Source organism: Psychromonas algicola (assembly GCF_004378355.1).
Lineage (GTDB): Bacteria > Pseudomonadota > Gammaproteobacteria > Enterobacterales > Psychromonadaceae > Psychromonas.
In genome coordinates, this window is the sequence record NZ_SNUB01000005.1 from 1 (window position 1) to 57,671 (window position 57,671).

Annotated in this window: 52 protein-coding genes and 1 pseudogene (1 of these 53 running past the window's edge); 27 read left to right on the forward strand and 26 right to left on the reverse strand. The window is 37.1% G+C overall.

All coding sequences use genetic code 11. The annotated features are described in order from the left end of the window. Positions 1–700: 700 nt before the first annotated feature. From E2R67_RS03570 to E2R67_RS03580, 3 genes are all read right to left on the reverse strand, one after another. Positions 701–859: a DUF4223 family protein gene (locus E2R67_RS03570; RefSeq protein WP_134289572.1), complete on the reverse strand. Its 159-nt coding sequence runs from the start codon at positions 857–859 to the stop codon at positions 701–703. A 159-nt stretch (positions 860–1,018) separates the two neighbouring features. Then, positions 1,019–1,711, reverse strand: coding sequence for a DUF2161 domain-containing phosphodiesterase (locus E2R67_RS03575; RefSeq protein WP_134289573.1), 693 nt, complete (start codon positions 1,709–1,711; stop codon positions 1,019–1,021). A 328-nt stretch (positions 1,712–2,039) separates the two neighbouring features. Beyond that, complete coding sequence (locus E2R67_RS03580) at positions 2,040–2,597, reverse strand: TetR/AcrR family transcriptional regulator (RefSeq protein ID WP_134289574.1); 558 nt, start codon at positions 2,595–2,597, stop codon at positions 2,040–2,042. Positions 2,598–2,975: 378 nt separating this feature from the next. Between E2R67_RS03580 and glyQ the strand changes: the two genes are divergently transcribed. The 3 genes from glyQ (at position 2,976) to E2R67_RS03595 (ending at position 7,484) form a co-directional block, all read left to right on the forward strand. After that, on the forward strand, positions 2,976–3,884 hold the full coding sequence (gene glyQ, locus E2R67_RS03585; protein WP_134289689.1) for a glycine--tRNA ligase subunit alpha: 909 nt from the start codon (positions 2,976–2,978) through the stop codon (positions 3,882–3,884). A gap of 11 nt (positions 3,885–3,895) precedes the next feature. Then, a complete protein-coding gene (gene glyS / locus E2R67_RS03590) occupies positions 3,896–5,971 on the forward strand; it encodes a glycine--tRNA ligase subunit beta (RefSeq protein WP_134289575.1) in 2,076 nt (691 codons plus the stop codon). Positions 5,972–6,233: 262 nt separating this feature from the next. Next, entirely contained in the window at positions 6,234–7,484 is a 1,251-nt protein-coding gene (locus E2R67_RS03595; protein WP_134289576.1) for a valine--pyruvate transaminase, read from the forward strand. Positions 7,485–8,424: 940 nt separating this feature from the next. Here the strand turns inward: E2R67_RS03595 and E2R67_RS03600 are convergent. The 5 genes from E2R67_RS03600 to dnaA form a co-directional block, all read right to left on the reverse strand. Beyond that, positions 8,425–10,365, reverse strand: a complete 1,941-nt coding sequence (locus E2R67_RS03600; RefSeq protein ID WP_134289577.1) for a methyl-accepting chemotaxis protein — start codon at positions 10,363–10,365, stop codon at positions 8,425–8,427. Positions 10,366–10,664: 299 nt separating this feature from the next. After that, positions 10,665–13,094 (reverse strand): DNA topoisomerase (ATP-hydrolyzing) subunit B, encoded by a 2,430-nt coding sequence (gyrB, locus tag E2R67_RS03605; protein ID WP_134289578.1) that lies wholly within the window; start codon positions 13,092–13,094, stop codon positions 10,665–10,667. A gap of 7 nt (positions 13,095–13,101) precedes the next feature. Beyond that, positions 13,102–14,184 carry a DNA replication/repair protein RecF gene (gene recF, locus E2R67_RS03610; protein ID WP_134289579.1) on the reverse strand — a complete coding sequence of 361 codons (1,083 nt, stop codon included), beginning with the start codon at positions 14,182–14,184 and terminating at the stop codon, positions 13,102–13,104. 120 nt (positions 14,185–14,304) lie between these two features. Further along, the gene (dnaN, locus tag E2R67_RS03615) at positions 14,305–15,408 is read right to left on the reverse strand and encodes a DNA polymerase III subunit beta (RefSeq protein ID WP_134289580.1); all 1,104 of its coding nucleotides are present in this window, start codon (positions 15,406–15,408) and stop codon (positions 14,305–14,307) included. Positions 15,409–15,422: 14 nt separating this feature from the next. Then, on the reverse strand, positions 15,423–16,793 hold the full coding sequence (dnaA, locus tag E2R67_RS03620) for a chromosomal replication initiator protein DnaA (RefSeq protein WP_134289581.1): 1,371 nt from the start codon (positions 16,791–16,793) through the stop codon (positions 15,423–15,425). Positions 16,794–17,308: 515 nt separating this feature from the next. On the opposite strand from dnaA, the gene rpmH reads away from it, so the two are divergent. The 6 genes from rpmH (at position 17,309) to E2R67_RS03650 (ending at position 22,453) form a co-directional block, all read left to right on the forward strand. Beyond that, on the forward strand, positions 17,309–17,443 hold the full coding sequence (gene rpmH, locus E2R67_RS03625; RefSeq protein WP_084605455.1) for a 50S ribosomal protein L34: 135 nt from the start codon (positions 17,309–17,311) through the stop codon (positions 17,441–17,443). A 10-nt stretch (positions 17,444–17,453) separates the two neighbouring features. Then, a complete protein-coding gene (gene rnpA / locus E2R67_RS03630; RefSeq protein WP_134289582.1) occupies positions 17,454–17,810 on the forward strand; it encodes a ribonuclease P protein component in 357 nt (118 codons plus the stop codon). Beyond that, positions 17,777–18,040, forward strand: a complete 264-nt coding sequence (gene yidD, locus E2R67_RS03635) for a membrane protein insertion efficiency factor YidD (RefSeq protein ID WP_134289583.1) — start codon at positions 17,777–17,779, stop codon at positions 18,038–18,040. Before rnpA ends, yidD begins: the two co-directional genes overlap by 34 nt. Positions 18,041–18,054: 14 nt before the next feature. Further along, entirely contained in the window at positions 18,055–19,713 is a 1,659-nt protein-coding gene (gene yidC, locus E2R67_RS03640) for a membrane protein insertase YidC (protein WP_134289584.1), read from the forward strand. Between the two features lie 115 nt (positions 19,714–19,828). Continuing rightward, positions 19,829–21,232: a tRNA uridine-5-carboxymethylaminomethyl(34) synthesis GTPase MnmE gene (gene mnmE / locus E2R67_RS03645; protein WP_134289585.1), complete on the forward strand. Its 1,404-nt coding sequence runs from the start codon at positions 19,829–19,831 to the stop codon at positions 21,230–21,232. Positions 21,233–21,529: 297 nt separating this feature from the next. Continuing rightward, positions 21,530–22,453: a porin gene (locus E2R67_RS03650; RefSeq protein ID WP_134289586.1), complete on the forward strand. Its 924-nt coding sequence runs from the start codon at positions 21,530–21,532 to the stop codon at positions 22,451–22,453. A 170-nt stretch (positions 22,454–22,623) separates the two neighbouring features. Here the strand turns inward: E2R67_RS03650 and E2R67_RS03655 are convergent, their stop codons facing one another. Continuing rightward, positions 22,624–23,535 (reverse strand): TIGR01777 family oxidoreductase, encoded by a 912-nt coding sequence (locus E2R67_RS03655; RefSeq protein ID WP_134289587.1) that lies wholly within the window; start codon positions 23,533–23,535, stop codon positions 22,624–22,626. 122 nt (positions 23,536–23,657) lie between these two features. Here E2R67_RS03655 and E2R67_RS03660 point away from each other — a divergent pair, with 122 nt between their 5' ends. From E2R67_RS03660 to glpX, 3 genes are all read left to right on the forward strand, one after another. Further along, on the forward strand, positions 23,658–24,242 hold the full coding sequence (locus E2R67_RS03660) for an anthranilate synthase component II (protein WP_134289588.1): 585 nt from the start codon (positions 23,658–23,660) through the stop codon (positions 24,240–24,242). 125 nt (positions 24,243–24,367) lie between these two features. Beyond that, complete coding sequence (locus tag E2R67_RS03665) at positions 24,368–25,585, forward strand: aspartate aminotransferase family protein (protein WP_134289589.1); 1,218 nt, start codon at positions 24,368–24,370, stop codon at positions 25,583–25,585. Between the two features lie 126 nt (positions 25,586–25,711). Continuing rightward, the gene (glpX, locus tag E2R67_RS03670; protein WP_134289590.1) at positions 25,712–26,722 is read left to right on the forward strand and encodes a class II fructose-bisphosphatase; all 1,011 of its coding nucleotides are present in this window, start codon (positions 25,712–25,714) and stop codon (positions 26,720–26,722) included. 240 nt (positions 26,723–26,962) lie between these two features. Here glpX and coaA read toward each other — a convergent pair whose 3' ends face one another. The 10 genes and pseudogenes from coaA to E2R67_RS03720 form a co-directional block, all read right to left on the reverse strand. Further along, positions 26,963–27,925: a type I pantothenate kinase gene (coaA, locus tag E2R67_RS03675; RefSeq protein ID WP_134289591.1), complete on the reverse strand. Its 963-nt coding sequence runs from the start codon at positions 27,923–27,925 to the stop codon at positions 26,963–26,965. Beyond that, a complete protein-coding gene (locus E2R67_RS03680) occupies positions 27,918–28,574 on the reverse strand; it encodes a uridine kinase (protein ID WP_445177028.1) in 657 nt (218 codons plus the stop codon). Before E2R67_RS03680 ends, coaA begins: the two co-directional genes overlap by 8 nt. An 89-nt stretch (positions 28,575–28,663) precedes the next feature. Further along, positions 28,664–29,272 (reverse strand): thiol:disulfide interchange protein DsbA/DsbL, encoded by a 609-nt coding sequence (locus E2R67_RS03685; protein ID WP_134289593.1) that lies wholly within the window; start codon positions 29,270–29,272, stop codon positions 28,664–28,666. Between the two features lie 36 nt (positions 29,273–29,308). Continuing rightward, complete coding sequence (locus tag E2R67_RS03690; protein ID WP_134289594.1) at positions 29,309–30,298, reverse strand: serine/threonine protein kinase; 990 nt, start codon at positions 30,296–30,298, stop codon at positions 29,309–29,311. Between the two features lie 70 nt (positions 30,299–30,368). Continuing rightward, positions 30,369–31,769 (reverse strand): cytochrome c oxidase accessory protein CcoG, encoded by a 1,401-nt coding sequence (gene ccoG / locus E2R67_RS03695; protein ID WP_134289595.1) that lies wholly within the window; start codon positions 31,767–31,769, stop codon positions 30,369–30,371. Between the two features lie 324 nt (positions 31,770–32,093). After that, positions 32,094–32,288, reverse strand: a complete 195-nt coding sequence (locus E2R67_RS03700; protein WP_134289596.1) for a DUF4250 domain-containing protein — start codon at positions 32,286–32,288, stop codon at positions 32,094–32,096. 27 nt (positions 32,289–32,315) lie between these two features. After that, on the reverse strand, positions 32,316–32,579 hold the full coding sequence (locus E2R67_RS03705) for a YihD family protein (protein WP_134289597.1): 264 nt from the start codon (positions 32,577–32,579) through the stop codon (positions 32,316–32,318). Between the two features lie 42 nt (positions 32,580–32,621). After that, positions 32,622–32,747: pseudogene (locus E2R67_RS03710) on the reverse strand (DUF1488 family protein); the annotation flags it as partial. A 108-nt stretch (positions 32,748–32,855) separates the two neighbouring features. Continuing rightward, the gene (gene aroE, locus E2R67_RS03715; protein WP_134289599.1) at positions 32,856–33,674 is read right to left on the reverse strand and encodes a shikimate dehydrogenase; all 819 of its coding nucleotides are present in this window, start codon (positions 33,672–33,674) and stop codon (positions 32,856–32,858) included. Positions 33,675–33,768: 94 nt separating this feature from the next. Beyond that, on the reverse strand, positions 33,769–34,650 hold the full coding sequence (locus E2R67_RS03720; RefSeq protein ID WP_134289600.1) for a LysR family transcriptional regulator: 882 nt from the start codon (positions 34,648–34,650) through the stop codon (positions 33,769–33,771). A gap of 171 nt (positions 34,651–34,821) precedes the next feature. Between E2R67_RS03720 and E2R67_RS03725 the strand changes: the two genes are divergently transcribed. Together E2R67_RS03725 and E2R67_RS03730 are read left to right on the forward strand one after the other, a co-directional pair. After that, positions 34,822–35,982 carry an MFS transporter gene (locus tag E2R67_RS03725; RefSeq protein WP_134289601.1) on the forward strand — a complete coding sequence of 387 codons (1,161 nt, stop codon included), beginning with the start codon at positions 34,822–34,824 and terminating at the stop codon, positions 35,980–35,982. 205 nt (positions 35,983–36,187) lie between these two features. After that, on the forward strand, positions 36,188–37,210 hold the full coding sequence (locus E2R67_RS03730) for a class I SAM-dependent rRNA methyltransferase (RefSeq protein ID WP_134289602.1): 1,023 nt from the start codon (positions 36,188–36,190) through the stop codon (positions 37,208–37,210). Between the two features lie 48 nt (positions 37,211–37,258). On the opposite strand, the gene tsaC is transcribed toward E2R67_RS03730, so the two are convergent. The 5 genes from tsaC to E2R67_RS03755 all read right to left on the reverse strand — a co-directional run bounded on the left by tsaC (position 37,259) and on the right by E2R67_RS03755 (position 41,153). Then, the gene (gene tsaC / locus E2R67_RS03735; RefSeq protein ID WP_134289603.1) at positions 37,259–37,822 is read right to left on the reverse strand and encodes an L-threonylcarbamoyladenylate synthase type 1 TsaC; all 564 of its coding nucleotides are present in this window, start codon (positions 37,820–37,822) and stop codon (positions 37,259–37,261) included. 88 nt (positions 37,823–37,910) lie between these two features. Then, positions 37,911–38,471: a DNA topoisomerase family protein gene (locus tag E2R67_RS03740; RefSeq protein WP_134289604.1), complete on the reverse strand. Its 561-nt coding sequence runs from the start codon at positions 38,469–38,471 to the stop codon at positions 37,911–37,913. Between the two features lies 1 nt (position 38,472). After that, on the reverse strand, positions 38,473–38,946 hold the full coding sequence (locus tag E2R67_RS03745; protein WP_134289605.1) for a Smg family protein: 474 nt from the start codon (positions 38,944–38,946) through the stop codon (positions 38,473–38,475). 2 nt (positions 38,947–38,948) lie between these two features. Continuing rightward, positions 38,949–39,998: a DNA-processing protein DprA gene (gene dprA, locus E2R67_RS03750; RefSeq protein WP_243836945.1), complete on the reverse strand. Its 1,050-nt coding sequence runs from the start codon at positions 39,996–39,998 to the stop codon at positions 38,949–38,951. A gap of 126 nt (positions 39,999–40,124) precedes the next feature. After that, entirely contained in the window at positions 40,125–41,153 is a 1,029-nt protein-coding gene (locus E2R67_RS03755; RefSeq protein ID WP_166739306.1) for a LysM peptidoglycan-binding domain-containing protein, read from the reverse strand. Positions 41,154–41,276: 123 nt separating this feature from the next. Between E2R67_RS03755 and def the strand changes: the two genes are divergently transcribed. The 6 genes from def to E2R67_RS03785 all read left to right on the forward strand — a co-directional run bounded on the left by def (position 41,277) and on the right by E2R67_RS03785 (position 47,622). Next, on the forward strand, positions 41,277–41,789 hold the full coding sequence (gene def, locus E2R67_RS03760) for a peptide deformylase (RefSeq protein ID WP_134289608.1): 513 nt from the start codon (positions 41,277–41,279) through the stop codon (positions 41,787–41,789). 62 nt (positions 41,790–41,851) lie between these two features. Then, positions 41,852–42,805: a methionyl-tRNA formyltransferase gene (fmt, locus tag E2R67_RS03765; RefSeq protein ID WP_134289609.1), complete on the forward strand. Its 954-nt coding sequence runs from the start codon at positions 41,852–41,854 to the stop codon at positions 42,803–42,805. Positions 42,806–42,810: 5 nt separating this feature from the next. After that, positions 42,811–44,109 carry a 16S rRNA (cytosine(967)-C(5))-methyltransferase RsmB gene (rsmB, locus tag E2R67_RS03770; protein WP_134289610.1) on the forward strand — a complete coding sequence of 433 codons (1,299 nt, stop codon included), beginning with the start codon at positions 42,811–42,813 and terminating at the stop codon, positions 44,107–44,109. A 51-nt stretch (positions 44,110–44,160) separates the two neighbouring features. Beyond that, positions 44,161–45,537: a Trk system potassium transporter TrkA gene (trkA, locus tag E2R67_RS03775; RefSeq protein WP_134289611.1), complete on the forward strand. Its 1,377-nt coding sequence runs from the start codon at positions 44,161–44,163 to the stop codon at positions 45,535–45,537. Positions 45,538–45,547: 10 nt separating this feature from the next. Continuing rightward, a complete protein-coding gene (locus E2R67_RS03780; protein WP_134289612.1) occupies positions 45,548–46,993 on the forward strand; it encodes a TrkH family potassium uptake protein in 1,446 nt (481 codons plus the stop codon). Between the two features lie 152 nt (positions 46,994–47,145). Then, the gene (locus E2R67_RS03785; RefSeq protein ID WP_134289613.1) at positions 47,146–47,622 is read left to right on the forward strand and encodes a hypothetical protein; all 477 of its coding nucleotides are present in this window, start codon (positions 47,146–47,148) and stop codon (positions 47,620–47,622) included. A gap of 101 nt (positions 47,623–47,723) precedes the next feature. Here the strand turns inward: E2R67_RS03785 and E2R67_RS03790 are convergent, their stop codons facing one another. Next, positions 47,724–48,233 carry a lactoylglutathione lyase family protein gene (locus tag E2R67_RS03790; protein ID WP_134289614.1) on the reverse strand — a complete coding sequence of 170 codons (510 nt, stop codon included), beginning with the start codon at positions 48,231–48,233 and terminating at the stop codon, positions 47,724–47,726. Positions 48,234–48,377: 144 nt separating this feature from the next. Between E2R67_RS03790 and E2R67_RS03795 the strand changes: the two genes are divergently transcribed. Further along, positions 48,378–49,262 (forward strand): LysR family transcriptional regulator, encoded by an 885-nt coding sequence (locus E2R67_RS03795; protein ID WP_134289615.1) that lies wholly within the window; start codon positions 48,378–48,380, stop codon positions 49,260–49,262. Here the strand turns inward: E2R67_RS03795 and rmuC are convergent. Next, positions 49,254–50,633 (reverse strand): DNA recombination protein RmuC, encoded by a 1,380-nt coding sequence (gene rmuC / locus E2R67_RS03800; protein WP_243836946.1) that lies wholly within the window; start codon positions 50,631–50,633, stop codon positions 49,254–49,256. The genes E2R67_RS03795 and rmuC overlap by 9 nt on opposite strands. A gap of 570 nt (positions 50,634–51,203) precedes the next feature. On the opposite strand from rmuC, the gene glmS reads away from it, so the two are divergent. From glmS to E2R67_RS16820, 6 genes are all read left to right on the forward strand, one after another. Beyond that, a complete protein-coding gene (glmS, locus tag E2R67_RS03810; protein ID WP_134289617.1) occupies positions 51,204–53,036 on the forward strand; it encodes a glutamine--fructose-6-phosphate transaminase (isomerizing) in 1,833 nt (610 codons plus the stop codon). A gap of 400 nt (positions 53,037–53,436) precedes the next feature. Continuing rightward, a complete protein-coding gene (locus tag E2R67_RS03815) occupies positions 53,437–54,909 on the forward strand; it encodes a class I SAM-dependent DNA methyltransferase (RefSeq protein WP_134289618.1) in 1,473 nt (490 codons plus the stop codon). After that, positions 54,902–56,116: a restriction endonuclease subunit S gene (locus tag E2R67_RS03820; protein ID WP_134289619.1), complete on the forward strand. Its 1,215-nt coding sequence runs from the start codon at positions 54,902–54,904 to the stop codon at positions 56,114–56,116. The genes E2R67_RS03815 and E2R67_RS03820 overlap by 8 nt, the downstream gene beginning before the upstream one ends. Before the next feature lie 46 nt (positions 56,117–56,162). Next, a complete protein-coding gene (locus tag E2R67_RS03825) occupies positions 56,163–57,524 on the forward strand; it encodes an RNA/DNA-binding domain-containing protein (RefSeq protein ID WP_134289620.1) in 1,362 nt (453 codons plus the stop codon). Further along, positions 57,517–57,657 (forward strand): hypothetical protein, encoded by a 141-nt coding sequence (locus E2R67_RS03830; RefSeq protein ID WP_208379456.1) that lies wholly within the window; start codon positions 57,517–57,519, stop codon positions 57,655–57,657. Before E2R67_RS03825 ends, E2R67_RS03830 begins: the two co-directional genes overlap by 8 nt. Continuing rightward, a protein-coding gene (locus E2R67_RS16820; protein WP_243836947.1) for an RNA/DNA-binding domain-containing protein crosses the window boundary here: on the forward strand, positions 57,633–57,671 show its start. It continues 1,191 nt past the right edge of the window; the window shows 39 of its 1,230 coding nt (coding positions 1–39); it begins with the start codon at positions 57,633–57,635; its stop codon lies off the right edge, out of view. Before E2R67_RS03830 ends, E2R67_RS16820 begins: the two co-directional genes overlap by 25 nt.

A 57,671-nucleotide genomic window follows, 5' to 3' on the forward strand; every position in this document is an offset into this window, starting at 1 on the left:
AGGCTTCGAGTGAGTGGAAATCGTAATCTAAAGGCATAAAAAAATCCGATGTTGAGTGAACATCGGATTCTGATCCCATTCGGGTAAAAATCAACTAATTTTTCTTAACTGATCGGCATTAGACCTTCGGGTCGCCTTTTTTGTTTTTATTTAATAATGCCGATAAAAGTAATCTCTATGAAGTGCTTAAATTAGGCCTTAATTAAATCTTATAGCAATAGGTAAATTAAACTAATCATGATAAATAGCTTATCTATTTTACCGGCTAAAACAGCCCACTTCTTCGTCATATTTTTATTTTGTAGATGTTGTAAAGGGAACAACCATTAAAGTTTTAAAGTGTTTTACTTAATACAACCGATAGAAGGTTAACGAAGTTAACCTCTCGAAAGGTGTCAATTTACGCCTTGAACTGTTTTTCTTCGAAAATTTAGATAACCTATTTAACGCAATCGGTATTATATTTATTGTTTTGATGTAATGATTAAGTGAAGATTTAAACTAATCATTCTATGAATGAACATCAGTTTTGAAAGTATTCAATAGGAAATTGATGATGGGTTGTGAGTCATTACTCATTAAATTTATTTTTAATCGATGTGATAATTATGAAGGATAGTTTTGGTGTGTTCTAGTTATTAAAAAGCGCTTCCAAGTTGGAAACGCTTTGTTTCATAATATTTAGAGGTAAACTCTAATATTATTCACCACAAGCGCCAATAGCACCTGAGATAGAAATAGCAGGAACTAAGATGAAGTCTGTTTTACAGTCTCCAGCTTTGTTGAATTGGCTACCAGTACAACCAGCAAGAAGAATTACAGCAACTGCAGCAACAGCAAATTTAGCAACATATTTCATAATGTATTCCTATATTTATTTAATAATTATTTGTGACAATCGAATTGTTGTCGAATGTAAATATAACTTATTGCAATTAAATAGGCTATTTATTTATATAAAAATAAATAAACTCACTGTGATCTGCTAATCAAATAATAATATTTAAATGATTGTTTGTTATGAATTAATACTGGTAGCGCTGCTCTTCCACTCGGGTAATTCTAGTCTTCCTTTATCTGATATTTCATAGACTCCTCTGTCTATTTTATTAAACCAGCCATAATAATTATCTCTCAAAAATTGTGTTGCTTGTGGCTCATCAATTGCTTTATTTATTTCAGCCCCTTTTGCTGAAGGCTGTGTAAGTAAAAAGTTCGCGATACGAATACTGCGTTGGCGATAAACAGTTAAACCTGCTTTAGAGCGTGTTGAACCGCCCTTTTGAGGATCTCCTTGTCGTAAACTGAATTCTTTTAATAAAGCCGTTTGTTTGCGTTTATTTTTTCTTGGGGTGTAATCTTGTGGGTCATTAATGATTTCTACATATTGTTGTGTTTTTTGTATATCAACAATAATTAAGCCTAATCCTAAACGAGCAATGAGTTTTTTTATTTGTTTTTTCTTGTTTTTGAATATAGTTGCTTGTTTGGGAATGGCTATATAAACATTGTCAGCTAAAGTAAAGCGATCTACTGCTTGCATTAATAGAGTGATATTTAATGTTAATTTTAGTTCGATAATAAGTATGTCATCGCCTTTCTTGGCAACAATATCACAATCTTTTATTTCCCCTTTTACTTCAAAGCCTAGTCCTTGAAGATGATCTTTGATTGGAAGATATAAATCACTTTCTTGTAGTTTTTTATTCATTATTACCTATCTATTTTCAAGGCTGATTAATAGTATGTCGTACTTTACAAATTATCGTTGTTGTTAACTAGTGATTGTTAAAATTAATTCGTGGTAGTTTTATTAAATAAAAACACAAGAGGTTAGTTAATGCTAACTTACATCTGGTTTTAGGTCGTGTTTAAGCTGCTGAGGTTACAATTTGAATTTAATTTATTTGGATTTACGTTGGAGTGATAAATATAAATGGAGATTATATATTGTAAAGAGTATTAGATTTTAAAAGGTTCTCCTCATATTTATTATTAATAGTAAAATACAAGGAGTGATTAATTCATTTAATAACGAACTAACTTTGTCCGTCTAGAAACTTATTTAAAATATAAATACATTTTTTAGTTGCTGTCATATCATTACTTACATAAGCCGCTGTAGTAGCGCCTTCTTTCATTAAACAGATTGCATCTAATAATAATGGATCTTTTGTTGGCATGTATTCTTCAATTAAGTCTCTGATATTTTGTTTGTGGTACAAACAGAACAACGGGATTGAATCTTTCTTTTCGCTAAACTCTGCTGAGCTATTAATAAAGAAGCATCCTCTAAAGTCGCCGAGTTCTGGATTTGAACCAGTGAACCATTCTTCCAACCCTGTAAATAACTTAATAACAATTTCTTTGTTGGTTGTCGCGCCTTCAAGTGTTTCTTTTATCCATTCCACAAACAGAGTATGACGCTGTTCTAAAGCGGCAATAATTAACTCTTCTTTGCTGTTAAAGTGATTGTAAAGTGTATTTTTAGCAATGCCAGAGACCTTAAGTATTTCGTTAATACCTGTACTATTGATTCCTTTTGCATAAAAAAGAGTCAGAGCGGTATCGATCAGCATTTGGCGTTTATTGTTCATTTCATATCCAGTAGAGTGCGTTTTTATTGAAGGTTGCTACTTATCTTAGTCTAAGTTGAAATAAATAAACCTTTTTTGTGAAGTTTGACATGAACAACCTTTTTTTACTACAGATTGGCAGAGGCTTAATAAACAAATTAATTAAAAACATTAAATTTTTAATTAATTTGATTTTATTCGTGCCCATTCATCTATCTCTAAATACTGGACTAGATAAATTAAAAACGGTTGGAAAAGTACTTATTTCTACATAGAGGATGATTGTTGAAGACTTAAACTTGGTCTAAACCCTTATCCTGACTTGTTTTCAATTGCTATCAAGTGCTTGAAATGGGTATAATAACCACCAATTTTTATAATCAACTCGAAGCCGAAACCATGCAAAAATTCGATACAAAAACATTCCAAGGGCTGATTCTTGCGCTGCAAGACTTCTGGGCTCGTCAAGGCTGTGCCATTGTACAACCGCTTGATATGGAAGTAGGGGCTGGAACATTCCATCCTCAAACATTCCTTCGCTCAATTGGTCCTGAGCCGATGAGTAGTGCTTATGTTCAACCATGTCGTCGACCTACCGATGGCCGATACGGTGAGAACCCAAATCGTTTACAACATTATTATCAGTTCCAAGTGGTATTAAAACCTTCTCCTAAAAATATTCAAGAATTGTACTTACAGTCACTTGAAGAGATTGGTATCGATACTTCAGTTCATGATATCCGTTTTGTTGAAGATAACTGGGAGTCACCAACATTGGGTGCTTGGGGATTAGGCTGGGAAATTTGGCTTAATGGCATGGAAGTAACTCAATTTACTTATTTCCAACAAGTTGGCGGTTTAGAGTGTTCGCCTGTAACTGGTGAAATTACTTATGGTTTAGAGCGCCTTGCAATGTACATTCAAGGTGTTGATAGCATTTATGATCTAGTTTGGACTGATGGTCCAATGGGCAAAGTGACTTACGGTGATATTTTCCACCAAAATGAAGTAGAACAGTCTACCTACAACTTTGAACATGCAGATGTTGATGCATTATTTGCACAATTTGATCAATGTGAAAAAGACAGTCAAAAATTAATTGAATCTAGTCTTCCTTTACCTGCTTACGAGCAAGTAATGAAAGCATCACATGTATTCAACTTGTTAGATGCTCGCCATGCTATCTCTGTGACTGAACGTCAACGTTATATCTTACGTGTTCGTTCGTTATCAAAAGCGGTTGCAGAAGCATATTACGCAAAACGTGAAGCGCTTGGTTTCCCACTTTGTAAAAATTTAGATAAATAGAGGCAAGTTTAATGTCACAAGAAAATTTATTGATTGAGCTGGGAACCGAAGAGTTACCACCAAAGTCACTTCGCAAACTTGCTGAATCATTTGCTAATAATGTAGAAGCTGAGTTAATTAAGGCTGATTTAAGTTTTGATAGTGTTCGTTGGTTAGCATCGCCAAGACGTTTAGCCGTAGTTGTTACTCACTTAGTTTCTGAGCAAGCTGACAAAATTGTTGAAAAACGTGGCCCAGCGGTCAATGTTGCATTTGATGAAAATGGAACGGCGACACAAGCGGCACAAGGTTGGGCTCGCTCTAATGGTATTACCGTTGATCAAGCGGAACGCTTGGTGACTGATAAAGGTGAGTGGTTACTATTTAAATCTTCAGCTAAAGGGCAACATGTTAAAGAGTTAATACCAGCAATGGCTGCGACGGCTTTGTCGAAGTTGCCTATTCCTAAGCCAATGCGTTGGGGAGCTGAAAGCACACAGTTTATTCGTCCTGTTCATACAGTGACTATGTTATTTGGTAATACGTTAATTGAAGGCGAATTATTAGGTGTTGCTTCCGATCGCGTTATTCGTGGACACCGTTTTATGGGGGATGCTGAATTAACATTAACTCACGCTGACGACTATGAAACATTGTTAGATAGCTCAGGAAAAGTGATTGTAGATTATGAACGTCGTAAATCAATCATACGTGAACAGGTTGAAGCGGTTGCTGCACACGAGAATGGTGTGGCTGCTATTGATGAAGATTTATTAGAAGAAGTGACTTCATTAGTAGAATGGCCTGTAACATTGGTTGGTTCATTTGAAGAAAAATTCTTAGATGTACCTTCCGAAGCGCTTATTTATACAATGAAAGACCACCAAAAATACTTTCCAGTATTAGATAAAGAAGGCAAATTGTTACCTCGCTTTATTTTTGTATCTAACATTGTAAGTCGTGATCCTAAACAAGTTGTTTCTGGTAATGAAAAAGTTGTACGTCCACGTTTAGCGGATGCAGAGTTCTTTTTTGAAACAGATAAAAAGAAAACACTAGAAAGCCGTTTAGAATCTTTATCTACCGTATTGTTCCAAAAGCAATTAGGTACGTTAAAAGAGAAGTCAGAGCGAATTGCTGATACAGCAGAAGCCATTGCACTAAAAATTAAAGCTGATGCTAAGCATGCAAAACGTGCCGGCTTACTATCAAAAACAGATTTAATGACGGAAATGGTTTTGGAATGCCCAGATGTTCAAGGCATTATGGGGATGCACTATGCTCGTTTTGATGGTGAAGCAGAAGAAGTTGCTATCGCATTAAATGAACAATATCTGCCTCGCTTTGCTGGTGATAAATTACCAGATTCTCTTGTTGCTTGTGCCGTTTCATTGGCAGACAAGTTAGACTCGTTAGTCGGTATATTCGGTATTGGCCAAGCACCAAAGGGTGATAAAGACCCATTTGCATTGCGTCGTGCTGCCATTGGTTTATTACGTATTATTACCGATAAAAACTTAGACTTAGATATTGTCGATTTAGTTGAAATAGCTAAAACAAGTTATGCAGATAAATTAACAAACAATAATAATAATAATGTCGTTACTGATGTGGTTGATTTCTTATTTGCTCGTTTCCGTGCGACTTATCAAGCGAACGGATATTCAGTAGAGCTAATTCAATCTGTGTTAGATCGTCGACCAACTAAACCTGTTGATTTTGAAAAACGAATTCAAGCGGTTGCTAAATTCCAAACCTTACCTGAAGCGGCTCCCATTGCTGCTGCTAACAAACGTATTAGTAATATTCTTGCAAAAGTTAACGAAGAGATTAATAGTGAAGTTAATACTAACTTATTACAAGAAAATGCAGAGAAAGCCTTAGCAGAAGTATTACAAGCACTAGAAAGCAAGTTAAGCCCTTTATTTGAGTCAGGCAACTATGAAGCTGCATTGTTCGAATTAGCTAGCTTACAAGCTCCTGTAGACGCTTTCTTTGATGATGTAATGGTAATGGCTGATAATAAAGAAGTTAAACAGAACCGTTTAGCATTATTGAATCGTTTACGTAACTTGTTCTTACAGGTTGCGGATGTATCAGTGCTTTAATTTACAATAAACAATCTTGATACTATTAAAAAGCTCAGTTTATACTGAGCTTTTTTGTTTGTTTCACGTGAAACATTACATTTGTTTTTATCGGATTTAGGCGTTAATCGTTAATTAGGTACCCGATGAATCTTATTTATATGTAACATTATTCATTTTATATTTTAAAAAATAGGTTGTTATTTATTTAAGCACAACCTTTCAATGAAAGAATAATAACTAGAATTTTCAGTTTTTTTGTTCAATTAAAATTAGGATATGTATGCCCTACTCTATTTTTGGAAATAAATTTACACAGCATTCCGGTATTACCGAATTAATGGATGATTTAAATGAAGGTGTAAAAGGAGGAGAAGAACTTCTAATGTTAGGTGGTGGTAATCCAGCGTCGATTCCTCACATTGAAGCGCGTTTAACAGAGCTTATGCAGGAGTTATTAGATCAAGGTAAGTTAGTTGATACATTAGCTAATTATGATGGCCCTAAAGGTAAAGATACCTTTGCAATAGCAATTGCTGAATTATTTAACGAACTTTATGGCTGGGAGTTAACATCAGATAACGTAATGTTAACGAATGGCAGTCAGAATGCTTTCTTTTATTTATTTAACCTTTTAGCTGGGAATTTTAACGATGGTAAAAAGAAGAAAATTCTTTTTCCGCTTGCTCCTGAATATATTGGTTATGCGGATGCGAGTGTTTCTGAAGATGCCTTTGTGGCCGTTCGACCTAAAATTACCGAACTTGAGAATCAGATGTTTAAATACAATGTCGATTTTGATGCATTAACAATAACCGATGAGATAGGAGCGATCTGCGTATCAAGACCCACTAATCCGACTGGGAACGTTTTAACTGATGATGAAATTGAAAAATTAGACGTGTTAGCGAAAGCGAATAATATTCCACTCATTATTGATAACGCCTATGGTACACCTTTCCCTAATATCATCTTTGAAGATGTTAAGCCTCATTATAATGACAATACGATACTTTGTTTGAGTTTGTCCAAGTTTGGATTGCCAGGTGCACGTTGTGGTATTGTGATAGCGAATACTCACATCATTAAAGCAATGGCGAACCTTTCAGGGATTATGGCCTTATCACCAGGCGGGATTGGACCTGAAATTGTTTTACCCTTGGTGAAAAATAAAGAAATAATTGAATTAAGCGATAAGGTGATTAAACCCTTTTATCAGCAAAAATCTCAAATCGCAATTAATCTATTGCTAAGTAAAATTAATAATAAAAACTTTCGTATACATAAAGCTGAAGGCGCTTTGTTCCTTTGGCTTTGGTTTAAAGAGTTACCTATCACCTCCAACGAATTGTATAAAATACTTAAGGAAAAAGGCTTAATCGTTGTTTCTGGGCATTACTTTTTCCCTGGTCTAGATCAAGATTGGCAGCATAAAAATGAATGTATAAGACTTAATTATGCGCAAGATAGTGAAGTTGTAGAAAAAGGAATTAGTATTTTAGCGGATACTATAAATGAGCTTTATTCTGCTTAAAAACCGAAGTGATCATTTACTTATTATTTCTAATTCTAATGTAGATTTTAAATAATAAACCTGAATAATCAGTATTATTAAAAGTCAGATGATCAAAGAAGCCAAGTATGTTTCACGTGAAACGACTTGGTTTCTTCTTTTCAACAAGTACAAAGCAACAAGCACTATCCTTCAAATATCCATTATTGATTGCACTTTATTATTCTTTAATATTGTTAACTATGCTCTGGCTTTACCCTCTAATTATTCATCAATAATACATAACGTATTTCGCTGAAATTTACCTGATAATTATTTTTCGATACTTACTTTCTACGTTATAGCTCCTCATGATATTTCTGTATGGATAGATAAATTTATTTTTTAATAAGGGATAAAATATTAAAAAAAGCGAGATAGTAGCAGTGAATTAGTGACATTATTTTAAAACTAATAATGTGGGTAGCTGTTTATGAGTACTATATAAGAAATTAAATCATTTTGAATTAATTTATCTATTACTCCTTTTATTACGGATCTATACCGATCGTACTTTAATTGCGACGTTATATTTCATGATCGTTTCATTCCTTAAAATGCTAAGAATAAATAAAAGAACATAATCATTTAACTCATTATGGGCAGTCAGATAAGTCTCTATGGCGCGTTGCATACTTCTTGACCTTTGGTTAGGAAAAGAGACTTACTCGTCTCTATGTGCTTTATTTTGCCCATAAAGGAGTATGCTTAGATATAGTTTGTTTGTTGTATACCGATCGTATTATTTGTAATTACATTTGATGATCTATTTACAGTAGTTTGTTTCACGTGAAACAAGATCGTTCTTATTTGAATACTTCGTGGCTTTTATTTATCTAAATACTTTATAAGGGTATAACAACCGCCTATATTGCTTTTTCAAGCTATTATGAATGGCCTTTCTTTTCTATAAAAAATTATGCTAATTTTTTAGCTGCGTTAATAGTTTATTTAATACTTCGCTGATCTCTTTGATTGTGTCGCTTGAGTCGTTAATATCTTCCATATCATTGCTTACACGTTTTGCATGTCTTTCAATGGTTTCGATATTGGCTGAAACCTCTTCAATTGTTACCGATTGTTGTTCTGTTGCAGAAGCAATGCTGTTATTAAACGAATAAATGTTATCAATAACTTCAGAAACAAGTTTTAATTCTTTTTGAACCGCTAAACTATGTTCTGCGCAATCTGTTGCTACATCACCTTGAACTAACACATATTCATTAGCTTCTGTCGCAGTAGTAATTAATTGATCAATGATGTTTTGAATTTCACCAGTTGAGTTTGAAGTTCTTATTGCTAGTGCCCTAACTTCATCAGCTACAACAGCAAAACCTCTTCCATGTTCACCAGCTCGAGCCGCTTCAATAGCTGCATTTAATGCAAGCAGGTTAGTTTGTTGAGAAATGCTATTAATTACATCCAAAACAGAATTAATTGAATGTGTATCTTCTGTGAGTTTCTTGACTAATTCGCTTAATGACAAAATGTTTTCAGCTAATTTTTTTGTTTTGGACACTTCACTCGCTAATGCTTTATCTGCTTTTGTTACCAATTTAACCGCTTTATCAGTTTGCTGAGAAGTTTCCGCTGCGCTTTGAGTCACTTCTGAAAACGAATTTGAAAGTTGAGTAATTGACGAGCTAACAATACGAGTTTGCTCTCGTTGCTTTTTACTGCTTTCGTTAGCTAATTTTGTTCTATTTTGTAATGAGTAACTTGCTGTTAAAGCCGCTTTCGATTGTTTTTGTAATGAGGCCGTTAGATTTTTTAAATAATCTTGTAACTTAAGGCTACGAAGACTTAGTGTATTAAATTCAGTTAAGTTACTTTTTATTTCTAATGATTGATTAAAATCACCCGCTGTTAATGAATCGAAAAAAGGTAATAACTGGCGAATGATACTTAAAGTTTTAAATTGCAATGATGTAGATAAAGCGACCATACAAACAAACAATAACAATGAAAAGCCGCCTATAAGCTTCACCTTATTTGTAATTGTTTTCTTTTGTTTATCTACAATACTCGCATAGGAGGTGAAAATTTCTGTTAATGCAGTTAATTGAATAGAAATATTTTTTCTACTTTTTTCTACTGCACTTAACATTGATGCTGTATTGGTTATTTCTTTTGGATAACGAGAGGTAAGGCTTCTTAAATTATTAAGACTATCTTCTGTTAGGTCTATGGTTTCTGGCTCACCAAAACTAAACTCATCTGTTTCTTCTGTTTCAAATAAATTTAAACTAGGCAATGAAATTAATTTTGCGATTTCTTTACTTAATAAATAGTTTTCGCTGATTAACTGTTCTTTTATAGATTGTTTATTTTGTTGTAAATATCGTTGACGTAATACTGAAACTTGCTGAAGCTGTTGGCTAATTAAAAGCAATTGGTCTTTATATTGTTCTTTAATTGTAGACGCTACATCTGATAGTTGAACATATTTTATAACATCAGATATGGCTGCTGCCCTTTCCATTTCATTATTAATTAATAACACTTCCGGGTCTGCTGCAAGTTTTCCAGCTCCTCTTGCCTCTTGTATTGCAAGTTGTAACTTATTAATGGTTTCATTTATCGATTCAGTTTGTTGTGCATCCAGCCAATAAATAGTATTAGATTTTAACGCGTCTAATTTATTTTCTGCGTCCGTTAATTTGGTGGTGTTCCCTGAACCCAAATATTGTTCTAAGGATAAGGCTATGTCTGCTTTTAGGTCTTCTTTAATTTCATGATAGGACTGATTTATTTGGTAAGGTTTATCTATTTCTTGCCATGCCCAAAAAATAAAAAAACTAATAATAAGAAGTAATAAAGCAATTCCGCCAGAAGTTATTTTTGTAAGAAAATTTACAGACATAGTTCACTCAAGTGATTAATGGTGAACGCATGATAAGTTTTTATTGTGACACTAATGTTTCAGTTTGGATTTTAGTTTAATTAATATGGTGGAAATTAATTCCAAAAACTAATTTCAAAAAACTATAGGTGTTTCACGTGAAACATAGGAAGTAAATAGAGTGCATGAAAGCGAGTTAAATGAAAAGGATTTAAGTGCTTTGTTTATTCAATTTAACTCTTTTAGATACAACTCTAGAAACAAAAAATCCAGCTAGATAGCTGGATTTTTATGGTATTACTATTTAAAAACAACAATATTTAGATATCAATATTACCAACACGAAGTGCATTTTTCTCAATGAATGCACGGCGAGGCTCAACGTTATCACCCATTAATGTAGTAAAGAGTTGATCTGCACCCACCGCATCATCAATTGTTACTTGTAACATATGACGCGTATTTGGATCCATGGTTGTTTCCCACAATTGACTTGGATTCATTTCACCCAATCCTTTGTATCGTTGGATGTATAAACCACGTTTTGATTCATGCATTAACCAATTTACAGCTTCGATAAAGTTGTCTACTGGTTTAGTACGTTCACCACGTTGAATATAAGCACCTTCTTCTAATAGGTTTTGTATTTCAATACCTAATGAAACAAGTGATTTGTACTCTGTCGAACCAAAGAACTCTTCGTCAAAAGTGTAAAGAGTGTCAACACCATGTTTACGAACACTAAAGATTATATTGTTTGTAACTTCATCTTCAGATTTAACCACTTCTGCTTTATACGATGTACCTTCTAAATCTTGACGATTTAAAACTTCAATAATCGTTTCAGCCCACTCTTTTACATGATCGGCATTAGTTAAATCAGAGGCTTTCAATTCAGGTTGATAAATTAACTTATCTAAAACAACATTTGGAAAGCGACGAGTTAAGCGAACAATTGTATCTTGTGCTGTACGGTAACGTTCAATCATTCCTTGTAAAGCAACACCTGAAATACCTGGTGCATCGCTATTTACATGTAAAGACGCCCCTTCCATTGCTAACGTAGTTAAGTATGTTTGCAGTGATGGATCATCTTTAATATAACTTTCTTGCTTACCTTTTTTCACCTTATAAAGCGGTGGTTGAGCAATGTAAATATAACCATTTTCAATCAATTCAGGCATTTGACGGTAGAAGAAAGTTAATAATAATGTACGGATATGAGAACCATCGACATCGGCATCGGTCATGATAATAATACGATGATAACGTGTTTTCTCTGGGTTATATTCGTCACGACCGATACCACAACCTAATGCAGTGATCAGTGTTGCAACTTCCTGTGAAGAAAGCATCTTATCAAAACGTGCTTTTTCAACATTAAGGATTTTACCTTTAAGCGGTAAGATTGCTTGATTTTTACGAGATCGGCCTTGTTTCGCACTACCACCAGCCGAGTCCCCTTCCACTATATATAGTTCAGAAAGAGCTGGGTCTTTTTCTTGGCAATCTGCTAATTTACCAGGTAAACCTGCTAAATCTAATGCACCTTTACGGCGAGTCATATCACGTGCTTTACGCGCAGCTTCACGTGCTCGAGCAGCATCAACAATTTTGCCAACAATGACTTTTGCTTCATTAGGGTTTTCAAGTAAAAAATCTTGTAAACGTTCATTCATTGCACTTTCAACAATTGGACGAACTTCTGAAGAGACTAAACGGTCTTTTGTTTGTGATGAGAATTTAGGGTCTGGTACTTTAACCGAAATAACGGCAGTCAAACCTTCTCGTGAATCACCACCTTCAGTGGTTGTTTTATTTTTATTATTTTTAACTTTTGCAAGTTCTTTTTCAATGTAAGAGTTTAATGTACGCGTTAATGCGCCACGGAAACCTGTTAAGTGAGAACCACCATCGCGTTGTGGGATGTTGTTTGTAAAACAATAAATGTTTTCTTGGAAACCATCATTCCATTGCATTGCAACTTCAACGGCTACGCCATCTTCATGTTCAGTATTAAAGTGGAACACTTTGCTGTGAACGGGTGTTTTGTTTTGATTTAAATACTCAACAAATGCACGAGTACCACCTTCATAATGGAAGTGGTCAGATTTATCTTCTTCACGTTTATCAACTAATTTAATCGATACACCAGAATTTAAGAATGATAATTCACGTAAACGTTTTGCTAAAATATCGTAATGGAATTTTGTATCGGAAAACGTAGAAGGACTTGGCCAAAAACGAATCTCAGTTCCTGTTTGATCGGTATCACCAATAATAGCAATCGGAGCTTCAGGCTCACCTTTTGCATAAGTTTGTTGGTGAATATGACCGCTACGTTTAACTGTTAAACGCAATTGATCTGAAAGTGCATTTACTACGGAAACACCTACACCATGTAAACCACCAGATACCTTATAAGAGTTATCATCGAATTTACCACCGGCGTGGAGTACTGTCATGATGACTTCTGCTGCAGATACACCTTCTTCTTCATGCATATCAACAGGAATACCACGACCATCATCTCGAACAGAGACACTACCATCAGTATGGATAGTACAAATAATATCGCTACAGTGGCCTGCCAAAGCTTCATCGATTGAGTTATCTAAAACTTCGAAAACCATGTGGTGTAGACCCGTACCATCATCGGTATCACCGATATACATGCCAGGGCGTTTACGAACTGCATCTAACCCTTTTAGTACTTTAATACTTGACGAATCATAACTATTCTCAGCCATAAAACTTTCACCTTTCTACTGTAATTTTGCCTTGTTTCACGTGAAACAAAGAGCGTTTTTGCATAAATAAATCTTCAATGCTATTTGCTGAAATAGCGCTAATAAATACCTGTGCATCAGAATCTATAATATGTTTTGCTAATATTGCTTGCTTACTTTTATCAAGTTCAGAGCTAAAGTCATCAATTAAAAAAACACACTGTTTATTATCAACAGAGTTTAAAAATAAACCTTGTGCTAATCGTAAAGCGTAAACAAGCAACTTTAATTGACCTCGAGATAAAACATCATCCACCGGCAAATTATTTATTTTTATTTTTAAATCTGCTTTTTGTGGACCAACACTTGTATAGCCTAATTGCTTATCTCGCTGAAAGTTATCAGCTAGATATTGTGCTAAAGGCTTATTGTTTTTATCCCATCCGCAAAAGAAGCGACTATCGATAGTAAACTCTGGCAGAAAATCTGCAATAGTTTGTGCTATTAAAGGCTGCAATTTTGCGAAGTAATCGGCTCTCTGTGCACTTATTTGCTCACTTAGGAGACAAAGTTCATTATCCCACACTTCAAGCTCTTTGTAAGCGTTACATTGCTTTAAAGCGGCATTCCGCTGCTTTAATATTCGCTTTATGCGAGACCAGTTACTATAAAACAAAGGATCATGATAAAAAACCCCCCAATCTAGGTAAGCGCGCCGATTTTTAGGACTACCTGAAAGTAAAGTGTAACTTTCAGGAGTGATTAATTGCATGGGAATATATTGTGTCAAAGAGGCTAACTTCTTGACGATTTGACCATCAATCTTAAGAGTAGTTTCACCACTTTTCGATTTTTGTAGACCGATAGGTAACAATCGCTCTTGATGCATTATTTCACTATATAAAGTGAAATGAGATTGTTCATATTGAATAACGCGATTGGTCAAATGGGTACGAAAAGAACGACCTAATCCTAATAAGTAAATCGCTTCTAATAGTGAGGATTTGCCACTGCCATTTTCTCCAACAATCAAATTGATTTTGGTGTCGAAGTCTAATGTTGCAGAATCAATATTTCGGAATTGATTGATGATTAATTTTTGTAATGACATTAACCAACACCTTTAACCAAAAACAAAGGTTGTTTGTGTGTTTTGTTACCATCATTGTTCATGTTCGTTATAACAATGATGGTCTTGATGATCAAAGGATTGATAACGATAATAAGCTAATTACAAGCGCATTGGCATCAATACATATAGTGAGTCATCACTATCAATTGATTCAATTAAAGCGCTGTGATCTGATGTGCTAAATGTAATTTTAACTTGCTCACTTTTAAGTGTGTTTAAGACATCAAGAACATAACTTACGTTAAAGCCAATTTCTAGTTCTGCTGAGTGGTAATCAACATCTATATATTCTTCAGCTTCTTCTCGCTCAGGGTTATTTGCGGTTATCTTTAATAAGTTCTCAGATAAAGTTAAACGTACGCCACGGAATTTTTCATTGGATAAAATCGCTGCGCGAGTAAAAGCTTGTTTTAATGTTTCACGACCAGAAATTAATTCTTTATCGCCATTTTGAGGAATAACGCGTCGATAATCAGGGAAGCGTCCATCAACTAATTTTGTTGTAAAAGTATAACCATCAATTACTGCTCGTAAATTATTTTTACCTAATTGAATGGTTACATTTTCTTGTTCTTTATCTAACAGTTTAACTAATTCTAAAACACCTTTACGCGGCACAATGACCGATTGTTCTTCAATATGCTGGTTTATATTAATTGCGCAAGAAGCTAGGCGGTGTCCATCGGTTGATACACTACGTAATGTATTACCTGATACTTCAAAGAACATGCCGTTTAGGTAATAACGAACATCTTGGCTCGCCATAGCAAATTGTGTAAATTCAATAAGCTTTTTAAATTCACTTTGTGGCACAGTAAGTTCAATCAAACTCTGCCAGGTTTCAATATTAGGGAAATCAATGGCAGGCAAGGCTGATAGTAAGTAACGACTACGCCCAGAGCGCACAGTTACTCTCTCATCTTTAACTTCAAAGGTCACTTCACAAGGATCAGATAAACCACGGCAAATATCCAACAATTTACGTGCAGGTACGGTAATTGAACCATTCACTGAAGCTTGCTCTAATGGAATTTGAGCCATTAACTCAACTTCCAAGTCAGTACCAGTAAGGTTTAAAAAGTTGTCTTTTACTTCAATCAGTATATTACCCATGATAGGTAATGCTGGGCGTCCGCCTGCCACTGAGCCAACAACTAATTGCAATGGTCTTAACAAGACTTCACGAGAGATAGTAAATTTCATGGTTTAACCTTTAATTACATCGACAATGTGCGAATAAGAATTTTGTAGTCTTCTTGAATGTCATTATTTTCACGGCGTAACTCTTCAACTTTACGACAAGCATGTAATACAGTGGTGTGGTCGCGCCCACCAAATGCCTCACCTATTTCAGGTAGACTATGTTGTGTTAATTCTTTGGCTAATGCCATCGCTATTTGACGAGGGCGAGCAACTGTACGTGTGCGGCGTTTTGAAGACATATCTGATATTTTGATACGGTAATGTTCAGCCACTACTTTCTGAATGTTATCCACTGTTGTTTGTTTTGTATGTACCGCTAACATATCACGCAATGCGTCTTGTACTAATGCAATGGTAATATCTTGTCCTGTAAATTGTGCTTTTGCTGAAATATTAGCAATTGCACCTTCTAAAACTCGCACGTCGGTAATGGTTAAGCGCTTCGCAATAAAGAAAGCAACGTCGTCTGGTAATTGTAAACCACGTTCTTCTGCTTTAGTAATTAAGATGGCAACACGTGTTTCTAATTCTGGTGGATCAATGGGAATCGATAACCCCCAACCAAATCGTGTACGCAGTCGTTCGTCGATGCCTTCAATTTCTTTTGGAAAGCGGTCACTGGTTAAAATAACCTGTTGGTGAGCATCTAACATAGAATTAAAGGTTTGAAATAAAACTTCTTGAGAACGGTCTTTACCAGCAAAGAAATGAATATCATCTATTAATAGTGCATCTAACGAAGCGTAATATTCTTTAAATTGTTCAATGGTATTATTACGAATTGAATTGATCATATCTTGAACGAAACGTTCTGAACGAATATAAACGACTTTACTATCAGGATTCTCAGCAACAATGGCATTACCCACGGCATGTAATAAATGTGTTTTGCCTAACCCAGGATGTGCGTATAAGAAAAGTGGGTTATAAACATCACCGGGATTTTCAGCAATTTGTTGTGTCGTTGCAATCGCAAAGTTATTCGACTTACCTTCAACAAAGTTATCAAAGGTATATTTTTTAATTAAATTACTTTTGTGTGCGACTACTGGAGAAGTTGATTCGCCTTCCCATGGTTGATTGGTATTAACGGCTGGCGCTGTTTTTTCGGCGCTAGGGTTATTGGCGTTTGCAGTGCCCACTAATAAACGTATTTGAATGGTTAAGTTTGAATCGACAGCGTGACTTAATGTTTGTAACTTAGTTTCAATAAGGTCCATGTATTTTTCACGCACCCATTCACTGGTGTATTTATTAGGAGAATATAAAGACAGTACATTATTGTTATATTCCGCCTGTAAAGGGCGCAACCAAGTACTAAAGTCTCCTGCTGATAGCTCATCTTTTAATTGTGCTAAACATTCTTGCCAAATAGCGAGGGACATTGTTGAACTCCAGTAGGTGCATTAGGGCGGATTATTCTACCGATAAGATCGTCATGATGCCACAAGATCATCCAACAAAAATAAAAAAAAGATCCTTGTATTTGTTGTAATTCGATGAATGAAGCATCCACAAGCCTGCAACTATATAGAATCAACGCCTAGCTTGCTTATCCACAGCGCAATTATTCCTCTGATTAAAAAACTTCTTTTATAAGATCACGGAAGATCCTTGCTAATTCGCCCTGCTTATATATAATCGCGCCACCCTAACTTTTGAGTTTGGCTCGTAGTGATGATTTAAATTCTTAGAATTAACTTCTAAAGAGTTTTCATTTAATCTGCCAGAAAGAAGCATCTCTGATTGACTTTTAGTCAATCAATCAATAGAATTCGCTCTCTTTTAAATCGGTTGATGCTTTTGATTATTATCGTTTGCTTACTTTTTAAGTAAATAGACAATAAAGAATTAAAAAAATTAACTACTGTACAGTACTTAACAATAAGTGGAAAAGAGCATGAAACGTACTTTTCAACCAAGCAACACTAAGCGTAAGCGTTCACACGGTTTTAGAACTCGTATGGCGACTAAAAACGGTCGTGCCGTATTAGCTCGTCGTCGTGCTAAAGGCCGCGCTAGCTTAAGCGCATAATTTACCAGACGTGGTGAATTATTCGTTTTCTCGGGAGTTACGTTTGTTAACTCCCGAAGATTTTCAACCTGTTTTTAAAAATGCTATTCCCTCAGTATCTCCACACTTAACTCTTCTTGCTAGAAAAAATACTTTTGAACACCCTCGTATTGGTATGGCTATTCCCAAAAAGCACATTAAGCTTGCTGTTGGACGTAATCGTATTCGCCGCATTGTAAGAGAAAATTTTCGTCTTCAACAACATGAGCTTCCAAACATCGATATCGTCGTCGTTGCGAAAGCTGGTATTGCTGATTTATCAAATCAAGAAATTAATCAAGTATTGGATAAGTTATGGCGCAAATTAGTGCAGCGTTGCAATGGTTAGCAATTAAATTCATTCGTGGTTATCAATTAATTATTAGCCCAATGTTAGGGCCTCGTTGTCGTTTTACGCCAACTTGTTCAAATTATGCGATAGAAGCAATTAAGAGTCATGGTATGATAAAAGGATGTTGGCTAGCGGCTTGTCGTCTTGTAAAATGCCATCCTTTTCATGAAGGCGGAGAAGATCCTGTACCTCCATGTTGCGCTAATAAAAATAAACCTAAACCTTAGAGATAAAATACGTTATGGAATCACAACGCAATTTACTTGTTCTCGCTCTCTTGTTTGTAAGCTTTTTGCTATATCAAGCATGGGTTGTTGAGAAAAACCCTCAGCCAGTTGCCACTGGGCAAACGACTGAACAAAGTACAACTACCCCATCAGTTCCATCAACGAGTAATCATAGTGCTGATGTACCTGCTTCTTCACAAGACGCATCTGTTCAAATTTCAGAACAATCACCAGTTGGTGATGTAGTTGTATTAGCGAATGATCAACTTCGTTTAGAAATTACTTTAATCGGTGGTGATATTATCGTTGCTGATTTATTACAACACGATGATGAATTAGATTCAGGTGTTCCATTCCGTTTATTATCAATTGATAACGAGTTTACCTATATTGCGCAAAGCGGTTTAATTGGTAAACAAGGACCGGATGCAAATCCAAAAGGGCGTCCTTACTATACGGTTGATAGTGCTGAAAATGTTATCTCTCAAGATGCAGATTCGGTTTCTGCTGCATTACGTTATGTAGACCAAGATGGTAACGTATTCATCAAAACATTTACCCTAAATCGTGGTGAATATAATGTCCATGTAGATTACACCATTGAAAATAACACAAACAGTGAAATCAATGTTCAATTATATGGTCAGCTAAAAGAGTCACTACAAGATCATTCAACAAACTTAATGATGCCTGTTTATCGTGGTGGTGCTTACTCAACAACTGATACTAAATACAGCAAATACAAATACGATGAAATGTCTGAGCGTAACCTAAACAAACCAACTGAAGGCGGTTGGGTTGCAATGTTACAACATTATTTTGTTTCGGCTTGGGTACCTGCGCCAAATGATAATAATGTACTTTACAGTAACATCATTCAAAACAAAGATGCGGCGATTGGTTTTAAATCTCCTATTAAAACCATTGCTCCTCAAACAACAGAAGAGTTTGATACTAACCTTTGGATTGGCCCTAAACTTCAAAAGCAAATGGCTGAAGTTGGTGCACACTTAGACTTAACTGTGGATTACGGTTGGTTATGGTGGCTTGCACAACCATTATTTAAATTACTATTATTCTTCCAAGGTATTGTAGGTAACTGGGGTGTTGCAATCATCTTAATTACGTTCACTATTAAAGGTCTTTTATACCCACTGACTAAAGCACAATATACGTCGATGGCTAAAATGCGTTTACTACAACCTAAGATCAAAGCATTACGTGACCGTTACGGTGATGACCGTCAAAAAGTATCAAAAGCAATGATGGAAATGTACAAGAAAGAGAAAGTAAACCCACTAGGCGGTTGTTTCCCAATTTTATTACAAATGCCAATATTCATCGCTTTATACTGGTCACTAATGGAAGCAGTACAGTTACGTCACGCACCATTTATGTTGTGGATCCAAGATTTATCGGTACAAGACCCGTTCTACATCCTACCTATCTTGATGGGTGTGAGCATGTTCTTTATCCAGAAAATGTCTCCAACAACAGTGCAAGACCCAATGCAGCAGAAAATTATGCAATTTATGCCACTTGTATTTACTTTCTTCTTCTTATGGTTCCCAGCGGGTCTAGTACTTTACTGGTTAATGAGTAACGTAGTGACATTAACGCAACAAAAAATTATTTATCGTCAGTTTGAAAAGCAACATCCAAGCGACAAGTAATATTTTAAAATAAGTAGCATTGTAAATAATTAGCAAAAAGCTATTATTTAGTAATCAACAAAAGGCGACTATAATAGTCGCCTTTTTTATTGGCTTCACTTTTTAGGAACAGAACATGATTAAAGCTACAGATACTATTGTTGCACAAGCCACTGCACCAGGAAGAGGTGGAGTCGGTATTGTGCGAGTTTCTGGACCCGATGCAGAAGCGGTTGCACAAATAGTCTTGGGTAAAATCCCTAAAGTACGTTATGCGGAATATCTTCCTTTTTACGATCAAAACCAACAGGTATTAGATCAAGGCATTGCTTTATTATTTAAAGGGCCAAACTCCTTTACTGGTGAAGATGTTTTAGAGCTACAAGGTCACGGTGGTCCTGTGGTGATGGATATGTTAATTAAAGCTATCTTAACCATTAAAAATCTGCGAAGCGCTAATCCTGGCGAGTTCTCAGAGCGTGCATTTATGAATGACAAACTCGATTTAGCACAAGCAGAAGCAATTGCCGACTTAATTGAAGCAAGTTCAGAGCAAGCAGCTAAAAGCGCCTTAAATTCATTGCAGGGCGAATTTTCAAACAAAGTAAATGAGTTAGTTGAAAGCTTAATTCATTTACGCATTTATGTTGAAGCATCTATCGATTTCCCCGAGGAAGAAGTAGATTTTTTAAGCGATGGAAAAATCGCGAATGATTTATACCAAATCATCGACAACCTAAACGCAGTTAAAGCACAAGCTACGCAAGGTGCAATATTACGTGATGGCATGAAAGTAGTGATTGCGGGGCGTCCTAATGCAGGTAAATCAAGCCTATTGAATTCTCTCGTGGGTAAAGAAAGCGCTATCGTGACTGATATTGCGGGAACAACAAGAGACGTGATGCGTGAACATATTCATATAGACGGCATGCCCTTACATATTATCGATACCGCTGGTTTACGTGAAGGTGCTGACGAAGTTGAGCGAATAGGCATTGAGCGCGCATGGGCTGAAATTCGTAACGCCGACCGCATTTTATTTATGTTGGATGCAACCACAACGGATGCCCAAGACCCACGTGAAATTTGGCCTGATTTTATAGATAAATTACCTGAAAATGTAGGCCTAACCGTGGTCAGAAATAAAGCTGATTTAACGGGAGAATCACTCTCAATCACAGAGGTAAATGACTCTGAAAACAGTTCTGATCACAATGATGAAAACAAGCATCCTGTGTATCGAATTTCTGCAAAAACAGGTTTAGGTGTAGAGCAATTAAAGCAGCACCTTAAAGATATTATGGGTTATCAAGGAAATACAGAAGGCGGATTTATGGCAAGACGACGCCATTTAGAAGCGATTGATAACGCAGAAGCGCACCTATTAGAAGGAAAAGTGCAATTAGAAGATTACAAAGCTGGAGAATTATTAGCCGAAGAGTTACGTTTGACGCAACAGTATTTAAGCGAAATTACAGGTGAATTTACTTCTGATGATTTGTTAGGGCGCATCTTTTCTAGTTTTTGTATCGGAAAATAATGCCGTATGTTATTGTTTGTAAAGTGATTTTAAATTAATTTTAGTTTGGTTCTATTTTTATGGAACTTTTTGTGATTAGATAATTAACGATATCAATTATCAACAGTTAAGCAGTGAAATCAAAACTTTGAGCTAGATCTACTTTTGTGAAACATATCACTTTTGTAATATTTATATCATATAAGGCATCTAGACTTGTTTTGTAAACAACAGTAAGCTGTTTTAGCGTTACATCGCGTTACAACATAAAAATTATAAATTAATATACTTATTTTAAATAAACGGACGGACGAAAACATGAAAAAGACATTATTAGCATCAGCTATCTTAGCGAGCCTAGTTTCAGTATCTGCACAAGCAGCGACAGTATATGACGCAGATGGTCAAACTTTAAAAATTAGTGGTGACATCGATGTGACTGCATATTTTGATGACCAAGGTGATGGAACAACTTCTTCTGACAGCTCTACATACGGAAGCATCAATATTTTCGGAACAACTGCTGTTTCTGACACTACAACTGCTTATGCAGAATTCGAAATCGATACAGATGGTTATGAATCTAATAGTGCGACAGAGGCGACTGGTCAGTTTGCAATAGATGAACTAGTTGTTGGTTTAGATACAGCTTACGGTGATTTCTCTTTTGGTGGCGTTAGCTCTGCATTAGGTCAAGTTACTGACTTTACTGATGTGGGTAATGAGTTCGGTGGTAGTTTAGAAACTCTTGGTGGTAGCGGCGCAACTGGTTTTGCATACGCAAACACATTCGGTGGCGTTTCTGTAAATGCTGAATATATTGCTTCTTCAGATGAAGATGCTGATTCAATCGGTGTTTCTGCAGTTTACTCTCTAGACTTTGGCTTAGATATCGGTGCAGGATATGTTGTAGTTGATGAAGATAGCGAAATTCAATTCGGTTTAGGTTATTCTGTTGATGCTCTATATGTTGGTTTTGGATATGAAGCGGGTGAAGAAGGCGGTGTAGACTTTACTACTATGGAACTTGCTGTTACGTATGGTGTTAGCGATGACCTAACATTAATGGCATTCTACGGTATGGGCGATACTGATGATGCTGATACACTAGATTACTATGCGCTTGAAGCAAGCTACTCTTTAGCTAGCAATGTAACAGCTAGTGCAGGCTTCACTGCTGATAACCTAGATACTGCTACAGTTGATAACCAGTTATACACTCAAATCTCTTACGATTTCTAATTAACCCACCTTGTTAAAAGGTTTGTTTAATTAAAACGTTTGAATTAAAAATCCCGACTTAGGTCGGGATTTTTGTTTTTAAAGCTTAACAATAAGTTGTTTATTCAAATACCTAAACGCTAATTCACTTCTTTTTACACTCTTTTCTCTATAACAATATTGATAAACCCTTACGCTAATTGTTGCTTCAAGCTTTTTTCTAATGATGCATATTCAAATTTAAATCCAGCTTGTAATAATTTGGTGGGTTGAACGTGTGTGCTTGAAAGTAATAACTCTTCACCCATTTGTGCAAAAATTAGTTTTACAACTGGGGCAGGTAATGGAAATAAACAAGGTCGCTTTAACACCTTAGCTAAGGTGCTTGAAAAGGTTTGGTTACTCACCGCAACGGGCGAAACTAAGTTGATAGGGCCGGTTAACTGCTGTTCTTTGATAATAAATAGAATGGCATTCAATTCATCTTGTAAATCAATCCAACTCATCATTTGCTTGCCTGAACCAATTCTACCGCCTACTCCCATTTTAAAAGGCGTCAACATTTTAGCCAAAGCCCCGCCCTTTTTATTTAACACAATCCCTGTGCGTAAATTCACAACACGCGTATTCGGCTGTTTAACTTGTTGGCTTACACGTTCCCATTTTTCAGCTAGCTGACTGACAAAGTGATTGCCTACTGGCGAAGCTTCATCAACGGTTTGTTGCCCTTTGTCGCCATAAAACCCAATGGCAGAAGCACAAATAAATAAACTAGGCGGTGTTTTGCTGCTGTTAATGTGATCCACTAAAAGCTGTGTTGAATGAATACGGCTATCAACAATTTTTTGTTTTACTGCTTTTGTCCAACGTGATGCACCAATATTTAAACCCGCTAAATGAATAATAATATCAGGCTCAGGTGCGCCATTAAGGTGTATCTCTTGTTGTTCAATATTCCAATAGGGGGCTGTTTTACTCGGCGTTCGCTGTAAAAGGTGAACTGTATAACCGCGACCACTTAAAAACGGTGCTAATGCACTACCAATTAATCCCGATGCTCCGGTTATTAATACATTTTTTTTTGAATGTACTTGTTCAGTCATGTGTCACCGCCTAATGCTTTTGTGCCAGCTTTTATTTTAGTTCTTCATGTTGAAGACTCTTAGGTATAAATACGTTACTAATGTTAAAATGGATCTTTATGTTGTAGAGGTGCCTCTGACCCATGCTGTTAATGATTGATAATTACGACTCGTTTACTTATAACTTAGTTCAGTACTTTGGTGAATTAAAGCAACAAGTCATCATTAAACGTAATGACCAAATTAACTTGCAAGAAATTGCTGATTTAAAGCCCGATCATATTGTGATTTCTCCTGGTCCTTGTACGCCTAATGAGGCAGGCGTGTCCTTAGAAGCAATTGAACGCTTTGCCGGTGAAATCCCTATCTTAGGGGTTTGTTTAGGGCATCAAAGCATTGCGCAAGTGTTTGGTGGGGAAGTGATACGAGCAGAAAAAGTGATGCATGGTAAAAACTCATTAATTGAACATGATAATTTAGGCGTTTTTGCTGGATTAAATAATCCATTAGATGTGACGCGTTACCACAGTTTAATTGTAAAAGAAGCTAGTTTACCTAGCTGTTTTGATATCTCAGCCAAAGTTATTAGTAGCGGCGAGATAATGGGAATTCGTCATAAAGAGTTATTTGTAGAAGGGGTGCAATTTCATCCAGAAAGCATACGATCGCAACAAGGATTAATGTTACTTGATAATTTTCTTAAGCAAGCTATTGGATTGTCAAAATAAGTGCGTATATTAGCCTTTTAGTTGATGTGTTTATTCAATATGTTTTAATCGCATAATAAATACATTAAAAATCGAATTAGATTTACTTTTTATAACTTATTTTCAACCTATTAAAGGAACTTGTTATGTCAAACTCTCACATCACCCGTCCGCTATTTGATCAAGTTATGGTGCCAAATTACGCACCACTAGAAATGATCCCTGTGCGCGGTGAAGGTTCTCGAGTGTGGGATCAAGCAGATAATGAGTATATCGATTTAACGGGTGGTATCGCGGTTAACGCGTTAGGGCATGCCAATCCTGAATTAATAGAGGCGCTAACAGAACAAGCCAAAAAAGTATGGCATGTCAGTAATATCTACACCAATGAGCCAGCGTTAAGTTTAGCTAAGAAGTTAGTGGATAATACCTTCGCAGAGAAAGTGTTTTTTGCCAATTCTGGTGCAGAAGCGAATGAAGCGGCTTTAAAACTTGCTCGTCGTGTTGCATTTGATCAATACGGTGAAGATAAAACAGAAATCATCGCTTTTTATCAAGGTTTTCATGGCCGTACCTTTTTTACGGTAACTGCTGGTGGCCAAACAACTTATTCTGATGGATTTGGCCCGAAACCTGCAGGCATAACCCATCTAGCATATAATGACTTGGCTGCCTTTGAAAAAGCAATTTCAGACAAAACCTGTGCAGTGATTTTAGAGCCTTTACAAGGTGAAGGTGGCGTATTACCTATTGAACCAGCTTTTGCACAAAAGGTGAGAGCATTATGCGATAAGCACAACGCATTAATGATATTTGACGAAGTGCAAACGGGAATGGGCAGAACAGGTCAATTATTTGCTTATATGGGCTTAGGAGTGACGCCTGACATTGTAACGTCTGCAAAAGCATTAGGCTCTGGTTTCCCTATTTCGGCTATGTTAACTAAAGATTGTTTTGCTAAACATCTTATACCTGGAACGCATGGGACGACTTTTGGTGGTAATCCTCTTGCATGCGCAGTTGCGGGTAAAGCTTTTGATATGATTAACAATCAAACGCTGTTGGAAGGTGTTATTCATAAAGGGCAGTTAATACGTCAACATTTAACAGCGATTAACGAAGAATTTTCAGTCTTTAAAGAAGTGCGTGGTGCTGGGTTATTGATAGGTGCAGTATTAAATGAGCAATATCAAGATCAAGCTAAAGCTTTCTTTTTAGAATCAGCAAAACAAGGTTTATTAGTCTTAGTCGCCGGTGCGAATGTTATTCGTTTTGCGCCTGCTTTAAATATTCCTGATCAGCTAATAGAAGACGCAATGAATAAATTTAAACAAGCAGTCAAAAACACAGTGGCTGCATTTTAAAAGTAATTAGAAGAACATTAAAAACAAAGTAAACCCTTTTATAGGCTTATACGTTTTAATTAAATGTTTAACAGTATAAAAAGAGCACTTTGTTTCACTTAGATTTAAAAATTAGGAGCTCATAAGATGAGACGCGAACTAGCAATAGAATTTTCTCGAGTAACGGAAGCAGCGGCATTAGCTGGATACAAATGGCTTGGCCGAGGTGATAAAAATACTGCCGATGGTGCAGCTGTAGAAGCAATGCGCCTTATATTTAACCAAATTGATATCGATGGTGAAATCGTTATTGGTGAAGGTGAAATTGATGAAGCACCCATGTTATATATTGGTGAACATGTTGGTACAGGAAAGGGTGATAAAGTGGATATCGCCGTTGATCCTATTGAAGGTACACGTATGACTGCAATGGGTCAGTCAAATGCATTAGCTGTATTAGCAGTAGGTGAAAAGGGCAGTTTTTTACGCGCACCTGATATGTATATGGAAAAATTGATAGTAGGCCCTAATGCAAAAGATTCAATTGATTTGGAGCTTTCTTTAGAGCAAAACTTAAAAGCTGTTGCATTAGCGTTAGGTAAATCACTTTCTGAGTTAACTGTTGCAACATTAGCAAAACCTCGTCATGATCGTATTATTAAAGATATGCAAGGTTTAGGTGTTCGCGTATTCGCCATTCCTGATGGCGATGTTGCTATCTCTGTATTAGCTTGTATGCCTGATAACCAAGTTGATGTTTTATACTGTATCGGTGGTGCACCTGAAGGTGTTATTTCAGCCGCGGTTGTTCGTGCATTAGATGGCAATATGCAAGCTCGTTTAATTCCTCGCCCAATGGTTAAAGAGCCAACGGAAGAAAACATCCGTATCGGTGAAGAAGAAACAGCTCGCTGTAAAGCCGCTGGTATTGAAGTAAATAAAGTACTTAAACTTGAAGATTTAGTGAAAAACGATAACGTTATGTTTTCTGCAACAGGTATTACTAAGGGTGACTTAGTTGAAGGCGTTTCTGTTGATGGACGTTTAGCGACAACTGAAACCTTATTAGTGCGTGGTAAGTCTCGTACAGTGCGTCGTATTCGTTCTACGCATTACTTAGATAGAAAACATCAAAGCCTAAAAGACATCATCCTGTAATACCAATTGTATTAAATAACTGATCTAAATTTTGCGCAGGAAAAATAGCTTAGTTTGAGGCGTAAGTTGATGTAAATGGTTGTTCCCTTTACGAAACTTACAACGAAAAAATAAGTTATTTTAACAAGTAACATAGATCAGTTACTTACTATGATTGGTATAAATCGAAGTTGAATTTTCAGACAATAAAAAAGACGCATTAAGCGTCTTTTTTGTTATGTGCATAGAGTATTGGAGAAATTACTTTCTTAACTTCACGCAACTCACCTGGTGATTAGTGGATTTCTTTAAGATTAAATTCGCACGGTCACGTGTTGGTCTAATATTTTCTTGCAAATTAATACCATTGATTTCATCCCAAATTTTAGACGCTATCTCAACGGCTTCTCGTTTGCTCATTTTAGAGTAACCGTGGAAATAAGAATTCGGATCGGTAAAAGCGCCCTCTCTAAACTTCAAGAATCGTTGAATATACCAAGTTTTAAGTAAGTCGGTTTCTGCATCTACAAAGATAGAGAAATCAACAAAATCAGACACGTAAACACGATGCGCTTGATTAGGTTCATTGAGTGCTGTTTGCAATACATTCAAGCCTTCCAAAATAACAATATCTGGCTGCTCTACTTGCAGCGTTTGATCTGGAATGATGTCATAGGTTAAATGTGAGTAGATAGGCGCTGACACGCTCTTTTTGCCTGATTTAATAGCAGACACAAACTCAATCAAAGCTTTGGTATTAAAACTCTCTGGAAAGCCTTTTTTATGCATTAAGTTACGCGCAACCAATTCTTGGTTGGGGTGTAAAAAACCATCGGTTGTCACTAATGCAACCTTTGGATGTTCTGGCCAACGGGATAATAACGCCTGCAAAATACGCGCAGAAGTACTTTTACCCACAGCCACGCTGCCAGCGATACCTATGATATAAGGGACTTTGTCATTATGTGCATTAAGAAATTTATCTCGTACAGTATGACGATACTGGCGTGCACCAACGTATAAATTCAATAGGCGAGAAAGTGGTAAATAAATATCAACCACTTCTTCCATTGATAAAGATTCGTTAATGCCTTGAAGTTGCTTTATATCGTCTTCTGAGAGCGTTAATTTCACATTATCACGCAACTCAGACCATTGGTTGCGTTCAAAATGCATATAAGCGTTATGGATGTTTTGTTGAAAAAACGAAGCGTTATTATTCATCCGTTGTAGGTTCTGCTTCGAGATAAATTGATCGACTATTACCAATCGGATCATCCGCATAAAGGTGGTATTGACCTGCGGGCTTAATCAACATCTCAAATAAATTAACCAGCGCTTCCTGTGATTCTTCTACGTTGACGCTTTCGCTTAACTTTTTAAAAGCTTTATCGAAATTACTTTTTACCCAACAGCTGTAATCATAAAGATCTAAATAAGCTTCTTGGATAAGGTAAACACCTTCAATAAGAATAATATCGATATTCTCAAAATCATAATCAACACGTCGAGGTGATTCTGAATCGGCTAAATCAACAGATGTTTTGATGCTACCAAATAATTTTAATGGCAGTACAAGCTGTTCAAACATTTCATCAAAACGATAAGCATTTAGATAGTATTCTTCAGGGCTATTCATTATGTTAAAACGTATGCTTTTACATGCTTCCCAGTCATCCGTATGGATAACCGCGACATTTAAGCCTTCAAGTTTTAAAGCCGCTGCAATTTTTTCGGTTAACTCGCGTTTACCACTTCCCTCAATCCCACTGATCGCAACAACTTGCGCTTTAGTCGAATCTTTATTGTTATGCAGGTCTTTAATCGCACTTTTCATTTGTGCGGCATTATTAAACATGGTTTTCACGTTCATCTCCCTATCTCGATGAGGGCTATTATGCCATAAAAACAAAAAAGCCACCAAGGTGACTTTTTTATTTTAATGAGATAGTTGTTTAGTTTTTAGTCAGTTTTTTTAGTTAAAAACGAAACTAATGCAGTAAATTCTTCGGTGCTTCTAATTGAACCAGTATTTACTTTATATTTTCCGTTAATAATCAGTGTTGGTACACCACGGATATTAAATCTTTCGGTGTTACGTCTCATTTGAGATGCGAGACCATTTGCAGGGAAACTTTGTAATGCATTGGTTGCATCTTTATTTTCTACACCGGCTTTTGCAAAAATATCTAAGATATCTTGCTCGCTTGTAATTAATTTACGTTGAGTATGAATTTCATCAAAAATGATTTTAGCGACTTCATCTTCTACTTTTAAGATTTTTGCAGCAGCGTACGCTTGAGTAATTTTAGGACCCATGTTTTGACCTAAAAAGTTAACATGGTTCTTTTTAATTTCAACGCTTGAATCTAAATCTTTTTCAAGCAGCCCCATTAAAGGTTCAAATGCAAAACAATGTGGGCAGTAAAAAGAGAAAAACTCCATTACTTCTGGTTTATCTGTCGCAGTACGGCTGATCACATCGTAGTGAGTGCCTTCTTTAAAGTCTGCAGCGTTAACGCTTAACGGCAATAAACATAACCCGATTAATAGAGTAAAAAGCTTTTTCATTATTGGTTCCTTTATTTTCATTTTATTATTATTAAATTAATACTGTGGTTGGAGAGTAAGGGGTGCTTCATCGAGTAGCATTAATTGTTGCTGAAGCGATTGTAACAACTCTTTCCAATATTGGTCAGTCGTAAACCATGGAAAGTTCCTTGAAAATGCAGGATCTGACCAACGGCTGTTGATCCAGTTCACATAATTGATTATACGCATGGTGCGTAAACTTTCAATCTCGCTTAACTGGCGTGTGTCGAAGTCGTGCTCTTCTTGGTAACCTTCTAAAATCATTGATAATTGTAATTGCTGGTCGGTTTTATCACCATTTAACAGCATCCAAATATCTTGAACAGCAGGGCCCATTTTACAGTCATCAAAATCAACCCAATAAGGTTGTTCATCTTTTAATAGAATATTGCTTGCATGTGCATCACCATGAATAGCGATCATTGGAAGTGTTTGTTTATTAAGATGGCTAATTTTGTTTTCAATGTTAGCAATGGTTTCTAGCAAAGGTGTTTTGATTGTTGTGGGTATATAAACACAATTCATTAAACCATTTGCAGCCTGTTGAATGGTTTCTATTACATCAAGCGCAGGGCGATATTTGAATTGATGTTTTTCACCAACTTTATGTAATTGCCCTAGTGCGATACCTACATCATATAAGCTATCAATATTATCTACCGCCAATGAGCGAGCAGAAAGATTATTGAATAAGGCAAAATAATAACCCGCAAAACTATGTAATGTTTTACCTTCAAAAGCAATCGGTGCTGAAAGGTTTAAACCAGCTGAGAGTAAGCGTTCACTAAATTGATGATCTTCTAATAACTGTTGTTCATTCCAACGTTCAGGGCGATAAAACTTAACCACATAACGCATTTGCTGCTCATCAACGAATGAATACACTCTATTTTCGTAAGAATTTAAAGCTAAGAGTCCTGTTTCAGGATAGATACCAATACTCGCTAATGCGTCTAACTGGCATTCTGGTGTCAGGCTTTGATAGGTTAAATTCGCGTTGACCATTGTTTTTCTCCAATAAAAAAGGCGCTGAGGAATATCTCGAAAGCGCCTTTATAGAGTTTGATATTAATGATTAGAGGTTAAGAAAGAAAGAAGTATCTTGCTCAATCACTTCACCGTCGTTTACATTGGTTAGCTTGATAGTGATCGTGACTTTTTTCGCTTTAATATCATAAGGGTCAACAGCAATTGAAATTGGTTGAGTAAATATTTCACCCGTTGTTAGGCTAATGGTTTCTGGGCCAATTAACACCGCTTCATCTAAGCCGGTAAAGCTAATCTTATATTGCTGAGTTTCAACAGTTTTGTTTAATACTTTTAGAGTGTAAGTATTTTCAATTAACCCATCTACATTTTCTCTATACAGCGCTGATCTATCGCGTACGATTTCCATTTCAACCTTGGCTAATGTTGCAAAATTAGCGATGAATAATCCCATCATAAGCAATAGCATCAAGCCATAACCGACAATCTTAGGACGTAATACTTTTGTTTCTTTACCTTCTAATTTTTGTTCTGAAGTATAAGAAATTAATCCTCGCGGATAACCCATTTTATCCATGGTTTCATCACAAGCATCAACACAAGCACCACAGTTAATACATTCGTATTGAAGACCATCGCGAATATCGATACCAGAAGGACAAACTTGCACACACAAGTCACAGTCAACACAGTCACCTAGATCTGTTTCAGAACGATCTAGTTTACGAGAACGAGGGCCACGTGCTTCACCGCGTGTTGCATCATAACCAACGCTGTAAGTATTTTTATCGAACATGGCTGATTGGAAGCGAGAATAAGGGCACATATGGATACAGAAAATTGAACGCATCCAGCCTGCATTGGCATAAGTTGAACCAGCAAAAATCGCAATCATTAACAACACTAACATGCTGCTTTGACCCGTGAAAAAGTCGATGTAAAGTTTATCCACAGGAACAAAGTAAGAACAAAATGCTAATGCGGTTAATAAAGAAACGATGAGCCAACTTGTGTGTTTGGCTGTTTTTCGCCACAGTTTATTAAAGTCCCATGGCATTTGATCGAGTCGTTTACGTTTATTAGCAGACCCTTCAAAACGCTCTTCAAACCAAATAAAGATAAACGTCCAAACTGTTTGTGGACAAGTATAACCACACCAAACGCGACCTAAATAAGTGGTAAAAAAGAATAATGCAAAAGCGGCAATGATAAAGGTCCACGCAAGCAAGGTTAAATCTTGAGGGAAAAGAGTCATGTTAAATAAGTGAAATTGCTGTTTATCAATATCAAATAAAACGGCTTGCGCACCATTCCAGCGAAGTAGCGGTAATCCAACAAAGAATAAAATTAATCCCCAACCCGTTAACTTACGAATTTTCTGAAAAAAACCATAAGCAGCACGTACATAAATTCGATTACTTGGATTAAAACGATCGGCACTCTCTTTGTGAGTTGTCTTGATCTCTTTTATTTTGATTTGTTGAGTCATCTTTAACTCCTAATATGGATAATCTCGCGATTATAAAGGAATTATTAAGGAATAAATGTAATCAATAAAACAAAAATACCTGTTCATTTTTTAACTGATACTCGATATCATTTGTATTTGTGTGGTTTTTGATTTGTTTGCAATAAAAACAATGTGTTACGTGTTTATGTTTCCGAGTTTTACTTGTTTTTTTAGAAATAAAAAAGTTAAATTTTTTTAACGTTTTTTAGAGTAGAGTGGAAATAATGTGATGGTTTGCTTTGTTTTTAATGCCTCTGGTTAAAAAGAGCGACAAATGATGACTTGCCACTCTCTTGGTCATGTTTATTCATCTTGTTTAAATTGATTTTGCGTTGCATCGTAATGTAAGTGGTTTGTGTTAAATCGCTCTATTAGTGCTTGTTCGTCAATTTGATACGTGATGCAAAAGTCTTGAAGAGACTCTTTTTCATTGCGTAATTTCATATTAACAATGCTTAATAACATATTAATATCCATGGTTTTATAGCTTTCTAACATAAACTGACCTCGCTTCAATTTAAAGTTTTAAAGTAATCCGCGCGCTTTTAATAATGCGGTTTGAAAATCGTCTTCACAATCTTTTGCAATACCAGGAATCATTGCGTCTTTTTCTGTCTGATCCATTTTTAAATGATAAATAATAACTTCGTCAGTTAATTCAGTCACAGGTTTATCAAACCCTGATTCTTTAGCAATTTGATTTAATATTTCTAATAAGCCTAAATCTTTATTTTTTAACCAATAAGGCTTAATAAGCTCTAAAATTTCATTGATGCGATGTTCTTGCATATTTATCTCCTATTCACTCTTCTTGTTTGCTATCTGTTTTATTTAAAGTGGCAATAGGTAAACCTTACCATCTTCACTAAATGCTTGATCGTTAATCATTTGTTCTGCGATATCTTCTATATCAAAGCGAGAAGACTCAAATACCCCCAATATTTCGGTGTCACTAGTATCTTGTGATTCCGCGCTTTTATCATTGAGTTATATCGTTCATTGTCTGAAAATAAAATGGCTTGATTCATAGTTAACTCTTTGGAAAATACCGCGCCCCTAAAAAGGTTAACCGGCCAAGTTATGACGTAATTCATTTAATACTTGTTTCGCACCAGGTTTTACACCACGCCAAATAGCAAAACTTTCAGCGGCTTGTCCTACTAACATACCTAATCCATCAATGGTTAAGCGCGCACCACTTTCTTTTGCCCAAGCATTGAATGCGGTGGTCTCTGCGTTATATGTCATATCGTAAATGGCCGTTTCTGGTGTGAATAATGAGCTTGGAATATTAGGAAGACTGCCGTGTAAACCCGCTGAAGTTGAGTTGATAATTACATCAAAAGGGCCCGTTAATTGATCAAACTCGACGGCATTCACATTGCCGAGCTGTTCAAAAATAGAAGCTAGGGTTTGTGCTTTTTCAAAGGTACGATTGGCAATGGTAAGTTGCGCAGGTTTTTCTGCTAATAGAGAGCTACACACTCCACGTGCAGCACCACCAGCGCCTAACAAGAGAATACGTGCGTTAGCTAAATCGACATGGTTATTTTTTAAATCTAAAACCAGTCCTGCACCATCGGTGTTATCACCAATAATTAAACCATCGTCGGTTTTCTTTAATGTATTAACAGCTCCAGCTAAACGCGCTCGGTCAGTTAATGATTGTGCGAACTGGAAAGCTTCTTCTTTAAATGGTGCTGTAATATTGCAGCCCTTTGCGCCTTGCTCAAAGAAAGCTTGAACGGCTTCTTTGAAACCATCGACGGGAGCTTCAATAATCCCATAGCTCATAGGCTGTTGAGTTTGGTTGGCAAATAAAGTGTGAATAAATGGCGATTTACTATGTTTGATGGGATTGCCAAAAACAGCGTACTGATCCATGTGAGCTCCAATTTCAATAAATTTAGTAAGGATAATTTACCATGTCATAGTGATTCAGGGTATCTATAGCAGCGATTTTTCTAGGAAACCGTTTTTATAATGATAACTTTGGTTGTATAAAATCGATAAAAGCTGAAATTCGTTTAGCAATCGCTGAGGATTTGTAATAAACCGCATTAATCCTTTCCCTATCGTTATTAAGTAATCTCTCATGATCCAATAGCTTAACTAATAATCCTGCATCAATATCTTTTTTAACCATAAAAGCCGATAAACAAGCAATACCATTACCTGCTAATGCTAATTGTCGAACGGCTTCACCATTGCTCGAGGTAATGCTAGGTTGAATTGTTGAAAACCCTTTTAATGGCCATTGGTTAAGCGTTTTTGCTCCAGATAAACCAATCAAATCATGCTCTGATAATTGAGCAGTGCTTACTGGAACTCCTCGTCTAGCGAGGTAATTTGGAGATGCGACAATGTGTAATGGGCTTTTACCTAAAAGGCGAGCGTGTAATGTTGAATCCTCTAATCGGCCAATACGGATCGCTAGGTCAGTTTTTTTCTCTAATAAATCAACAATGCCTTCGTTGGAGGTGAGCGCTAATGTAATGTCTGGGTAGGCTTCTTTAAAAGGCTGTATCAAGGGGACTAATTGATGGAAGACAAAAGGGCTCGCAGCATCGATCCTTAAATGCCCCTTTGGTAATTCACCACGAGAGACAAGCTCTTCCTCTGCTTTGTGCAGTTGCGATAGACCATCCCGAATGGTTTCAATAAATAACTGCCCTTCATTGGTAACTTCAATACGACGCGTTGTGCGATTTAAAATGGAGACGCCTAATTGGCTTTCTACTTTACTTACTGAGCGAGAAACTCGTGCGACTTGTATGTTAAGCGCTTCAGCTGCGGCAGAAAACCCTCCATTATCAACAACTGCTAATAATATGGCTAAATCATCGGAACGTGTTTGCATTGAGTTTCCCTTATTTTCACACTGGCATTTATATATTTGTAGTTATAACAAAAGAAATTTGTAATAAACACTGTTTTTGTCAACAACGATGCTGAGCATAATACTTGAAACATTAGCAACGACACTCAGGTGTGTCATTGATATAGCCAACAATAAAAGAGAGAAAAAATTATGCCATTAGCTTTATATGCTTTGATGTTAAGCGCTTTTGCAATAGGGACCACGGAGTTTGTGATTGTCGGATTAATTCCCACCATGGCAATAGACTTACAAGTATCTTTGCCTTCTGCTGGGTTACTCGTTAGCTTGTATGCATTGGGTGTTGCCGTTGGTGCCCCAGTGCTAACTGCTTTAACGGGAAAATGGAACCGTAAATATGTATTGCTATCAGTGATGGCTTTATTTGTTATTGGTAACTTACTTGCGTGGCAAGCACCCGGCTATAGTAGTCTAGTGGTCGCGCGGATTATGACAGGGTTAGCTCATGGCGTATTCTTTTCTATAGGTTCAACCATTGCAACAGGGTTAGTAAGCAAAGAAAAAGCAGCTAGTGCAATCGCTATCATGTTTACAGGCTTAACTGTTGCGTTAGTGACTGGCGTTCCTTTAGGTACTTACATTGGCCAACACTTTGGCTGGCAAGCAACGTTTTTAACTGTTGCATTATTGGGGGTTATTGCTTTGATTGGTAGTCTCTTATTAGTGCCAAATGATTTACAACAACCGAAGGCAGCTAAATTATTTGCGCAGGTTAAAGTATTAACTGAACCTAGGTTGTTATTAGTCTATGCCATTACCGCGTTAGGTTACGGTGGTACTTTCACTGCGTTTACATTTTTAGCGTCGATATTAGAGGAAGTTTCAGGTTTTAAACCTAGTGCAATTAGCTTAGTGATGTTGGTATATGGTGTTTCAGTTGCCTTCGGTAATATTTTGGGCGGAAAAATGGCAGATAAAATGGGACCAATCAAAGCGTTAACTCTTATTTTTACTGGACTGATTGCCGTATTAGTTATGTTTACTTATACCGCACCGCATCCGATAACGGCAGTATTAACTATCTTAATATGGGGCGCGTTTGCTTTTGGTAGTGTTCCTGGCTTGCAAGTTTATGTGGTTAAATTAGCAGAAAAATATACACCGCATGCCGTTGATGTTGCTTCTGGTTTAAATATCGCGGCGTTTAATGTCGGTATTGCGCTTGGTGCATGGACAGGTGGATTGATTGTTTCTGAATTTGGTTTGATGAATACACCTTGGGTTGGCGCTTTAATTGTTTTTATTGCTTTAATCTTAACGCGCTTAAGTGGCATTTTAGATAATAAATCATAAGGGGCTGTTTGCTTATTAACTCATTTTTAAAAAGAAGCGCATAACCCTGAGCTTTCGTAAAAAAGCCCAATGAACTAAAAAACCAAGCTATTTATAAATAGCTTGGTTTTTGTTTTGTTAACTGATGTGGTTTGGTATTATAGCGCTTCATTATCTGGCATTAGTCTTTGCTGAATAGCTGTTTCTCTTTTATGAGTTTTTGATTATGCCAATAACTGCTTTATTAATCAGTGCGTTAACAAAACGTGCCGATCTTATTAATCCTTTAATTAACCCTTCTGCTGATATAGCAAAGACAGATTGTTTTCGTGTCTTTCACGGTACCGTTGAAGGTGTGAATGGATTGAATATTGATCGTTATGGTGATGCTTGGTTGATTCAAACCTTTCATGAAACGCTCAGCGAAACAGAATTAAATTCAATCAGTGATGTATTGGTGGATTTATTTGATTTACCCATTGTGTATAACGATCGGTCTAACAAGAATTCGCGCATTATTAATCAACTTGAACTAACTGCGGAAACATATTCACAGTCAGAACAAGTTATTTCTGAAAACGGTATTTTATTTACAAGTAAATTACGCCATGAAGGGCAAGACCCATTATTGTTTTTAGATATGCGCGTGGGCCGTGAATTTGTTAAAGCTAACAGTCATAAAAAAAGCGTATTAAATCTATTTTCATATACTTGCGGTATCGGAACGGCAGCCGCTGTGGGTGGTGCTAAACGTGTTGTGAATGTGGACTTTTCATCGTTTGCGTTAGCTGCGGGTAGAAAAAATGCTGAATTAAACGGTGTAGAATCGGTTTGTCAGTTTATCCAAAGTGATGCTTTCCCAGCACTTCGCCAATTAGCAGGTTTAAAAGTCGCAAGCCGCGGTAATAAAAAATTGCCGAGTTATCCTAAAATGTCAGCTTCGCAGTTTGATTTAGTTTTTTTAGATCCGCCTCGTTTTGCTAAAAGTGCTTTTGGTACTGTGGATTTAGTGAATGACTATCAGAGTTTATTTAAACCTGCTTTATTAACGACTAAGTCTGGTGGCATGATTGTTTGCTGCAATAATGTGGCTAAGGTAGATAAAGAAGCTTGGTTTAATAGCTTAGTGCGTTGTGTTGAAAAACAAGGGCGTTCAGTGAGTGCTGTTGAATGGTTAGATTGCCATCAAGACTTTCCTTCTTTTGACGATAATCATCCTTTAAAAATAGTAGTATTAACCATTGCATAATGAGCTTGCAACAAGAGTCTAAAGTAAATGCTTACTGCAGCTAAACGCTTAGCGTAATCGTTCGCCAGTCAACGCAAGGTGAATCTGTGATGGGTTAGCTAATCCAGCAACGGGTTCATTGATCACGTAATCTAATAAATCATTGCCAACAAACATCTGCTCAACTTGCTCTGCTGTGATGCAAGCGTCTAAACCTGATAAATTTGCGCTGGTGGATATAATCGGTTTATTGAACTCATTACATAATGCTTGCACAACGGGGTGATCACTCACTCGCACCGCAACACTATCAAAATCTCCACTAATTAATTTAGAAAGACTTTCCTGTGCAGGTACCACCCAAGTAAAAGGGCCCGGCCATGTTTTTTTCACGTTGTTAAGTAAGGTTTCATTCAGTGTTGAAAAATCAGCGTAAGCCTCTAGTTGTTCAATATTTGAAGCAATTAAAATGAGCCCTTTATGTGCTGGGCGTTGTTTTAAATCGAGAATCTTTTGAATCGCGAGATCGGAGTCTGGATCACAACCAAGACCAAAAACAGATTCAGTAGGGTAAGCAATAACGCCTTCGGTTTGTAATGCATTAAGGGCATCAGAAAGATTGTAATGAGTCATTGGAAATCAACTTTAAAATTATATGTTCAGTGGGTTACAGTTTAATTTGAATTGTATCAATTGATAGGCAATTGCCCTTTGCTCGAAATTATAGCGGTTTACTTCGGTAACCACAGCTTTTTTTAGGGCATATTAAGCGCAATGCGGTATTGGTTTTTCGTTCAACCATAATCGGCCAATCACATTCAGGGCAAGGCTCGTTAACAGGTTTATCATTAACTGCATATTTACAAGCTGGATAGTTATCACAGGCATAAAAAGTTTTACCAAAGCGCGATTGGCGTTGAATTAAATGGCCATTTTTACAGCTTGGACAAGCAATGCTTTGCTCTTTTTCTGGATTTTCTTGTGGTTTGTTTTGTTCTGAAAGCTGTGCGGTATGCTCGCAGTTTGGGTAATCACTACAGCCAATAAATAGACCAAAGCGACCTTGTTTTAATACCAACTCATTTTTACAAAGTGGGCAACTACTGCCTGTTAATACTTTTTTTACTTCACTTTTTTCATGCAGTGGACGTAAATAATCGCATTCAGGGTAAGCGCTACAACCTAAAAAAGGGCCTTGTTTACCATTTCTAATATGTAACGGAGAAGCACACTTGGGGCAAGCTTCTGTTACTTTTTCATGGTGAGTATCTAAGTTGGCCATTTTAGTGGATTAACCCTTCCTCAAAATCCATTAACATGGATTCTAATTGTAAAAATGCATCATCACTAACGGGATCATTAAATAGCACCATTAGGATTAACCATTTCAAATCTTCTAATAATAATTCTGCGCTGTCTAATGACATCACACAATCAATCACCATTTCACGAGTATGAGTGGTTAATATTTTTGCGTCTTCTAGGTAGCTAATATATGAGCGACATTCCACCGATATTTGGCGTTGTTCTATTTTGCTGTAAATACGGTGTGATGTTTTTTGTTCAGCAGACGTTTTGCTTTCAGGGTCTTGGTTATGCATATTCGCTAGCTTGTCTAACCATTCTAGCGCTTTAGTAATGTCAGTTTTTTGAAAGCCTTCTTGGATCAATTCATCGGTAACCTCTTGTGTATCAAGCTCCATCGTTTGATCAACTTGGATATAACTTTCAAAGAGATACATGATAATTTCGAACATAACTAACCTTCTAACTTAATATAACCTTGCGGTTGGGCGATGATTATACCATTTATCTCTAATTCTATTAACTCATTTTGTAAGGTCACCACATCCAAACCACTACGCGCTAAAATGGTATCAAAACTAGTGAGGTGGTAATCAATCATATCTAACAAAAAATGTTTATTTTTAGTGGGTTTATGCTGTTTTTGATGTATCGCTTCGCTAATGTTTAATTCTGGATATTCAGTAATAATATCATTAGCATCCAACACTAATTTCGCGCCTTGCTGGATCAGCTTTAAACAACCGCAGGCTTGTGGGTTATCCACCGAACCGGGTAATGCAAAGACATCGCGATTTTGCTCTAAAGCATAACGTGCAGTGATCAATGAACCACTTCTTAAAGAGGCCTCAATCACTAAGGTGCCAATACTTAATCCTGAAATAATACGATTACGTCTTGGAAAGTTGCTCGGATAAGCAGGCGCGTTTGGCCAAAATTCAGATAATAATAATCCCTTTTCTCGTATCTCAGAAGCTATCTTAACGTGTCGTCTCGGGTAAATATTGTTTAAGCCAGTCCCTAGAACCGCAATTGTTGAACCACTTCCTTTTAAAGCGCCTTGATGTGCCATGCCATCAACACCAATCGCCAATCCACTGGTAACAGTGAATCCGGCTTGTGCAAGATGTTTGCCTAAATCATGAGCTTTTTGTTGTCCATAGGGAGTACAACTTCGGCTACCCACGATGGCGATTTGTGATGCTTCAAGTCGGCTTAAATCTCCCTGTGCATACAACAATAAAGGAGGGCTAGTAATTTGTTTTAATAACGCAGGATAACGTGGATCGCCATAACTGATAATATGATTATCCGCTGCACTTTCTTGCCACTCTAAGCAATGTGTTATGTGTGTTGAATTGGGGGCGAGGAAAGCATTAATTTGCTCTGGTTTAAGTTTGTGCTTTGCTAGTTGTTCTGCGTTAAGGCTAAATAGTTGTTCAATGCTGTAGTGCGATAGCAAAGTAAAAATTTTACGTTTCTGCAATGAAGGGATCGCATCCAAAGCAATCCAATAATAAAGATCGCTCTGTGATGGTGTGTTATTGGATTCGGAATCAAATAGATTATGCTGAATAATAACCTCTCTTAATGAAAAAGCATTTAAGCTCCCTTTGCATTTAATGGCGCTTTATTGCTTCTTCAATCCACCTTGTATTTTATTTTCCACTCGCATTGCTTGTTTTGCATGTAACACCACTGCAACGCTGACTTTTTCATAAACGTTAATCACCATTAACTCGCCAATAACCTCACCTCTTAATTGATTGGGTTGAGAGATTAAAACTGAAAAAACAGAGCCTAATTTTAATTGCTCTCGTTTACCCTTATCAATTATGACAACATCCCATTGTGCAGCTTCTGTTTGGTTATCTTTAACAGCGAGTATATGTCCTTTCACATTGTGGGAGACAAGTCGGGGGACGAGATTGTTAAACACGTTTTCATATTCAGTAATAGGTGCAATTAAATCACCTTCTCGCGCTTCCTTAGTGCTTTTAATGAAACGGTGCGATGTTACTTTCTGTCCCAAATGTACTTTTGGATTATTTGTCTCCAGTAATACTTTTGAATAACCAATAAATAGTAGTTCAGTGCCTAATGCTTCGCCAGTGAGCAAGTCTTTAAAAGTACTTCCTAAACGATAAACACCATATCTTTGATCTTGCTTGAACTGCCCTGCAGCATAAAAAATATCACCTTCGATAAATCGAGTTTTTGTAGGGGTCATATTCACTAATCTAGGCATTGCTTGTAGTTGCTCTGGGTTAACAATTAGGTTGCCAGATACAAAATCCGCAAAGCTAGTGGTAGGAATGATTGAAATAGGATTTACCTTCTCTTGCAGTCTTGCATCTGGAGATAGCTTAATCTTTCGCTTGTAAGCTAATTGAGGTTCGTCTTTTATCCAGTGCAGAGTTAATTGATCTCCGGGATAAATTAAATGAGGACTTTGTGTCGATTGATTTATTTGAGTTAGATTTTTCCATAGTTTGGGCCATAACATTGGGTTATCTAATAAGTTGGCAGAAAGCTGCCATAACGTATCTCCTTCTTTTACAATGTAAGTTCGAGGTGATTTAGTTTCCAGCTCTTGCGCTTTAAGTGTTAATGACAACGCAATACCAGTGACAAATAACAGCATGAGTTTGTATTTCATTGCTCGCATTACCTTATTGTTCGTCAACCCAGTTAATAAATATAAGTAATAAAACTGTTTTTTGTAAAAGGAAATGACTAGAATTACCCTTCTTTAAAATATTAACCATGAGCTAAGAATATTATGCCAATACTTGACGTTTTACATTTTCCAGATGACCGTTTAAGAACAGTCGCTAAACCAGTTGAAGAAATCACACCAGAGATCAAGAAGTTAGTCGCTGATATGATCGAAACTATGTATGACGAAAATGGTGTTGGCTTAGCGGCAACACAGGTAAACGTACATCAACGCATCGTAGTTATTGATGTTTCTGATACGCGTGATCAACCAATGGCTTTAATTAACCCAACGATTGTTGATACATCGGGTGTAGAAATCTCCGAAGAAGGTTGTTTATCTGTTCCAGATACTAATGCAGAAGTTGAGCGTGCTGAATTTGTGACATTCGAATATTTAGATTTGGATGGCGAAAAACAAGTGATAGAAGCTGACGGTTTATTAGCGGTTTGTATTCAACACGAATTAGATCATTTAAAAGGTAAGCTGTTTATCGATTACTTATCGTCGTTAAAACAAAAGCGTATTAAAACCAAGTTAGAAAAACTAAAGCGTCAAAATAAAAAATTCGCATAAACCTTTGCTTTCAAATTTTTTATTTTTATAACGTGTCTAAACATATTATCTAAGGTTGTTCTTTGGAAAAGTTAAATATTATCTTCGCTGGTACGCCTGATTTTGCTGCTAATCATTTACAAGCATTAATTGATGCTGACTTTAATGTTGTGGCGGTTTATAGCCAGCCAGACCGTCCAGCAGGGCGCGGCAAAAAACTAACGGCAAGTGCAGTAAAGGAAGTGGCTTTAGCTAATGATATTGCTGTTTATCAACCAGAAAACTTTAAACAAGCAGAAAGCGTAGAACAACTTGCTTCGTTAAATGCTGACCTGATGATAGTGGTTGCCTACGGTTTAATTTTACCAAACAGTGTTTTAACCACACCGCGTTTAGGGTGCTTAAATGTACATGGTTCATTATTACCAAGATGGCGAGGTGCAGCACCTTTCCAACGCGCTATTTGGGCGGGTGATAAAGAGACAGGTGTGACTATTATGCAAATGGACGAAGGCCTGGATACGGGCGATATGCTTAAAAAAGTCACTTGCCCGATTGATGCCGATGAAACCAGTGCTTCTCTATATGCCAAAGTCGCCAAACAAGCACCATCAGTATTAATTGAAACCATTAAGCAATTACAAGCTGGTGAATTAACAGCAGAAAAGCAAGATGAAAGCTTAGCCACTTACGCGAAGAAACTAAGCAAGAGTGAAGCGTTAATTGATTGGAATGATGACGCTGAGTTTATCGACCGTTGTATTCGTGCCTTTAACCCTTGGCCAATTAGTTATTTCGAATGGGCAGGGCAAGTTATTAAGGTGCATCAAGCTAAGATAGTAGCAAGCACAAGCAATGAACCAGCAGGCACCATAGTGAATGTTGATAAAAAGGGTATTCAAGTCGCGACTGGTAAAGGCGTACTTAACCTTGAAGTGATTCAGTTAGCAGGCAAAAAAGCCATGCCTGTACAAGATGTATTAAACTCCCGCCGTGAACTGTTTACCGTTTCTAGCAACTTACTCGAACAAGGTTAAAGATAATGAATGTACGTGCAATTGCGGCTAAAGTGTTAAATCAAGTAGTCGAAAAAGGGCAGTCATTATCGCAAGCATTGCCAGCTATTCAGCAAGACCTATCGCCTAAAGACAAAGCCTTAGTGCAAATGCTTTGTTACGGTGTGTTACGCACCCTTCCTCGTTTAGACTTCTTTTGTCGTTCGTTAATGAAAAAACCATTAACCGGCAAACAACGTGATTTACATTTTTTGATTCTGGTGGGGATTTACCAATTATTGTATACGCGCATTCCAAGTCATGCGGCAGTAGGAGAAACGGTTAATGGTGCGAAAGCGCTTAAAAAGCCCGCGTTAAAAGGGATGGTTAATGGCGTTTTAAGAAGTTTCTTACGTGAACAAGAAAGCCTGATTGAGCAAGCGGATCAACAACCTGCTTTATTATATTGTCATCCAAGTTGGCTAGTGAAACGTTTGCAAGCCGCTTATGGTGAAGAAAAAGCAGCGCAAATCATGACTGAAAATAATCAGCAAGCACCGATGTGGTTACGCGTAAATTCACGTTTTCATGATCGTGAGCAATATCTTGATTTACTAAAAGCGCAGGATAAGGCCGCTGAAATTGCAGAGTTTAACGACAATGCATTGTGTTTAGAAAACGCCTGCGATGTGTATCAACTACCTGGCTTTGAAGAAGGTTGGGTCTCAGTGCAAGATGGTGCCGCACAATTAGCCGCTCATTACTTAGATGCACAACCTAATGATTTAGTATTGGATGCCTGTTCCGCTCCGGGTGGAAAAACCGTTCATACATTAGAATTACAACCTGAGCTTAAGCAAATGGTTGCCGTTGATTTTGATGAAAAGCGTTTATTACGCGTAAAAGAAAACTTAGCACGTTTAAACTTACAAGCGACTGTGATTCATGGTGACGCATCAAAACCTGACGACTGGTGGAATGGCGAACAGTTTGATCGTATCTTATGTGATGCGCCTTGTAGTGCAACTGGAGTTATACGTCGTCATCCAGATATTCGTTGGTTACGACGTGATAGTGATATTAGTGAACTAGTGTCACTACAAAAAAATATTTTGAATGCATTGTGGAAAAAATTGAAACCGGGCGGCGTGTTGTTATATGCAACCTGTTCCATTTTGCCCGATGAAAACGATTTACAGATTAATGATTTCTTAAAAACAACAAGCGATGCATCATTGATTCCATTATCTACACAATATAATGAACAAGTAACACCTCGCCAAATTTTGCCAAATGAGCAAAAGATGGATGGTTTTTATTACGCAAAATTACAGAAAGCGTTATAACTCTGTAAGCGATCAAGTATCGACGCGTAAATTGATAAGCAGTGAGATGACATGAAAATTATTATTTTAGGTGCAGGACAAGTTGGCGCTTCTTTAGCTGAAAACTTAGTTGGCGAAAATAACGATATTACCGTGGTTGATGAAAATCACGAAGCGCTTCAAGAACTGCAAGACCGTTTCGATTTACGTGTTGTACAAGGTAGCGCATCAAGTCCTCAAACATTAGGTGATGCCGGCGCAATTGATGCCGATATGCTAATTGCCGTGACCAATAGCGATGAAGTGAATATGGTGGCTTGCCAAATCGCTTTTACCTTATTTAATGTACCTAAAAAAATTGCGCGTATTCGTTCTCAAAGTGTCGTAATGCACGAGAAAGAGCTATTCAATAAAGACGCTTTTCCTATTGACCACATTATCGCGCCAGAAAAGTTAGTGAGTGATTACATTGCACAGCTAATTGAATATCCAGGGGCAATGCAGGTTGCTAACTTTGCAAATGGTAAAGTGGGTTTAGTGGCTATTCGAGCTTATTACGGTGGTTCTTTAGTAGGAAGCGCACTATCAGCGCTAAAAGAACATATGCCAAATATCGAAGCGCGTGTTGCCGCTATTTTTAGACGTGGTAAAGCGATTCGCCCACAGGGTACAACCATTATCGAAGCTGATGATGAAGTCTTCTTTATTACAGCAAGTCCAAATATCCGCGCCATTATGGGTGAAATGCAAAAGCTTGAGCATCCTTATAAACGCATTATGATTGTGGGTGGTGGTTATATTGGTGAAAGCCTTGCGAGACGTTTAGAAAAAGAAAACTCAGTGAAGTTAATTGAAAAAGACTTCCGTCGAGCAGAATATTTATCTGAAACCTTATCTAATACTATCGTCTTTTGTGGTGACTCTTCAGATCAAGATTTGTTATTAGAAGAGCATATTGAGCAGACCGATCTGTTTATTACTGTGACCAATGACGATGAAGCCAATATTATGTCTGCGATGTTGGCAAAACGTTTAGGTGCACGAAAAGCCATGGTGCTCATTCAACGTAATGCTTATGTGGATTTGATCCAAGGTAATATCCTTGATATCGCGATTTCTCCGCAACAAGCAACCTTGTCTGCACTGTTAACACACGTTCGTAAAGCCGATTTAAAGCACGTTTATTCATTACGTGAAGGATTTGCCGAAGCCATTGAGATTGTCGCTCGTGGTGACAAAATGACGTCTAAAGTCGTCGGCAAAGAGTTGTCTGAACTGAAGCTGCCAAAAGGGACTAGTGTTGGTGCGATTGTACGTGACGAACAAGTATTAATTGCCCACGATGACACCGTCATTGAAAGTGATGATCATGTGATATTGTTCCTAGTGAACAAAAAATACATCAGTGACATCGAAAAATTATTCCAACCAAGTCCGTTCTTCTTATAAGCATTCGTTTATGAATTATCGTCCGCTGTTTTTTATCACGGGATTAGTATTGTCGAAAATGGCAGTATTTATGTATTTCCCTATGATTCTAGCGTTTTACACTAATACGCTGGGTGGGATTGAATTTGTTTTTTCAATCGTGATAACGCACATCGCCTCTATCTTTTTTCTTTATATAGGTGATGAAAAACATCGCTCGCATTTAGGTGTGAGGGAAATGTTTTTATTAACCACTGGAGTCTGGGTTCTAGCGAGTTTATTTGCTGCTTTGCCCTTTGTGTTTATCGAACACATTAGTTATACCGATGCCTTTTTTGAAACCATGTCAGGGATCACCACAACGGGAAGTACTGTATTACATGGTTTAGATAATATGCCGCAAAGCATTCTATTATGGCGATCCATTTTACAATGGTTAGGCGGTGTTGGTTTCATCGTGATGGGTGTAGCTATTTTACCTTTCTTAAATGTGGGAGGTATGCGTTTATTCCAAACCGAATCTTCAGATTGGTCAGACAAAGCGGAATCTAAAACCCGTCGTGTCGCGCTTGATATTCTATTGGTTTATATCGCACTTACCTTCTGTTGTTATATTGGATACCGACTTTCTGGTATGCATAGCTTTGATGCGGTTAATCATGCTATGACAACCATCTCGACTGGTGGTTATTCAACTTCAGATGGATCAATGGGACACTTTTCTACCTTTGCGCATTGGAATGCTATTGTCTTTATGTTTTTAGGTGGTTTGCCCTTCTTATTATTGATCCGAGCGGTTACTAAAAAATCACTGAAACCCTTATGGCAAGATGCGCAAATTCTTGGCTTCTTAAAGTTAGTTTTATTTTGTGCATTAAGTTTAAGTATTTACCTGATAGTTACCCACCAATTCTCTTGGCTAGATGCAATCCGCCTTAGCTTATTTAATGTGGTTTCTGTGGTCACAACGACAGGGTTTGGCTTGGATGATTTTTTGACTTGGGGGGATTTCAGTATCGTTATCTTCTTTGGTCTGTTATTTACAGGTGCTTGTTCTGGGTCGACGGCTGGTGGTATTAAAATCTTCCGCTTTCAAATTGCCTTTGCACTATTAAAACGCCAATTAATGTTATTAATGCATCCACATGCTTTATTCCCTCAGAAGTATAATAATCGTAATGTGAGCGATGAAATCTTACGTTCTTTGATTGCTTTTGTGATGGCTTATATCGCCACTATCGTTGCCGCAACTTTATTGCTTGCTCTGTTTGGCTCTCCAGCAATGACAGCATTAACCGCATCTATTACTGCTGTATCAAATGTTGGTCCGGGCTTAGTGGCTGAAATTGGTCCATCGGGTAATTTTGCTGCATTACCTAATGCTTCTAAATGGGTGTTATCGATTTGTATGCTGATGGGGCGTTTAGAAATATTAACCGTTGCGGTAATGCTAACGCGTCATTTCTGGCGTCGTTAAAAAGTAATAGCATCGACTCTGGTTTTATGAAGCTAGTTGTTAGTCATTGATTGTTTCACTTAATGTCGTTCGTGGTTATGGCTGAAAAACTGAATCGTTTTTCTAAAAAATCATAGGATAAAGTTTTTCTTGATGGTGGTGAAAATAAAATAATGAACAGTGCAGAACTAAGTCAAAAAATATTGCAGCTTACTCAGATAAAAACTGACTACCTTGCCAATATTTCAAAAATACTAAACGTGAAGCTGCATCGGGTTGAGCAAGTTGAAGATCCCTTTCTATTAATACCTATACCTACAAATATCGAGTTATATCAGTCAAAAGACTTTGATAACGGCTCTTTGTTACGCTCAGTTGAAGCTAAGATATTTACCAGAGACAGTGAAAATATAGGTACTCTTTCCCTATCGCTAGTTGAAGGGGAGAATATTTACGTTGAAGAGTTAATTGATGGGGCTTCTTTAACTAAAGCGGACACGCAGATCACTCAGATTATTCCTGAGATTGACTCATGTCTTATTACCTATCCGGTTAATGGTAATCATGTGATCTTTTATCAAAAAATAGCTGATAACTACAAGTTAACAGATATCATTATAAATACAGTGAAGGTAAACCATCCAAGCTGAGTTTTCTCTTATCAATGATTATTTTAAGCAATAACTGGCGAACCCATTTTTAAAGCAAAACAGTCAACCTCGTTGCAATGAGATTGACTGTTAGTGACTCATTACTTACTTGCGTAAGCGCCACTAGCATAATGTAATTCGTAGCTGTGGCTGTAAATTTCCAAGATATTACCGAATGGGTCTTCCATATAAATCATGCGGTAAGGTTTTTCGCCTGGGTAATAGTAACGTGGTTCTTTCATGCGACGCTTTCCACCAGCAGCAACGATTTTATCGGCTAACTCTTCAACATTTGGATCTTGAACGCAGAAGTGGAAGATACCTGTTTTCCAGTATTCAAAGTTATCTTCAGGATTCTCTTGGTTTTTGAATTCAAATAACTCAACGCCAATGCGATCGCCTGTCGATAAGTGCGCAATACGGAAACGTTCCCAACCTGCACCAAATACATCGGTACACATTTCACCAATCGCGCTATCATCTTCAACAACATCGCTTGGCGCCATGATGGTGTACCAACCTAATACTTCAGTATAAAATTTTACTGCCGCTTCTAAATCCGGTACCGAAATACCAATATGTGAAAAACTACGTGGGTAAGCATTACTCATTATTTATCTCCTTTTAATGAACCTGTTTAAGTTAGGAAGATAATAAAGAACAATGAATGGTATGTTAAATTATCATTTGTTATCACTTTAATAATATTTTGTTATGATGTGGTTTTGGATAAAAGCCCTCAAAGAGAATTTAAAATGATCAATCAAAAGCATTTAACGACGTTTATGAAACTGGTTGAGACAGGGCATTTCACTAAAACCGCGGATCAGTTGTTTATGACGCAACCGGGTGTGACTCAGCATATAAAAAAACTGGAGCAACACTTTGATACTTTATTGTTGCAGCGTTATGGTAAACGGTTTGAGTTAACGCTAGCGGGAGAAAAACTCTATCAAACAGGTTTAACGATGCGCTCTTTAGAAGATCAGTTAAGCGAGCAAATTAATCAAGATGATCCAAACCAAGGCAATTGTTCACTTGCCTGTTCAGGCTCTATCGCAAGCTTTTTATATCCGCATTTTATTAAGCAGCAAACATTACATCCTCAGTTAACCATTTCCGTAGAAGCTGCGCCGAATAAAAATATCATTAATGACTTATTAACTAACCAAGTTGACCTTGGCATTGTTACCGTTGAAACGTTTCATGAACAATTAAAGCAAACATTAGTGGGCGTTGAAGAGCTGCAATTAGTGTTACCAGCAAGCATTGAAGTGAATGCAGAATGCGGATTTAAAGAGCTGAATCAAATAGGTTTTATTAATCATCCAGACGGATTACATTTTATAGAAAAAGTGTTTTCAGCGAATTTTAAGGAAGAATACAAAGGAGCGGAAAGTTTAAACATCAAAGGTTATGTTAATCAGTTACAACAAATACTCTTGCCTGTTGCTGAAGGAGTGGGTTTTACAGTGTTACCCAAACGTGCTGTTTTACAGTTTGAGCAACAATCTAAATTGCGTGTTTTTCCCTTACAGCAAAGCGTTCAAGAGGCTTTATATTTAACTCAAAAACGTTACCGACAATTGCCTATACGTTACCAATGGTTTGAGAATAAAATTAAAACGCTATTAGTTTAGCTGTTTATCGTCCGCATCACTTACCGATTTATCTGATTGATTATGCTCAGTGAGTTGTTCTGCTATTGGTCGTTTAATCGGTACGCCTAAACCTTTTAGTTGTTCTGCTTGTTGAATCAAATTGCCTCGACCTGAGCTCAACTGCTTAACTGCGCTGGTATAGGTTTTCTGCGCTTTATCTAACTGCGAACCCACTTCTAAAAAGCTATCGCTGAATAAGCGTAACTTATCGTATAACTTACTGGCTTGCTGCGCGATCAGTTGTCCATTCTTCTCTTGATGCTCAAAACGCCATAGGTTTTCAATGGTTCGCAAAGCAATCATCAAGTTACTTGGACTTGCCAGTAGAATATTATGATCTAACGCTAATTGCACTAAACTTGGGTCGTGATCTAAGGCGCTGATAAAGGCTGGCTCAACGGCAACAAAGAGCAACACATAATCTAATGTATTGGTGCCAATTAAATCCTGATAGTCTTTTTTGCCTAAGCCTCTAATATGTTGACGAATGGATAAACAATGCGCCTCAATCGCTTGCTTCTGCTCGGAGACATCTTGGCTATTAAAATAACGTTCGTAGGCAACCAAAGACACTTTAGAGTCGATAATAATATGGCGTTGTTGCGGTAAATTAACCACCACATCGGGTAAGAATCGCTGCCCTTCCGTATCTTTCAAATTCACTTGTGTTTGGTATTCATGGCCTTCGCGTAAACCTGAGTTTTCTAAAATACGCTGTAAAACCACTTCACCCCAATTACCTTGTTGCTTGTTATCGCCTTTTAACGCATTGGTTAGATTTTGTGTCTCCTGATGCATCAAGCTATTTAAGTTAGCGAGTTGGTCAATTTCACGTTTCAAGTTAAAGCGTTCTTTGCTTTCATTAATATAACAATCGTTAACCTGTTTCTTAAACCCTTCCAATTGCGTGCTTAAAGGATCTAATAACTGTTTGATGGATTGCTCATTAAGCTGCTTAAACTGCGTAGATTTGTCTTGGAAAATGCGTTGCGATAACACTTCAAACTGTTGGCTTAACTTCGCCTCTGTGGCTTGTTGGTCCTTTAAACGCTGTTCGCCAGCTTGTAAACGCACGTCAGATTCTCTAAGCCGAGAAGTGAGTTTATTTACCTGTATTTGTAAGCTTTCGTTATGCAAGGTTAAATCTTCAATTTGAACTTGTTGTTGTTGGCTCAATTGCGTTTGATGCTCAAGGTTTTGTTCAGCTAATTTAAACTCAAGATGCTGTGAGATTAATTTCTGTTTATTACGCGAATAGGCGATCACAACCAATAATAAAACAACAAACAGCGAGCCACTTAACATAAAAAGTAAAAGCTGAATATTATTAACAATCAGATCCATTGGCATTTTAGTATTCCAATTTTTTCAAAATAGTTTTAACGAACGGGTTTAATCGATTCCAACATAATAAAAAAGCAAGGTAGAGTGCTAACACTAACCATTTGTGTATGTTTTTGCCTTGGTCCAAATCAGCAAAGCTAAATGGCGTATAGCAGGTGTCTATAATTTTAATATAGAAAAAAATAATAATTGGAATAATAAGGACGGTGAGTAATTTCCAGATTAAAGACAATATTTGATTAAGCGAGTGATTAAACATGGTGTTTCCAATCTGTAACATAAGAGCTGTAACTTTAAACAGTAATTGAATATAAGTGAATAGCCAACATTAAAAATACGAACGTGTAGCCTGATTTTATATAAATTTATGTTACAACTTGCATATTTGTGCGCTTTTCATAGTTTTATTTGCATTTTTTATTACAAATTTAAGTTTTTTGCATGTTTGTGCTGTTTTGTGCGTGATTTTGGTTTGAAAATGCACTAAAGTAGCGTTAATTATTTATTAACTCTAAATCTAGTGAACAAATAGTCATTGCTCGGTGGATTTAAACACTTATTCTGAAGGGGAAAATTATGTGCGGTATCGTTGGTGCAGTTGCGCAAAGAGAAGTATCTGAAATCTTAATCGAAGGTTTAAAAAAATTAGAATATCGCGGATATGATTCTGCAGGTGTTGCCATTGTTGATAGCGAAGGTAAATTAACGCGCGTTCGTCGTTTAGGTAAAGTGAAAGAATTAGCCGATGCCGTTGCAGATTTAAATACAATGGGCGGCACAGGTATTGCGCATACACGTTGGGCGACTCACGGCGAACCTTCTGAAGCGAATGCACATCCACATGTTTCAGCTGATATCTCTATCGTACATAACGGTATTATCGAAAATCACGAACCGCTACGTATTTTATTACAAGAACGTGGTTATGTTTTTCAATCACAAACCGATACTGAAGTCATTGCGCATTTAGTGGAATGGGAATTAAGAACCTCTAGTTCATTACGTGAAGCAGTACAAAAAGCAGTACCACAATTAGATGGTGCTTACGGCATGGTGGCATTGGATAGTCGCGACCCATCACGTTTAGTGGTTGCTCGTTCAGGTAGTCCGATCGTTATAGGTCACGGTGTTGGTGAAAACTTCCTAGCATCAGATCAACTTGCATTATTAAACGTAACACGTCGTTTTACTTACCTTGAAGAAGGTGATGTAGCAGAAATTACACGTCGTGACGTGAATGTGTTTGATCATAATGGTAAAGCAATTGAACGTGAAATCATCGAATCAACGGTTGAGCAAGATGCTGGTAGTAAAGGTAAATACCGTCACTTCATGCAAAAAGAAATCTTTGAACAACCAACTGCATTATTAAGTGCATTGGAAGGCCGTATTAATGAAGACAGCATTTTAGTTGAAAGCATTGGTAATGGTGCAAAAGAAATCTTATCTAAAGTAGAACACGTTCAAATCATCGCTTGTGGTACGTCATACAACTCAGGCATGGCGGCACGTTATTGGTTTGAAGCTGTAGCTGGCGTAAGTTGTGATGTTGAAATCGCGTCTGAATTCCGTTACCGCGACTTTGTGGTTCGTCCAAACAGCTTATTACTGACATTGTCTCAGTCAGGGGAAACAGCAGATACATTAGCGGCGTTACGTTTAGCGAAAGAGAAAGGTTACATGTCGGCAATGTCAATTTGTAACGTATCAGGCTCTTCATTAGTACGTGAATCTGACCTTGCATTTATGACACGCGCAGGAACAGAAATCGGCGTAGCATCAACGAAAGCATTCACAACACAATTGGCAGCAATGTTAATTTTAGTGACTGCAATTGGTAAACAGCAAGGCACTATCAGCAAGCAAAAAGAAGCTGAGATCGTGAAAGCATTACATTCATTACCAGCACAAGTTGAAAAAGCCTTAGCCTTCGATAAAGAAATTGAAAAGCTGGCGACAGACTTTGCAGATAAACACCACACATTATTCCTAGGTCGTGGTGAATATTACCCAATCGCGATGGAAGCGGCGTTAAAACTGAAAGAGATTTCATACATTCACGCAGAAGCTTATGCAGCAGGTGAACTAAAACATGGCCCATTAGCCTTAGTTGATGCGGATATGCCTGTTGTGGTGGTTGCACCAAACAATGACTTGTTAGAAAAACTAAAATCAAACGTTGAAGAAGTACGCGCACGCGGTGGTTTGTTATATGTATTTGCCGATGAAAACTCAGGTTTTGAACCATGCGATGGCATGAAAATCATCTCATTACCGCACGTTGATCCAATCATCGCGCCAATCTTCCACACAGTACCAATGCAATTATTGTCTTATCATATTGCATTAATCAAAGGTACAGATGTAGACCAACCACGTAACCTAGCGAAAGCGGTGACTGTGGAATAAGGAAAAGGTGGGTTTGTTAGAAAATAACAAAGCCATTTATTCATAAAGCTTGATGTTAAATAGCGATAATATTTAAAATATTATCGCTATTTTTTTACCTGCTTTTTGAAATGCAAATGGCAGACTATTTTATCTCATGGAATAAACGATAAAATAGACAGCAGAATAAGCGCGAGTGTTGATAATAAAAAGAATGTTTCTCTTTAAAAAATCAAAATAAGTCACAACGCCCTCTTTTAATTCAGTTAAGCACAAGACCTGATTAAAAAAATAGGTGATACTTAGTCTAAGGTTAACTTATTCAATTAAGTATCCAAAAACCAATAACACGAATCACAATATAAACACGGCAATATAACGCATAGGTCGTGAAAAAGAGCAAAGCTCACTAGGAAAATGAATGTTTGAACAAGTATTTAAAAATATCGATGATATCTTCCATAAAGATGCAGGCTGTTCTTCAGAACTAGATTACACCGAACAATCATCATGGATGTTATTTTTAAAATACCTCGACGATCTTGAATTTACCAAATCGCAAGAAGCTGAAATGATGTTGGAAACTTACCAATACATCATTGATGAACCTTACCGTTGGAGTGCTTGGGCGGCACCCAAAGATGCCGAGGGCAAGTTTGACCACAACAACGCTTTAACAGGCGACGATTTAATGGACTTTGTGGACGGTCAATTATTCCCTTACCTCAAAGGATTTAAACAACGCGCCGATAACGCCAATACCATTGAATATAAAATTGGTGAGATTTTTAGTGAAATAAAAAACAAAATTCAAAGTGGTTATTCGCTGCGTGACGCATTAGAAAAAGTAGACCAATTACGTTTTCGTTCACAGCAAGAAAAACACGAATTGAGTCATTTGTACGAAGCTAAAATTAAAAACATGGGTAACGCAGGGCGTAATGGTGGCGAATATTACACACCACGTCCCTTAATTCGTGCCATGGTAGATATTATTCAACCGAAAATTGGTGAAACTATTTATGATGGCGCCGCAGGCTCGGCAGGCTTTTTATGTGAAGCTTATGATTATTTACGCCAAGGTGGGCGTGACAAAAAACAGCTTAAATCCAGCGATTTAGAAACCTTACAAACAAAGACTTTTTACGCCAAAGAGAAAAAGTCATTGGCTTACGTTATCGCTATTATGAACATGATATTACACGGCATCGAAGCGCCTAACGTATTGCACACCAATACCTTGTCTGAAAATTTACAAGATATTCAACCAAGCAATCAACACGACATCATTTTAGCGAACCCTCCTTTTGGCGGTAAAGAACGCAAAGAAGTGCAAGAGAACTTCCCCATTCAAACGGGCGAAACTGCCTTCTTGTTTTTGCAGCACTTTATTAAAATGTTGAAACCCGGCGGCCGTGCAGCCATTGTGATTAAAAATACCTTTTTAAGTAATACCGATAACGCCGCCATTAAATTACGTAAAGAGTTATTAGAAAACTGTAATTTACACACGGTATTAGATTGCCCCGGCGGTACCTTCTTAGGCGCAGGTGTAAAAACCGTGGTGTTGTTCTTCACCAAAGGTGAGCCAACCTTAAATACTTGGTTTTATCAACTTGATGTAGGCAGAAACTTAGGGAAATCTAATCCGTTAAACGATAATGACTTAAAAAACTTCGTGGAATTACAGACAGAATTTAAAGAAACGAAACAGTCGTGGTCTATCAATAAATCAGATTTGAACCAAGAAACATTAGATCTTCAAGTTAAAAACATTAATCAAGAAGACGAAAAGCCGCTTCGTAGTCCTGAGGACATAATTTCAGAAATATCTAGCCTTGATGCTGAGAGTAAAATGCTAATTAGGAATATTGAGGCATTAATCAATGGGTAAATTTGAGAAACTTGGAGACGTTTGTGACTTTGTTGGGGGTTCTCAGCCAGCTAAATCAAATTTTGTTTATGATTTAACTGATTTAGATAAATCTGCATATACCCGCTTAATACAGATCAGGGATTATAAATCGGACAAGCATATTGTTTATATTCCTAAAGTTAGTACTAAGAAATTTTGTAAAGCAGATGACGTAATGATTGGCCGTTATGGCCCTCCAGTCTTTCAAATTTTAAGGGGGCTTGAAGGCGCATATAATGTAGCTCTAATGAAAGCTATCCCTAAATTGGGTTTACTTAATAACGAATACCTATTTTATTTTCTTATGTCCCCAAGTATTCAAAATTATATTATTAAGTTGTCTGAGAGGGCTTCGGGACAAACAGGGGTAAATAAACCGGCTCTACATGGCTTCCCTATCCTTGTCCCTAGCATCTCAGAACAAAAACGCATTGTGGCATTGCTCGACACTGTGTTTGCCGATTTAGAACAAACACGCGCTAAAACCGAACAAAACCTAAAAAACGCCCGCGAGTTGTTTGATAGTTATCTACAACAAGTATTTAGCCAGAAAGGTGATAGTTGCAATATCCGTTCAATGTCAGATAAGTCGATGCTTTTAATGATTGACGGTGATAGAGGAAAAAATTATCCCAAAAAATCTGAATTTCTTCCTGAGGGGCACTGTTTATTTTTGAGCACCAAAAATGTAAGGCCAGATGGATTTCTATTTGATCAAACAATGTTTATTGATGAAAGTCGTGATAGCTTGCTAAGAAAAGGCAAGCTTGAGAGAAATGATGTTGTTATCACTACTAGAGGAACTATTGGCAACTTGGCTTTATACGATGATGGAGTTGAGTTTAACAATATTCGTATCAATTCAGGCATGTTAATTCTTAGACCTAATAGTGAAATTATTCTTCCTTCATATTTGTTTGAAATAATGAGGTCAGGAATTGTGCGTAAGCAAATTGATGAAAAAGTATCAGGTGCAGCTCAGCCCCAATTACCTGTGAACACGCTCAATTCATTTAGCTTTCCAGTGCCATCATTAGAAGAACAAAAGCATATAGTTGATCTAACTAAAGAAGCTGAAGTGAAAATAAATGAACTAACTAGGATCTATACAAAAAAGTTAGCAGCAATAGACGAACTAAAAAAATCCATATTACAAAAAGCCTTTAGTGGTGAATTAACGCAATAAGCCGAGCTGAGTTAACTAGATTAAAGCAACTAAATAGGGTAAATAAATGTCCGATTTAAAAAGTACCTCATTGATCGAAAGCCAACGTATTGAGTTTAAGCGCGAGCTGACCGATGGTTTAGAAAAAGAAGTGGTGGCTTTTTTAAATGCAAAAGACGGCGGCCTTATTTATATTGGTATTGACGACCAAGGCAAAGTGGTTGAGTTAGGCGATCTCGACAAGCTGCAATTAAAAATTAAAGATCGTTTAAAACATAATATTAACCCGTCAACCATGGGATTATTTGATGTGTTGATTGAGCCTTACCAAGGTCAACAAGTCATTAAAATTGTGGTGGCACGAGGTTCAGAGCAACCTTATTTTTTAAGTAAAACCGGTATGTCGCCTAAAGGGTGTTTTATTCGCATTGGCTCCGCCGCTGAGCCCATGCCACAACGTATGATTGAAACCTTATTTGCCACACGTACTCGTAACTCCATTGGCAATATGCGATCACGCAATCAAGCGTTACATTTTGAACAACTTAAAATTTATTACCAAGAACGAAACTTGCCTTTAAACGATCAATTTGCCCGTAATTTAGAATTATTAACCACAGAAGGTGATTTTAATTATGCCGCTTATTTATTAGCAGACGACAATGGTATGTCCATTAAAGTCGCGAAATACGCAGGGTTGGATCGCGTTAATTTAATTGAAAATGAAGAATACGGTTATTGTTGTTTAATTAAAGCCACCAAAGCCGTGTTAGAAAAGTTAAAAGTAGAAAACAAAACTCTTGCCACTATTACCGATACCACGCGTAATGAAAGTAAACTATTAAATCCCATCGCACTGCGAGAAGCGGTGATTAACGCCATGATCCATAATGCTTATAGCCGTGATGTGCCGCCTAAATTTGAGTTATTTGCCGATCGCTTAGAAATCACTTCCGCTGGTGGATTGCCACAAGGTTTTAGTGAAGCTGAATTTTTCATGGGCTATTCAGTACCACAAAATAAAGAGTTAATGCGCGTATTTAGAGACGTTGATTTAGTGGAACAACTTGGCTCTGGTATTCCGCGTATTTTACAAAGTTATAGTAAAGACGCTTTTTATTTTACAGAGAATTTTACGCGTTTAGTTTTACCCTTTAGCCAAGTGTTAAACACTACCGGACAAGTTACCGGACAAGCTACCGGACAAGCTACCGGACAAGCTGAAAACTTATTAAATTATTGCCTTGAACCAAGAAGCACCAAAGAAATGATGGCTTTTTTAAAGGTGAGCCACCGAGAACATTTTAGAGATAATGTGTTATTACCACTGCTTAATACAAAGCAATTAAAAATGACGATTCCAGATAAACCTAAAAGCCCCAAACAGCGCTACTTGACGGTTACCAAAATGGACAAAGCTCATGACTAGAAACGAATCAGAAACACGTGCAGAGTTAATCTCGCCTAAGTTAACCCTAGATGGTTGGGGCGTGATCGAGCACAGCATTATTCGCCGTGAAAATAAACAGGAGCGAACATGTTTCACATTGAAGATAAAGTAGATTTGTTGGCTCTT

What these genes read in the sequence shown, in the direction of transcription:
- glyQ (WP_134289689.1), top strand. Translation starts at nt 2,976, where the DNA reads ATGCAAAAATTCGATACAAAAACATTCCAAGGGCTGATTCTTGCGCTG.
- E2R67_RS03785 (WP_134289613.1), top strand. Translation starts at nt 47,146, where the DNA reads ATGAACAGTGCAGAACTAAGTCAAAAAATATTGCAGCTTACTCAGATA.
- E2R67_RS03815 (WP_134289618.1), top strand. Translation starts at nt 53,437, where the DNA reads ATGTTTGAACAAGTATTTAAAAATATCGATGATATCTTCCATAAAGAT.
- E2R67_RS03745 (WP_134289605.1), bottom strand. Translation starts at nt 38,946, where the DNA reads ATGTTCGAAATTATCATGTATCTCTTTGAAAGTTATATCCAAGTTGAT.
- E2R67_RS03740 (WP_134289604.1), bottom strand. Translation starts at nt 38,471, where the DNA reads ATGGCCAACTTAGATACTCACCATGAAAAAGTAACAGAAGCTTGCCCC.
- E2R67_RS03690 (WP_134289594.1), bottom strand. Translation starts at nt 30,298, where the DNA reads ATGGTCAACGCGAATTTAACCTATCAAAGCCTGACACCAGAATGCCAG.
- E2R67_RS03570 (WP_134289572.1), bottom strand. Translation starts at nt 859, where the DNA reads ATGAAATATGTTGCTAAATTTGCTGTTGCTGCAGTTGCTGTAATTCTT.
- E2R67_RS03680 (WP_445177028.1), bottom strand. Translation starts at nt 28,574, where the DNA reads ATGAACGTGAAAACCATGTTTAATAATGCCGCACAAATGAAAAGTGCG.
- E2R67_RS03580 (WP_134289574.1), bottom strand. Translation starts at nt 2,597, where the DNA reads ATGAACAATAAACGCCAAATGCTGATCGATACCGCTCTGACTCTTTTT.
- gyrB (WP_134289578.1), bottom strand. Translation starts at nt 13,094, where the DNA reads ATGGCTGAGAATAGTTATGATTCGTCAAGTATTAAAGTACTAAAAGGG.
- E2R67_RS03725 (WP_134289601.1), top strand. Translation starts at nt 34,822, where the DNA reads ATGCCATTAGCTTTATATGCTTTGATGTTAAGCGCTTTTGCAATAGGG.
- E2R67_RS03825 (WP_134289620.1), top strand. Translation starts at nt 56,163, where the DNA reads ATGTCCGATTTAAAAAGTACCTCATTGATCGAAAGCCAACGTATTGAG.
- dnaA (WP_134289581.1), bottom strand. Translation starts at nt 16,793, where the DNA reads ATGTCCCTCGCTATTTGGCAAGAATGTTTAGCACAATTAAAAGATGAG.
- E2R67_RS03685 (WP_134289593.1), bottom strand. Translation starts at nt 29,272, where the DNA reads ATGAAAAAGCTTTTTACTCTATTAATCGGGTTATGTTTATTGCCGTTA.
- yidD (WP_134289583.1), top strand. Translation starts at nt 17,777, where the DNA reads ATGGCGCAAATTAGTGCAGCGTTGCAATGGTTAGCAATTAAATTCATT.
- E2R67_RS03660 (WP_134289588.1), top strand. Translation starts at nt 23,658, where the DNA reads ATGCTGTTAATGATTGATAATTACGACTCGTTTACTTATAACTTAGTT.
- mnmE (WP_134289585.1), top strand. Translation starts at nt 19,829, where the DNA reads ATGATTAAAGCTACAGATACTATTGTTGCACAAGCCACTGCACCAGGA.
- tsaC (WP_134289603.1), bottom strand. Translation starts at nt 37,822, where the DNA reads ATGACTCATTACAATCTTTCTGATGCCCTTAATGCATTACAAACCGAA.
- coaA (WP_134289591.1), bottom strand. Translation starts at nt 27,925, where the DNA reads ATGAATAATAACGCTTCGTTTTTTCAACAAAACATCCATAACGCTTAT.
- dnaN (WP_134289580.1), bottom strand. Translation starts at nt 15,408, where the DNA reads ATGAAATTTACTATCTCTCGTGAAGTCTTGTTAAGACCATTGCAATTA.
- E2R67_RS03700 (WP_134289596.1), bottom strand. Translation starts at nt 32,288, where the DNA reads ATGTTAGAAAGCTATAAAACCATGGATATTAATATGTTATTAAGCATT.
- E2R67_RS03820 (WP_134289619.1), top strand. Translation starts at nt 54,902, where the DNA reads ATGGGTAAATTTGAGAAACTTGGAGACGTTTGTGACTTTGTTGGGGGT.
- rsmB (WP_134289610.1), top strand. Translation starts at nt 42,811, where the DNA reads ATGAATGTACGTGCAATTGCGGCTAAAGTGTTAAATCAAGTAGTCGAA.
- rmuC (WP_243836946.1), bottom strand. Translation starts at nt 50,633, where the DNA reads ATGCCAATGGATCTGATTGTTAATAATATTCAGCTTTTACTTTTTATG.
- E2R67_RS03650 (WP_134289586.1), top strand. Translation starts at nt 21,530, where the DNA reads ATGAAAAAGACATTATTAGCATCAGCTATCTTAGCGAGCCTAGTTTCA.
- E2R67_RS03655 (WP_134289587.1), bottom strand. Translation starts at nt 23,535, where the DNA reads ATGACTGAACAAGTACATTCAAAAAAAAATGTATTAATAACCGGAGCA.
- E2R67_RS03730 (WP_134289602.1), top strand. Translation starts at nt 36,188, where the DNA reads ATGCCAATAACTGCTTTATTAATCAGTGCGTTAACAAAACGTGCCGAT.
- yidC (WP_134289584.1), top strand. Translation starts at nt 18,055, where the DNA reads ATGGAATCACAACGCAATTTACTTGTTCTCGCTCTCTTGTTTGTAAGC.
- E2R67_RS03575 (WP_134289573.1), bottom strand. Translation starts at nt 1,711, where the DNA reads ATGAATAAAAAACTACAAGAAAGTGATTTATATCTTCCAATCAAAGAT.
- glyS (WP_134289575.1), top strand. Translation starts at nt 3,896, where the DNA reads ATGTCACAAGAAAATTTATTGATTGAGCTGGGAACCGAAGAGTTACCA.
- E2R67_RS03790 (WP_134289614.1), bottom strand. Translation starts at nt 48,233, where the DNA reads ATGAGTAATGCTTACCCACGTAGTTTTTCACATATTGGTATTTCGGTA.
- glpX (WP_134289590.1), top strand. Translation starts at nt 25,712, where the DNA reads ATGAGACGCGAACTAGCAATAGAATTTTCTCGAGTAACGGAAGCAGCG.
- E2R67_RS03600 (WP_134289577.1), bottom strand. Translation starts at nt 10,365, where the DNA reads ATGTCTGTAAATTTTCTTACAAAAATAACTTCTGGCGGAATTGCTTTA.
- glmS (WP_134289617.1), top strand. Translation starts at nt 51,204, where the DNA reads ATGTGCGGTATCGTTGGTGCAGTTGCGCAAAGAGAAGTATCTGAAATC.
- trkA (WP_134289611.1), top strand. Translation starts at nt 44,161, where the DNA reads ATGAAAATTATTATTTTAGGTGCAGGACAAGTTGGCGCTTCTTTAGCT.
- E2R67_RS03830 (WP_208379456.1), top strand. Translation starts at nt 57,517, where the DNA reads ATGACTAGAAACGAATCAGAAACACGTGCAGAGTTAATCTCGCCTAAG.
- E2R67_RS03705 (WP_134289597.1), bottom strand. Translation starts at nt 32,579, where the DNA reads ATGCAAGAACATCGCATCAATGAAATTTTAGAGCTTATTAAGCCTTAT.
- E2R67_RS03665 (WP_134289589.1), top strand. Translation starts at nt 24,368, where the DNA reads ATGTCAAACTCTCACATCACCCGTCCGCTATTTGATCAAGTTATGGTG.
- E2R67_RS03595 (WP_134289576.1), top strand. Translation starts at nt 6,234, where the DNA reads ATGCCCTACTCTATTTTTGGAAATAAATTTACACAGCATTCCGGTATT.
- def (WP_134289608.1), top strand. Translation starts at nt 41,277, where the DNA reads ATGCCAATACTTGACGTTTTACATTTTCCAGATGACCGTTTAAGAACA.
- recF (WP_134289579.1), bottom strand. Translation starts at nt 14,184, where the DNA reads ATGTCATTACAAAAATTAATCATCAATCAATTCCGAAATATTGATTCT.
- E2R67_RS03720 (WP_134289600.1), bottom strand. Translation starts at nt 34,650, where the DNA reads ATGCAAACACGTTCCGATGATTTAGCCATATTATTAGCAGTTGTTGAT.
- aroE (WP_134289599.1), bottom strand. Translation starts at nt 33,674, where the DNA reads ATGGATCAGTACGCTGTTTTTGGCAATCCCATCAAACATAGTAAATCG.
- E2R67_RS03795 (WP_134289615.1), top strand. Translation starts at nt 48,378, where the DNA reads ATGATCAATCAAAAGCATTTAACGACGTTTATGAAACTGGTTGAGACA.
- E2R67_RS03780 (WP_134289612.1), top strand. Translation starts at nt 45,548, where the DNA reads ATGAATTATCGTCCGCTGTTTTTTATCACGGGATTAGTATTGTCGAAA.
- E2R67_RS03755 (WP_166739306.1), bottom strand. Translation starts at nt 41,153, where the DNA reads ATGAAATACAAACTCATGCTGTTATTTGTCACTGGTATTGCGTTGTCA.
- ccoG (WP_134289595.1), bottom strand. Translation starts at nt 31,769, where the DNA reads ATGACTCAACAAATCAAAATAAAAGAGATCAAGACAACTCACAAAGAG.
- rpmH (WP_084605455.1), top strand. Translation starts at nt 17,309, where the DNA reads ATGAAACGTACTTTTCAACCAAGCAACACTAAGCGTAAGCGTTCACAC.